The sequence below is a fragment of the Nocardioides sp. genome, from assembly GCF_041393715.1.
Taxonomy (GTDB): domain Bacteria; phylum Actinomycetota; class Actinomycetes; order Propionibacteriales; family Nocardioidaceae; genus Nocardioides.
This window is the reverse complement of sequence record NZ_JAWKJQ010000004.1, coordinates 57,210-114,880: the sequence shown is the minus strand read 5'-3', so window position 1 is coordinate 114,880 and position 57,671 is coordinate 57,210. Positions and strand designations below refer to the sequence as shown.

The window sequence follows — 57,671 nt, the reverse complement described above, 5'->3', positions numbered from 1 at the left end:
CGAGGTGCAGCAGGTCTTCTGCCTGGGCAACTGCGCCTTGGGACCCTCGGGCCTCGTCGACGGCGCCCTCCACGGGCGGCTGAGCCCGGAGCGACTGGCGGAGCTGACCCGGGGGTGGGGCGGGTGACCACGGTCTACGTCCCGGGTGACGCCAGCGCGGTGGCCGTCGGCGCCGACGAGGTGGCCGCGGCCTTCGCCGAGCTGGTCGACGTCACGGTGGTCCGCACCGGGTCCCGCGGCCTGCTGTGGGCCGAGCCGCTGGTCGAGCTCGAGGTCGACGGCGTGCGGCTCGGCTTCGCCAATGTCGAGCCGGGTGAGGTCGGCTCGGTGCTGGACGGCTCGCTGGAGCGCCTCGAAGGTCGCTTCCTGGGCGTCGTCGACGACCACCCCTGGCTGGCCCCTCAGCGCCGGGTCACCGCCGCGCGGGTCGGCGTGGTCGACCCCGCCTCGATCGCCGACTACGAGGCCCATGGCGGCTGGTCCGGGCTGCGCCGTGCGCTCGGCCTCTCCCCCGCGGAGGTGGTCGCCGAGGTGACCGAGTCGGGGCTGCGCGGCCGCGGCGGCGCGGGCTTCCCGGCCGGGGTGAAGTGGAAGACCGTCCTGGAGACACCGGCGGAGCAGAAGTTCGTCGCCTGCAACTTCGACGAAGGCGACTCCGGCACCTTCGCCGACCGGATGGTCGTCGAGGGCGACCCGTTCACCCTGGTGGAGGGCATGACGATCGCCGCCCACGCGGTCGGCGCGACCGAGGGCTACGTCTACGTCCGCTCGGAGTACCCCCACGCGATCGCGGCGCTGCGGCGCGCCATCGAGGCGGCCTACACCCACGGGTTCCTCGGCGACGACGTGGCCGGCAGCGGGATGCGCTTCGACCTGCACGTGCGGGTCGGGGCCGGCGCCTACATCTGCGGCGAGGAGTCGTCGATGCTCGAGAGCCTCGAGGGCAAGCGGGGTGAGGTGCGCGCGAAGCCGCCGATCCCCGCGATCGCCGGGCTCTTCGGACAGCCCACCGCGGTCAACAACGTGCTCACGCTCTGCACGGTGCCGATGATCCTGGCCGACGGCGGCGCGGCGTACGCCGAGCTCGGCACCGGCCGCTCCCGCGGCACCCAGCTCTTCCAGCTGGCCGGCAACGTCGCCCGCGGGGGGCTCGTCGAGCTGCCGTTCGGAGTGACCCTGCGGGAGCTGCTCGAGGACTACGCCGGCGGCACGCGCACCGGGCGGCCGATCCGGGCGGTGCAGGTCGGTGGTCCGCTCGGGGCCTACCTGTCTCCCGAGCAGTTCGACCTGCCGATGGACTACGAGGCCTTCGCCGAGGCGGGAGCGATGGTGGGGCACGGCGGCATCGTGGTCTTCGACGACTCCGTCGACATGGCGCGGATGGCGCGCTTCGCGATGGAGTTCTGCTCCCTCGAGTCGTGCGGCAAGTGCACGCCCTGCCGGGTCGGCTCGGTCCGCGGCGTGGAGACCCTCGACCGGATCATCGCCGGCGACGACGTGGCCGCCAACCTGGTGTTGCTCGACGACCTGTGCGAGACGATGACGAAGGGGTCGCTGTGTGCGATGGGCGGGCTGACGCCGATGCCCGTCCAGAGCGCGATCCGGCACTTCCCCGAGGACTTCGACCGGTCCCCGGCCACACCCGAAGGAGCAGTGCGTTGACGGTTCTCGACGAGCCCGGCCAGGGCTACGCGACCGAGCCCGACCTCGGCACGCCCGCCGTCGCCGCCGACGCCACGGCCACCGTCACGATCGACGGTCGCGAGGTCACCGTGCCCGCCGGCACGTCGGTGATGCGCGCCGCGGCCGAGGCGGGCGTCGACATCCCGAAGCTCTGCGCGACCGACTCGCTCAAGGCCTTCGGGTCCTGCCGGATGTGCCTGGTCGAGGTGGACGGCGCGAAGGGCACGCCGGCGTCGTGCACCACGCTGTGCAGCGACGGCATGGTGGTCTCGACCCAGACCGACCAGGTGCAGCGGCTCCGCCGCAACGTCATGGAGCTCTACCTCTCCGACCACCCGGCCGACTGCGAGGGCTGCGCGCGCGGGAACTGCGAGATGCAGTCGCTGGCGGTCACGGTCGGCGCGGTCGAAGCGCGCTACGGCGCGGGCCGGACCCACCTCGACGACGCGACGTACGACGCCAGCAACCCCTACTTCGACTACGACCCGGCCGCCTGCATCGTCTGCTCGCGCTGCGTGCGGGCCTGTGGCGAGGTCCAGGGCACCTTCGCGCTGACCGTCGAGGGTCGCGGCTTCGACTCCCGGATCACCCCCGGCGGCACCGACTTCCTCTCCTCCGAGTGCGTGTCGTGCGGTGCCTGCGTGCAGGCCTGCCCGACGTCCGCGCTGCAGGAGAAGTCGCTGGTCGAGCTCGGCATGCCGACCCGGGTGGTCGACACGACCTGCGCCTACTGCGGTGTCGGCTGCTCGTTCCGGGCCGAGGTGACGGGCGAGGGTGAGGACACGCGGGTCGTGCGGATGATGCCCGCGAAGTCCGGCGGTGCCAACGAGGGCCACTCCTGCGTCAAGGGGCGCTTCGCCTACGGCTACACCAACCACACCGACCGCCAGCTGGACCCGATGGTGCGCGACACGATCGACGACGAGTGGCGCGTGGTCTCGTGGGAGGAGGCGATCGCGAAGGTCGCCGACGGGTTCGCGGCCATCCAGCGTGACCACGGCGTCGGCGCGATCGGCGGCATCTCCTCCTCGCGGTGCACCAACGAGGAGGTCTACGTCGTCCAGAAGATGGTCCGGGCGGCGTTCGGCAACAACAACGTCGACACCTGCGCACGGGTCTGCCACTCCCCCACCGGCTACGGACTCAACCAGACCTTCGGCACCTCGGCCGGCACCCAGGACTTCAAGTCGGTCGAGCAGGCCGACGTGGTGCTGCTGATCGGGGCCAACCCCACCGACGCCCACCCGGTCTTCGCCTCGCGACTCAAGCGGCGTCTCCGGCAGGGCGCCCAGATCGTGGTGGCCGACCCGCGCCGGATCGACCTGGTGCACGGTCCGCACATCGAGGCGGCCCACCACCTGCCGGTGCTGCCCGGGTCCAACGTGGCGTTCGTCAACGCGATGGCGCACACCGTCGTCACCGAGGGCCTGCACGACGAGGCGTTCCTCCGCGACCGCTGCGAGAACGTCGACGACTACCTCGCGTTCATCGCCCGCCCCGAGAACTCCCCCGAGGCGACCGAGGAGATCACGGGCATCCCCGCCGCGAGGCTCCGTGACGCCGCGCGTCTCTACGCCGGCGCCGGCAACGCCGCGATCTACTACGGCCTCGGCGTCACCGAGCACAGCCAGGGCTCGACGATGGTGATGGGCATGGCCAACCTCGCCATGGTCACCGGCAACATCGGCCGCGAGGGCGTGGGCGTCAACCCGCTGCGCGGCCAGAACAACGTCCAGGGCTCCTGCGACATGGGGTCCTTCCCCCACGAGCTGCCCGGCTACCGGCACATCTCGCGACCCGAGGTGCGGGCGATCTACGAGGATCTGTGGGGAAGGACGCTCGACCCGGAGCCCGGGCTGCGGATCCCCAACATGTTCGACTCGGCCCTGGCCGGGACGTTCCGCGGGCTCTATGTCCAGGGTGAGGACATCGCCCAGTCCGACCCCAACACGCAGCACGTCGAGGCGGCGCTGCGGTCGATGGACCTGGTGGTCGTGCAGGACCTGTTCCTCAACGAGACCGCACGGTTCGCCCACGTCTTCCTGCCCGGCACGTCCTTCCTGGAGAAGGACGGCACCTTCACCAACGCCGAGCGGCGGATCAACCGGGTCCGTCCGGTGCTGCCGCCGCGCCAGGGCAAGGACGAGTGGCAGATCACCTGTGACATCGCCGCTGCCATGGGCTTCCCGATGGACTACGCCGGTGCGCACGAGATCATGGACGAGATCGCGGCCACCACGCCGACCTTCGCGGGAGTGTCGTTCGCGCGACTCGACGCGGAGGGCTCGATGCAGTGGCCGGTCACCGACGCGGCTCCCCACGGCACGCCGACGATGCACGTCGGCGAGTTCGTCCGGGGCAGGGGCAACCTGGTGGAGACGGTCTACGTGCCCACCACGGAGCGCACCAACCGGCGCTTCCCGCTGGTGTTGACGACCGGCCGGATCCTCACGCAGTACAACGTCGGCGCGCAGACCCGTCGTACGGCCAACCAGACGTGGCACCCCGAGGACATCCTCGAGATCCATCCCGCCGACGCCCAGGTGCGGGGCATCTCCACCGGCGACCTGGTGGAGCTGTCGAGCCGGGTGGGGGCGACGACGCTGCGAGCCGAGGTGTCCGAGCGGATGCCGGCCGGCGTGGTCTACACGACCTTCCATCACCCCGTCACCGGGGCCAACGTCGTGACGACGGAGAACTCCGACTGGGCGACCAACTGCCCGGAGTACAAGGTCACCGCGGTCGAGGTCGGGGTGGCCAACGCACGCCGCGAGACCGACGCCGAGGCGGCCGCCCGTGACGACCGCGAGCCGGCGGGGCGCTCGTGAGCGAGACCACCCAGCACACCGGCCTCGCACCCGAGGCGCGGATGGGCAACGACATCGCCCGCCAGTTCGCTCACCTCGGCGAGGAGGAGGCGGTCGCCCGGATCGCCGCCCACATCGACCGGTTCTGGGAGCCGCGGATGCGCCACGCGCTCGAGGCGCTCGCCGCGGCCGGCGACGACACCCTCGACCCTCGCCTGGCCGCGGCCGCCCGGCGGCTCTAGGGGGTTGTTGCTTCACCATGCTGAGTAGCTGACGTCGCACTTCGCACGGTCGGTTGGGCGTGCCAAGTGCAGCTTCGACCACTCAGCATGGTGAAACATCGGCCCCGGCCCACGCCCACCGACCGGGCACGGAAGGATTCACGAGGTGCTGACTCGCTGGGGTGCGTTCGTCGCCCGCCGTCGTGTCGCGGTGCTGCTGGCCTGCGTGGCGGTGGTGGCGGCAGCGGCGGCGTACGGGCTGGGCGTCTTCGGGTCGCTGTCCAACGGCGGCTACTTCGTCGAGGGCTCGGAGTCCTGGGACGCCGCCACCACGATCCGTGACGACTTCCCCGACCAACCGGTCGACGTCTTCGTCATCTATCGCAGCGACGACCTCGTCGTGACCGACCAGGCGTTCGCCGACGAGGTCGCGGCCCGGGTCGGCGAGGTCACCGCGGCCCACCCCGACCTGGGCGTCCGCAGCTTCTACACCACCGAGTCGCCCGCGTTGGTCAGCGAGGACCAGCACGCCACCCAGGTCCTGCTGACCTTCCCGGGCGTGGGCGACGAGGCCGGGCTCACGCTGTTCCGCGAGATCGCTCCCGAGCTCCGCTCCGAGGTGCTCACCACCGACATCGGTGGGCCGATGGCGCTCTACGACGACGTCAACACCCAGGTCAAGGAGGACATCGCGAAGGCCGAGGCGATCTCGCTGCCGCTGGTGCTGCTCCTCAGCCTGGTCATCTTCGGCAGCCTCGCGGCCGCCGCGATGCCGACCCTCGTCGGCGGGGTCGCGGTCCTCGGCGCGTTCGCGGTGGTGCGGATGATCGCGGGCGTCGCGGACGTCTCCGTGTTCGCGATCAACGTGATCACCCTGCTCGGCATGGGTCTCGCCATCGACTACGCGCTGTTCGTCGTGAGCCGGTTCCGCGAGGAGCTGGCCGCCGGCGACGGCACCGCCGCGGCACTCGGCCGCACCATGGGCACCGCCGGCCGCACCGTCTTCTTCTCCGGCATCATCGTCGCCGCCTCGCTCTCGTCACTGCTGCTCTTCCCGCTGTCCTACCTGCGCTCGCTCGGGTACGGCGGCATGGCCGCGGTGCTCGTCGCGATGCTCGCGTCGCTCACGGTCCTCCCCGCCGTGCTGGCCCTGCTGGGTCCACGGATCGAGTGGGGCCGCGTCGGCCGACGTCGCCCGGCCGGACGCCACAGCACCGGCCACCACCGGTGGGCCGCGATCGCGCACAGCGTGATGCGGCGCCCGGTCGCCTACGCCGTCTCGATCAGTGCGGTGCTGATCGTGCTCGGCGGCCCGTTGCTGCACGCGGAGTTCGGCGGGGTCGACGAGCGGGTGCTGCCACGGGAAGCGCCCAGTCGGGCCGCGTCGATCGTGCAACAGGACCTGTTCGGCGGGGAGCGGTCGAGCGCCGACCTGCTGGTCACCGGCGGCAGCGAGGCCGACCTCGCTGCCTACGCCGACCGGCTGGGCACGCTCGACACGGAGGCCGACCTGGTCGTCGTCCCTGTTGCCACGGCCGGCCAGGTGGCCCTCTGGCAGGCGTCGTGGCCCGGTCACAGCCAGTCGCAGGAGTCACAGCAGGTCGTGAAGGACCTGCGTGCGGAGCCGGTGCCGGACGGGATGAGTGTGCAGGTCGGCGGGGCGACCGCGACGACGGTCGACATCGTCGCGGCGGTCGGTGACCGGCTGCCGTGGATGGCCCTGACGGTCGTCGTGGTGATGATGGTGCTGCTGTTCGTCGCGTTCGGCTCCGTGGTGCTGCCGATCAAGGCGATCCTGATGAACACCGTCTCGCTCGGGGCGTCGTTCGGTGCCCTCACCTGGATCTTCCAGGACGGACATCTCTCGGGGCTTCTCAACTTCGAGCCCACCGGCTATCTCGACGCCACCCAGCCGATCCTGATGCTCGCGGTGCTGTTCGGGCTGTCGATGGACTACGAGGTGTTCCTGCTGTCGCGGATCCGCGAGGAGTGGGACCGCACCCACGACAACACCGCCTCGGTCGCCGCCGGCGTCCAGCACACCGGCCGGATCATCACCAGTGCCGCCCTGCTGCTGTCGGTGGTGATCGCCGGATTCGCGACCTCGGACATCGTGATGATCAAGTTCGTCGGCGTGGGCATGCTGGTCGCGGTGCTCCTCGACGCGACCGTCGTCCGGGCGCTGTTGGTGCCGGCGACGATGCGGCTCCTCGGCCGCGCCAACTGGTGGGCGCCCGGTCCACTGCGGCGGTGGTGGGAACGGCACGGGATCCGCGAGCACTAGGCTTGCTCGCCGTGACGCACCACATCCTCACCCTCCAGTGCCCCGACCGGCCCGGCATCGTCGCCGCCCTGGCCCGCGGGATCGGCCGCGCCGACGGCAACATCCTCGACAGTGCCCAGTTCTCCGACCCGGGCACCGGCCTGTTCTGCGTGCGCACCGAGCTCGAGTCGCCGCTCGACGACACCGCGCGGCTCCTCGAGCTCATCGGCGAGGAGCTGACGGCGTACTCCCCCGAGCTGACACTGCGCCCGAAGGACCACCGCCGACGGGCGCTGCTGATGGTGTCCAAGATCGACCATTGCCTGGTCGACCTGCTCTACCGGTGGGACCGTGGCGAGCTGCCGGTCGACATCCCGGTCGTGGTCTCCAACCACGAGGACCTGCGGGCCATCGTGGAGTACTACGGCATCCCGTTCGTGCACGTCCCCGTCACCGCCGAGACCAAGCCGGAGGCCGAGGCGCGCCTGTTCGAGCTGGTCGAGGAGCACCAGGTCGACGTGGTGGTGCTGGCCCGCTACATGCAGGTGCTCTCCGACGACGCCTGCCGGCGGCTCGCGGGGCGGGCCATCAACATCCATCACTCGTTCCTGCCGGGGTTCAAGGGAGCCAAGCCCTACCACCAGGCACACGACCGGGGCGTGAAGCTGATCGGCGCGACCGCCCACTACGTCACCGCCGACCTCGACGAGGGTCCGATCATCGAGCAGGACGTGGTGCGCGTCTCGCACACCCGGACGGCGCCCGAGATGGTGCGGCTCGGCCGCGACGTCGAACGGCTGGTGCTCTCCCGGGCGGTCGCCGCCCATGCCGAGGACCGGGTGTTCCTGTGCGGCACCCGCACCGTGGTCTTCGCCGAGTAGCCACCCCGGCGGCGGGCGGGTCGCCGGCTCACCGGGTCGGCCCTAGAGTGGCCGGGTGACGGCGTACCACTCCCTGCGCAGGGACGAGGCGGCGGCGCGCGCGGCGCTGCTCGACCTCACGTCCTACGACGTCACGCTCGACCTGGCGAGCGACGAGAAGACCTTCCGGTCGCGGGCGGTGATCAGGTTCTCCTCCCGGGGCGGCGACACCTTCTGCGACCTCAAGCCGTTGGCGGTCCACGAGATCACCCTGGACGGGCGTGCCCTCGATGCGGACAGCCTCCGGCACGGGCGACTGCCGCTGGCCACCACGCCCGGCGAGCACGAGCTCCTGGTCGACGCCACGATGGTCTACCGCCACGACGGTGAGGGGCTGCACCGCGCCACCGACCCCGCCGACGGCCGGCCCTACGTCTACGGCATGAGCTTCATGGAGGCGGCGCCCAGCATCTTCGCCTGCTTCGACCAGCCCGACCTCAAGGCGCCGTTCACCCTCCACGTCAGTGCGCCGCTCGACTGGGTGGTGGTCGCCAACGGCCCGGGCGAGCAGGTCGAGCCCGGCGAGTGGGAGTTCGCGACCACCCCGCCGCTGTCGACGTACTTCGTCACCGTCGTGGCCGGGCCCTACCACTGGGTCCGCGACCACCATGACGGCATCCCGCTCGGACTGCTGGCCCGCGCCTCCCTGGCGCGTGACCTCGACCGCGACGCCGAGGAGCTGTTCACCCTCACCCGGCAGTGCTTCGACGAGCTGCACCGGCTCTTCGGCATCCGCTACCCGTTCGGCGACTACCACCAGGCCTTCGTGCCGGAGTTCAACGCGGGGGCGATGGAGAACCCCGGCTGCGTGACCTTCCGCGACCCGTTGATCTTCACGTCGAAGGTCACCCGCGGCCGCCGGATCACCAGGGCCACCACGATCGCCCACGAAATGGCCCACCAGTGGTTCGGCAACCTCACCACCCCGGTCTGGTGGGACGACCTGTGGCTCAACGAGAGCTTCGCCGAGTACATGGGGGTGAGGGTCACCGCCGCGGTGACGCAGTACGCCGACGCGCACACCCACCACGCCTACTCCCGGCGGCAGTGGGGCCTGATGGCCGATCGGCGACCGAGCACCCACCCGGTCGCCGGCAACGGGGCCATGGACGCCGCCTCGGCGCTGCAGGACTTCGACGGCATCTCCTACGCCAAGGGCTCGGCGGTGCTCAAGCTGCTCAACGCGCGGCTCGGCGACGAGACGTTCCTGCGTGGGGTCATCGACCACTTCCAGTCCCATCGGTTCGGCAACGCGACCATGCACGACCTCTTCGCCAGCTGGGAGCGCGCCGCCGACCAGGACCTGTCCGAGATCACCCGCGACTGGCTGCGCACCGCGGGCGTGGACCGGCTCACGTTCGACCGCGCCACCGAGACCGTGCGGCGCACGCCGCCGGACGACCATCCCGGCGACCGCCGCCACACCTTCCGCGCCGCCACCGCCTCCCCCGGCGGCGCCTGGACCACCGTCGAGCTGGCCGTCGAGGCCGACGCCGCGCCGTACGCCGTCGACAGCGGCGCCGCGGTGCTGCTCGACCCCTACGAGGACACCTGGGCGGTCCCCCACGTGGACCCGACCACCGTCCTCGCCCTGCCGTCGCTGATGCCCGACACCCACGACCCCGACCTGCGGGCGGGGGTCTGGAACGCCCTCGCCAGCACCTTCCACGACGCGGCGCTGGACCCCGAGCACTACCTCGACGTGCTGGTCGCCACGGTGCCCACCGAGGACAACGACGACGCGCTGGTCTATCGCCTGCACGCGGCGCTGCCCCGACTCGCGAGCCTGGTCGCGCAGCCCGACGCGGCGCTGGCCCGTCTCCACGTGGCGCTCGACGAGCGGCTGACCACGGCTCCGCCCGGCAGCCCCCTCCAGCTCGCGGCCGCTCAGAACCTCGTCGCCACCAGCGTCGACGCCGAGCGTCTGGACCGGTGGCTCGCCCACGAGGGGCTGCCCGAGGGGCTGGACCTCGACCTCGACCTGCGCTGGGCCGTGCTGGAGCGGCTCGCCCAGCTCGGCGCCGTCGACCGCGAGCGGCTCCACCGTCATCTGGAGCGCGAGATCACGGCCGTGTCCCGGCTGGCGCACCTGCGGTCGGTCACCTCGCTGCCCGACGCGGCGGCCAAGGAGCTCGCGTGGGCGCACTTCACCGGCGACCTCGAGGCGACCAACTACGAGATCGAGGCGGCCGGCACGGGCATGTGGCAACCCGGCCAGCTGAGCCTCACGGAGATCTACGTCGACCGCTACGTCACCGAGCTGCCCGACACCACGAAGGTGCGCGAGGGCTGGGTGCTCGGCGACGCCGCCAAGGTGTTCTTCCCTCTCACGCACGTCGACGACCACACGCTCAGCGCCGCCGAGCGCCTGGCCGCCGACCAGTCCCTCGACCCGACGCTGCGCCGCGCGGTCATCGACAGCACCGACGAGCTGGCCCGCCGTCTCGCCGTCCGCGCTCGGTACGCCGCCCGATGACCGCCCGGAGACCAGGACCCACCGTCCGCACCAAGGTCACCGAGCTGCGCCCCGACGGCGAACAGCTCCGCGAGGACCGTCTGGCCACCGAGGAGCCGCTGGAGATCCGGATGACCTGGCCGGGCAGCGCACCGCGGCGGATCTGGGTGACGATGCGCACCCCCGGCCATGACTTCGAGCTCGCCGCAGGGTACGCCGTCCACGAGGGGCTCCTGGGACCCGACCTGCTGCGCGGCGTCGCCTACTGCACCGACGAGGACCTGACTCCCCGTCAGGAGTACAACGTCGTCACGGTCACCCTCGGGGGGCCGCCGTGGCACGACCCGGGGCAGCGCCACGGCGGGTTCGGGGCGGGCGCGGCCTGCGGGGTGTGCGGCAAGGACAGCATCGAGGAGGTGCTCTCCCTGCCACGGTCGCAGCCCTGGGGTGGCGCCGTACCCTCCGACGACGTGGTGCGCGAGCTCCCCGAGCGGTTGCGCCGTGCCCAGACGGTCTTCGCGCGCACCGGCGGCGTGCACGCGGCGGGCCTCTTCGACGCCGACGGGGTGCCCCTGGTCGTGCGGGAGGACATCGGCCGGCACAACGCCGTCGACAAGACCTCCGGTGCCCGCCTGCTGGCCGGCCGGGCACCGGCCGCGGCGTGCCTGGTGGTCAGCGGCCGGGCGGGCTTCGAGCTCGTGCAGAAGGCCGTCGCGGTCGGTCATGGGTGCCTGGTCGCCGTCGGGGCGCCGTCCAGCCTCGCCGTCGATCTCGCGCGCGACGCCGGGCTGGGGCTCTACGGCTTCACCAGCGAGCGGCGCGTGGTCCGCTACGCCTGAGCGGTCCGGTGGCGCGCGGCGGCCCGGGTCCCGGCGTGGCAGCCCGGGAGTGTCGGTGCGCCTTCCTAGGTTGGTGCCGTGCGGATCCTCCACACCTCCGACTGGCACCTGGGGCGGTCCTTCCACCGGGAGGGCATGCTGGACCACCAGGCTGCCTTCGTCGACCACCTCGTCGAGGTGGTGGCGGCCGAGCGGGTCGATCTGGTGGTGCTCGCGGGCGACGTCTACGACCGGGCGCTCCCCCACGTCGACGCGGTCCGGCTCGCCGATGAGGCCTTCGCCCGGCTCGCGTCGAGCCGGGCGCGCGTGGTGGTCACCAGCGGCAACCACGACTCGGCCCAGCGGCTCGGCTTCGGGTCACGGCTGATCGACCGGGCGGGCGTCCACCTGCGCACCCGCGCCGACGCGGTGGCCACGCCCGTCCTGCTGAGCGACGAGCACGGCCCGGTCGCCGTCTACGGCATCCCCTACCTCGACCCCGAGGCGCTGCGCGAGCCCTGGGGGCTGCCGGCCCGATCCCATCAGGCCGTCCTCGGCGAGGCGATGAGCCGGATCCGCGACGACCTCGGCACCCGCACCGACGGCCCCCGGGTGCGCAGCGTGGTGCTCGCGCACGCCTTCGTGGCCGGTGGTCAGTCCAGCGACTCCGAGCGCGACATCAGCGTCGGTGGCATCTCCAGGGTGCCGTCCCGGCTGTTCGAGGGCATCGACTACGTCGCGCTGGGCCATCTCCACGGCGCCCAACAGCTCACCGACGAGATCCGCTACAGCGGCTCTCCACTGGCCTACTCCTTCTCCGAGGCCGACCAGGTCAAGGGCAGCTGGCTGGTCGACCTCGACGACGGCGGGCTGTCGGCCTCGGAGTTCGTGCCCGCGCCGGTCCCGCGCCCCCTCGCCCGCCTGCGGGGCAGGCTGGCCGACCTGCTGGCCGATCCCGGGCTCGCCACGGCGGAGGGAGCCTGGGTGCAGGTCACACTCACCGACGACCTGCGGCCGCGGCGGGCCATGGAGCAGCTGCGCGGGCGGTTCCCGCACACCCTGGTGGTGGGATTCGAGCCGAGCGCTGCCGCGGGCCCGGCGGTGCCCGTCGCCCGCCGGGGGGTGCGCTCCGACCATGCGCTGGCGCTGGAGTTCGTGGCCGACCTGCGCGGGGTCCCGGCCGGCGCCGACGAGAGCGCGCTGCTCCAGACCGCCTGCGACGCCTGTGCCCACGACCCCGAGGCCGACGTGCTCGTCGCCGTCGAAGGCGAGGGCTGATGCGGCTGCACCACCTGGAGGCGACCGCCTTCGGACCGTTCGGAGAGACCGTCGAGGTCGACTTCGACGCACTCTCGGCCGCCGGCGTCTTCCTGCTCACCGGCGCGACCGGGGCCGGCAAGAGCAGCGTCCTCGACGCCGTCTGCTTCGCACTCTACGGCGACGTGCCCGGTGACCGCGCCTCGGCCAAGCGGCTGCGCTCCGACCACGCCGCCCCGGGGGTCGCGCCCCGGGTGCGACTGGAGTGCACCCTCGCGGGACGGCGCTTCCGGATCACCCGCACCCCCGCGTGGGAGCGGCCCAAGAAGCGGGGCACCGGCCTGACCAGGCAGCAGCCGAGTGTGTCGCTCAGCGAGCGTGTCGACGGCGAGTGGCAGCCGCTCACCACCCGCCTCGACGAGGCCGGTCACCTGGTCTCCCACCTGCTGGGGATGAACCTCACCCAGTTCACCCAGGTGGCGCTGCTTCCCCAGGGCCGGTTCCAGTCGTTCCTACGCGCCCGCTCCGACGACCGGCACCGCCTGCTGCAACAGCTCTTCCGCACCGGCCGCTTCGAGGCCGTCGAGGGCTGGCTCCGGCACCGACGCTCCGAGCTGGCCGCCGAGACACGGGTCCATCACCAGGGCCTCGTCGAGCTGGCCAGCAGGGTCAGCGAGACCGCGCAGGCGCCGCTGCCGTCATCGTGGGTCGAGGCCGGCCCCGACCACGACGCGGGGGCCGAGCTCGGTGCCTGGGCCGATGCGGGCCTGGCCGGGCTCCGTGACCGGTTCGCCGACCTCCGGGACGGGCTCGACTCGGCCCGCACGGTCGCGCACGACACCGCCACGGCGCTCGCCGAGGGCAGGGCGCTCGCCGAGCGGCAGGAGCGCCATCGCGCCGCCCTCGACGAGCAGCGGGTGCTGCTGGCCCGCGCCGACGAGGTCACCACGCTGCGCACCGCCGTCCAGCGCGCCCGGCGCGCCGCGGTCGTCGTACCCCTCGAGCGGGCGCGGGTTGCCGCCGCGTCGACCCGCGAGACCGCACGCCGTCGCCTCGACCAGCTGCGGGCCACCCTCGCCGACGGGGACCTCGACGCCGGCGATCTCGGCCGGGCGAGCGCCGAGGAGGTCGCCGCGCTGGCGGGCGGCCTGGCGCTGGACCTCGCCACCGTCGACGCACTGCTCCCCGAGCAGCGACGTCTCGAGACGATCCTGGGCACGGCGGCCGGCCTCGACGAGCAGCGGGCGGCCACGGAGGCCGAGCTGACGACGCTGGCCGCGGTGCTGGCCGAGGCGCCGGCTCGTCTGGGCGAGGCGACCCGTGAGCGTGACGCGGCGCTGGCGGCGAGCCAGACCCTCCTCTCCCACACCCGGGAGACCGACGCGGCCCGTCGCCGATCCGCCGCGGCCGCGGAGCTGGTCACCCTGCGCGTCCAGCACGCCGAGGCGCTCGCCCGCCGGGCCGACGCGATCGACGCCGCCCAGGCCGCCAAGGAGCACTGGCTCGGCGTGCAGGAGCGTCGGGTCACCGGCATGGCGGCGGAGCTCGCCGGGCGGTTGGCCGTGGGCGACAGCTGCCCCGTCTGTGGCTCGGCGGAGCACCCCTCCCCTGCCCAGCCGCACCCGGCCACCCCCGACGAGGCGGCCGAGCGCGAGGCGAGGCGCGCGACCGACGATGCGGAGGGGGTGCGGCTGGCCCACGAGGAGGCCGTCCGCGACCTCTACACCCGGGTGGCACTGGCCGAGCAGGCCGCCGACGGCCACCCGCCGGAGGAGGCGGCGGCCCGACTGGCCGAGCTCGAGGCCCGGGTGGCCGACCTGGCCGAGGTCGCCGAGCGGCTGCCCGCAGCGGAACAGCGCCTCGACGCGCTGCTCGCCGCCCAGGACGCCGACGCGCAGCGCCGCGCCGACCTGCAGCGGCAGGCGGCCGCCCTCTCGGAGCAGCTGGCCGGCCTGGTGGCCCAGGGTGAGGAGATCTCGGCCCATCTCGCCGCGGCGCTCGACGGCTCGGCCGACACGTCCCTCGACGCACGTCGACGCAGGCTGAAGAACGGCCTGCGCCAGCTTCGCGACCTGGAGGCGGCGGTCCGCGAGGCGGCGCAGGCGACCCGTGCCGAGGAGGTGGCGACGCGGCGGGTGGCCGAGGCCGCGGTGGAGGCCGGGTTCGGGGACGCCGACGAGGCCGGGCGCGCCGCCCTCCCGGAGCAGCGGCTCGCCGAGGCGGAGGCCGCGCTGCTCGCCCACGACACCGGCCTGGCGGCCTGCGAGCGGGTGCTGGCCGAGCCCGACCTGGCCCGGGCTGCCGCGTCCCCCGCTCCCGACCTCGCCACGCTCGAGGCCGCCGCGAGCGCCGCCGGCGAGGCCCTGGTCTCGGCGGAGTCCTCCGCCCGGTCGGTGGAGCAGCGATGTGCCCGCCTGGCCGCGCTCGTCGGGGAGCTCACCGCCGCGCTGACCCGGGCCGCCCCTCTGCGCGCGGAGCTCGACCTGGTCAGCAGCGTGTCGCTGTTCGTCGACGGTCGCTCCCCCGACAACCGTCTCCAGATGCGTCTGTCGGCCTACGTCCTGGCCGCCCGGCTCGGTCAGGTCGTCGACGCCGCCAACGAGCGCCTCGCCTCGATGAGCGACCGTCGCTACGCCCTGGAGCACACCGGCCGGCGCGGCGCCGGAGAGACCCGCGGCGGCCTCAGCCTGCTGGTGCGCGACGACTGGACCGGCGAGACGCGCGACCCGGCCACCCTCTCCGGTGGGGAGACGTTCGTGGTCTCCCTGGCGCTGGCGCTCGGCCTCGCCGACGTGGTCACCCACGAGGCCGGCGGCGCCGACCTCGACACCCTCTTCGTCGACGAGGGCTTCGGCGCGCTCGACGCCGACACCCTCGACGACGTCCTCGACACCCTCGACACCCTCCGCGACGGCGGCCGGGTGGTCGGCGTGGTCAGCCATGTGGCCCAGATGCGCGAGCGCATCCCCAGTCACCTCGAGGTGCGCAAGGGTCGGCAGGGCTCGTCGCTGGCGCTGGCTCGGGAGTAGCTCGGCGCGCCTGCGCGCGTTCGGGATAGTCCGCTACGTTCGGCACCAGTTCGACGCCCCGACGTGGTGCCGAACGTAGCGGACCAGGCGGAGCGCACCGGTCAGCCGGCGGTGGAGCGCCAGGCCGCGAGGTCCAGGCCCCAGTCGTCCACGAGACGCTGCAGCTGAGGGCGGTAGAGCACGCGCAGCGACTCCTCGAGCCCCTCGGGCGGGTCCCAGGCGGCCTTGCTGCTGGAGCGGGAGGGCCGGTCGGTTTCCTGCAGGGTCACCGGGTCGAGGCCGAGCCGGCGCCACACGGACTCGACGGCGGCCTGGGGATCACGGCGTACGTTCTCGAAGACCATCACGGTCATCCGGTCTCGGCCGACGAAGTGCGCCCACATCGCCAGCTGGTCGGCGTAGAAGCCGCTCCAGGTCTGCACGGTGATCGGGACCGGGTAGGGCCACGGTGACGTCCCGCGCGTCGCGTTGAGCCGCATCGCGGACAGGAATCGCTCCACCGGGTCGCGCAGCAGCACCAGCACCGGCAGGTCGGCGTCCAGCAGCCGTACGGCGGTCGGCGGGGCCGAGGAGTGGCGGAGGTACTGCGGGGTCCACTCGCCGCGACGGATGCCGTCGGCCGGGAAGAGGTCGAGATACTCCTCCGGCGCGCGGCTGCCGTCCCCGACCTTGTGCAGCAGATGCTGCTCCTTCTTGCCGTTCGTGCCCAGGCCCACCTGGGGGTGCTGGCAGAGCAGGTCGGTGAACCACGTGGTCCCGGAGCGCTGTGCTCCGATGCCCAGCCAGGCCGGTGAGGTCATGGCTCCAGACCCTACCGGCCGGAGGGGTGCGGCCCGGGCGAGCGGGTGTAGACGAAGGTGGCGATCTCCAGGTGGCTGACCGAGCCGTCGTCGCCGCGCCGGACGTGGAGGGTCTCCCCGGTGTGATAGCCGGAGACGCCGACGATGCGACCGTCGCGGACGGCGAAGGAGTAGTCCTGCTCGCCGCCCTCGCGTGCCACCAGCAGGCCCTCCTCGAGGGCGAACACCAGCGGCGTGTTGCCCCAGTGCCACACCCCCAGGACGTCGGCCAGCTCGGGCGGAACCGCCTGCTGCGGACGCCAGGGTGCCGGGATGGTGGGCTCGTGCTCCTCGAGCCTCTCCAGCAGCCCACGCACCACGGGAAGGGTGTCGGTCCCGGTGGTGCCGTTGGCTAGCAGCACACCCCCGGTGCCGCGCCCGCGGTCCACGAACAGGCCCGCCAGGAACCCCGGCATCGAACCGGTGTGCCCGACCAGCATGCCGGAGCCGCCGCGGGCCAGCGCGAAGCCGAGACCCTGGGCCCAGGTCAGCTCGTCGTGGCGGTCGCCGCTCTGGGGATGGCTGGCCGTGAGCAGGACCTCGAGCGGGAGCACGTCGGGATGGCCCTCGAGCAGGAACACCGCATAGCGCGCCAGGTCGGCGGTGGTCGACCAGACCTGGCCCGCTGGGGCCATCGCCCCGGTGTCCGTGGCCGGCTCCGGATGCAGCGTCGCGGCGTACGGGTCGACGCTGAAGCCCTGGGCCGCCGGCGGCTCCGGGAGGTACGACGTCCGGTCCATGCCCAGCGGCGCCAGCACCCGCTCCCGGACGCCCGACCACCACGGCTCCCCGGAGACGACCTCCGTGACCCGGCCCAGCAGCGCGAAGCCCAGGTTGGAGTAGTGGAACCGCCGCTCCCCGGGCAGCACGGCGAGCGAGCCGTCGTGGGCGGCGGCCAGCTCCTCCCAGGAGCCACCCGGCGAACGCTCCCACCAGGACCCGACGGGCTCGGACTGCATGCCCGAGGAGTGGCTCAGCAGCGAGCGGACGGTGCGGTCGGCGTAGCCGATGTCGCCGAGCACGTCTCCCACCCGGGTGTCGAGGTCGAGCGCACCCGCACCGGCCAGCTGCAGCACCCGCACCGCGGTGAGGGTCTTGGTGATCGACCCGATGCGGTACTGCAGGTCGGGACCGGCCGGCGGGCCGCCCGTCGCCTCCCCCCGCGACGCGGACCAGCACACCGCCCCGTCGCGGACCAGGGCGACACTGACGGAGGGCAGCCGAGCCGCCCGCTGGACGGCGGCGAGCCGCGCCAGCAGGGCGCGGGCGGTCGACTCGACGACCGCCGCCTGCTCAGTCACCGGCACCCGTCGGCTCGGCGAACGCATCGGGCGCCGGGCACGCGCAGACCAGGTGCCGGTCGCCGTAGGCCTGGTCGATGCGCGCCACCGGCGGCCAGTACTTGTCGGGGTCGATGCCGGCCGGGAAGACCGCGAGCTCGCGCGAGTAGTCGTGCGACCACTCCCCGACCAGCGCCCGACCGGTGTGCGGCGCGTGCCGCAGCGGCGACTCCTCGGGCGACCACTCCCCTGCCGCCACCCGCTCGATCTCCCCCTTGATCGCGATCATCGCGTCGCAGAACCGGTCGATCTCACCGAGGTCCTCCGACTCGGTCGGCTCGACCATCAGCGTCCCCGCCACCGGGAACGACATCGTCGGCGCGTGGAACCCATAGTCGACCAGCCGCTTGGCGACGTCGTCGACGGTCACGCCGGTCTCCTTGGTCAGCTGCCGCAGGTCGAGGATGCACTCGTGGGCCACCAGCCCGTTCTCGCCCCGGTAGAGCACCGGGAAGTGCTCCTCCAGACGCGCGGCGACGTAGTTGGCCGACAGCACCGCGGCCGCGGTGGCCGCCACCAGCCCCTGAGCGCCCATTAGCCGGATGTAGGCCCACGAGATGGGCAGGATGCCGGCCGAGCCGTAGGGCGCCGCGCTGACCGGGCCGATGCCCTCGCGCTTGTCGGCCTCCGGATGCATCGGATGCGAGGGGAGGTACGGCGCCAGGTGGGCGCGCGCGGCCACCGGGCCCACGCCGGGCCCGCCGCCGCCGTGCGGGATGCAGAACGTCTTGTGCAGGTTGAGATGGGAGACGTCTCCGCCGAACTCACCCGGGCGGGCGAAGCCGAGCAGGGCGTTGAGGTTGGCGCCGTCGACGTAGACCTGGCCGCCGTGCTCGTGGACGAGGGCGCAGAGCTCGCCGATGGTGTCCTCGTAGACCCCGTGCGTGGAGGGATAGGTCACCATGATCGCGGCCAGCTCGTCGGCGTGCGTCTCGCACTTCGCCCGCAGGTCGTCGAGGTCGACCGACCCGTCGTCGCCCGCTGCGACCACGACCACGCGCATCCCGGCCATCACCGCCGAGGCCGCGTTGGTGCCGTGGGCCGACGACGGGATCAGGCAGACGGTGCGCTGCTCGTCGCCGCGCGAGCGGTGATAGCCGCGGATCGCCAGCAGCCCGGCCAGCTCACCCTGGGACCCGGCGTTGGGCTGGATCGACACCCGGTCGTAGCCGGTGACGGTGGCCAGCCATCCCTCCAGCTCGGCGACCAGCTCGCGATAGCCCGCGGCGTCGTCCGCCGGGGCGAAGGGGTGCAGGTCGGCGAACCCCGGCAGGCTGACCGGCTCCATCTCGGTGGTGGCGTTGAGCTTCATCGTGCAGGAGCCGAGGGGGATCATGCCCCGGTCGAGCGCATAGTCGCGGGCCGAGAGCCGACGCAGGTAGCGCAGCATCTGCGTCTCGCTGCGGTGCGCGTGGAAGACGTCGTGGGTGAGGTAGGCCGTCTCGCGGGCCAGCGCGCTCGGGAGGCTCGAGCCGCCGAGCCCGAGCGCACCCTCGTGGTGCACACCGAACGCCTTGAGCACGTCGGCGGCGTGCCGCTCGCCGAAGGTCTCGCCGACGCTCAGCCCGACGTGGTCCTCGTCGACCAGGCGCAGGTGCAGGCCCAGGTCGCGGGCGGCACCCACGATCTCCTGGCCGCGTCCCGGCACCCGGGCCAGCACGGTGTCGAAGAACGCGGCGTGGAGGATCTCCACGCCGCCGGCCGCCAGGCTGTCCGCGAGGGCGGCGGCCTGCTCGTGCACCCGGGTCGCGATCGCCTTCAGCCCCTCGGGGCCGTGGTAGACGGCGTACATCGACGCGACGACGGCCAGCAGCACCTGCGCGGTGCAGATGTTCGACGTGGCCTTGTCCCGGCGGATGTGCTGCTCGCGCGTCTGCAGCGCCAGCCGGTACGCCGGCCGGCCCTCCGCATCGACCGACACGCCGACCAGGCGCCCGGGCAGATGCCGCTCCAGGCCGGCGCGCACCGCCATGAAGCCCGCGTGCGGGCCGCCGTAGAACAGCGGGACCCCGAACCGTTGGGACGAGCCGACGACGACGTCGGCACCGAGCGCGCCGGGCGACTCCAGCAGCGTGAGGGCCAGCAGGTCCGCGGCGACCACGGCCAGGCCGCCCCGCTCGTGGACCGCCTCGATGACGGGGCGAGGGTCGGTGATCCGGCCCGACGCCGCGGGGTACTGCACCAGCACGCCGCTGACCTCGCCGTCGGGGAGTCCCTGGTCGAGGTCGGCCACGACCACCTCGATGCCCATGGCGGCGGCCCGGGTCTGCACCACGGCGATCGTCTGCGGCAGGGCGTCGGCGTCGACCACGAACGGACCGGACGCGCCGCGCTGGGCCCGGCGCACCAGCGTCATCGCCTCCGCGGCGGCGGTGCCCTCGTCGAGGAGCGAGGAGTTGGCCGTCGGCAGGCCGGCCAGGTCGCCGACCATCGTCTGGAAGTTGAGCAGTGCCTCCAGCCGTCCCTGCGAGATCTCGGGCTGGTAGGGCGTGTAGGCGGTGTACCAGCTGGGGTCCTCGAGCACGTTGCGGCGCACCACGGGGGCGTCACGGTGCCGGCGTAGCCGAGCCCGATCATCGGCTCGGCCGGGTCGTTGGCCGCGGCCAGGCAGCGAAGGGACCGGGCCACCTCGGGCTCGGACAGGGCCGGCGGCAGGTCGAGGTCGGCGGTGCTGCGGATGCCGCCGGGGACCGCGGCCGCCATCAGGTCCTCGAGCGTGGCGTAGCCGAGCAGCTGGAGCATCCGCGCCTCGGCCTCGACCGTGAGGCCGACGTGGCGGCGTACGAACGAGCCGGGATCGGGCGAGGTGGGCTGGTCTGTCATGGGGGCTCCCTCCCGCGGGTCACGCGGTCGTGGTCGGTCCCCTCCCCCTCTGTCGGCGTCGCCTCCAGAGTCGCCTGCTCCACGCGGTCCGGGCGCCTGAGAGGTTCCGGGGAGGAATTGCCCCTTCGGCGCTTCGCGGTGCTCGTCGACCAGCCGGACGAGCGGCCCCGAAGACTCTCCCGCGTGGGATCGTCGGCTGCCCGCAGGCTACCAAAGGTGTCCGGCCGCGCCGGGATCGCTCCGGGTCAGCCGGTCTGCCGGGCGGCCCGACGCGCGGCGAGCTCGTCACCCGGGACCTCGGCGGGTGCCTCGTCGTCGGCGGTGCGCTCCGACGGCAGCTCCGCCAGGGTGCCCTCGATCTCCCGCCAGACGCCACCGATGGCGATGCCGAAGACGCCCTGGCCGCCCTGGAGCAGGTCGATGACCTCGTCGTTGCTGGTGCACTCGTAGACCGAGGCGCCGTCGCTCATCAGGGTGACCCGGGTCAGGTCGTCGGTGCCGCGCTCGCGCAGGAACTGCACCGCGGTGCGGATCTGCTGCAGGGAGATGCCGGCATCGAGCAGCCGCTTGATGACCTTGAGGATCAGGATGTCGCGGAAGGAGTAGAGCCGCTGCGAGCCCGAGCCCTTGGCGCCGCGCACCGTCGGCTCCACGAGCCCGGTGCGGGCCCAGTAGTCGAGCTGGCGGTAGGTGATGCCGGCCGCGTTGCAGGCGGTCGGGCCGCGGTAGCCGGTGTCACTCGGCAGCGGCGAGACGTCGTCGGTGAAGAGCAGCCCCTGCTCCTCGGCCTTCTCGCTCGCCTCGGCACCGGCGGCCAGGTCGGCCCGCGGCTCGTTCTCGTTGCTGCCCATCGACCCTCCGTCGACTACTCCGTGACGCGCAACTCCCGGGGGAAGGACCGGACGGGCGGCACGAGGGCCACCACAACCACAACGGTGGAGTTACACCAGAGACAGTTCACGGTAGGCCGCCGGACCCTGTCGGTCAACGCACGGCCCGGGCGTGTCGCAACCCTCACGTTCAACTTGAGGGTGAGAGAAATCGGGTCGGTCGGGCCTACTGCGCCTCGAAATCCTCCGGGGTGACGTGGTCGAGGAACTCGCGGAACTTCTCCACCTCGTCCTCCTGCTCGTCGGGGACGGCGAGGCCGGCCTCCTCGAGCACGTCGTCGGCGCAGACGATCCGACTGCCGGTGCGCAGCGCGAGGGCGATCGAGTCGGACGGCCGGGCGCCGACCTCGACGCCGGAGCCGAAGACCAGGCTGGCGTAGAAGACGCCGTCCTTGACGTCGGTGATGCGCACCTCGTCGAGCGTGTTGCCGGTTGCCTCGACGACCTCCTTCAGCAGGTCGTGGTTGAGCGGCCGGGGCGGCACCACGCCCTGCTGGGCGAAGGCGATCGCGGTCGCCTCGACGGCGCCGATCCAGATCGGCAGGTAGCGGTCGCCGGTGACCTCGCGCAGCAGCACGATCGGCTGGTTGGAGGGCATCTCCACCCGGACCCCGATGACATCGACTTCGCGCACGCCACCACCCTACCCCCGGCCCGAGCGGCGGCCGGGGCCGGCGGCACCGGGTCAGGACCGCCGCAGTCCGGCCTTGACCAGCGTCGCGTGCAGGCGCACCGAGAGCGCGGCGATCTCGTTGACGGCCTCCTCGGCGCGGCCCGCCGCGGAGGCGTCGCGGCCGCGCTTGAGCGGCTCGACCACCTGCTCGACCATCCCGATCTCGCGGTCCGCGGCGGTCTTGAACGCCCGCAGGTGCCGCGGCTCGAACCCGAAGGCGGCGAGCTCGCGCGCGGTCCTGGCGACCACCAGCGCATCGGTGTCGTAGTGGCCGGTGCCGGGGTAGGGCGCGACCAGGTCGAACTGCTCGAGCTGGCCCAGCAGCTCCTCGTCGATGTCGGCCACCTTGAGCAGCTCGCGACGCGACATCCGCAGCCGGTCGCGCCGCGCGAAGGACTCCGGGCTCGGCGTGCCGTCGGGCGTCAGGGCGACCGTCGGCACCGTCGGCACGACCGGCTCGAGTGGTGGTGGCTCCAGGCCGCGGTCGATGGCGTCGAGGTGCTCACCGATCACCTTCAGCGGGAGGTAGTGGTCGCGCTGCATCCGCAGGATGTAGCGCAGCCGCTCCACGTCGTCGCCCGAGAACTTGCGGTAGCCGGCCGGGGTGCGCTCGGGCTTGATCAGGCCCTTGTCCTCGAGGAACCGGATCTTGGGGATCGTCACGCCGGGGAAGTCGGGGCGCAGCTCCTCCAGGACCTGTCCGATGTTCATCCTCCCCCGTGCGGAGGCAGCGGTCGACGCCACCTCCGGTCAGCCGTTCGCGTGGCCGGAGTAGAACACCAGGCGGTACTTGCCGATCTGCACCTCGTCGCCGTCCTTGAGAGTGACCTCGTCGATGCGGTCGCGGTTGACGTAGGTGCCGTTGAGGCTGCCCACGTCACGCACGGCGAAGTGGGTGTCGGCGCGGTGGAACTCGGCGTGGCGGCGCGAGACCGTCACGTCGTCGAGGAAGATCTCGCTCTCGGGATGCCGCCCGGCCGTGACCAGGTCGAGGTCGAGCAGGAAACGGTTGCCGGCGCCGGGGCCGCGTTGGACGACGAGCAGGGCGTGGCCGGCCGGCAGCGCGTCGACGGCCGCCGCGTCCACCGGGCTGAGCTGGCGGTCGGAGGTCTCGACCTTCTCCCCCGACCCGCCGAAGGTGATCGTCGCCGTCACGTCGGTGGGAGCGTCCACGGGCGGCTCCGGGGTCGCGACAGCCTCCTGTCCGGGCTCGGCGGCGGCGAGCGGGGTGCCGCACTGGGAGCAGAACCGGGCGTCGTCCGGGCTCTCCTTCCCGCACGCGGAACAGAAGGGCATCGGGTCTCCTCGGGCCTGGTCGGCGTCATCCCGTCGGCGCCGTGCGCCGCAGGGCGACGGGGTGGTCTGCGTGTCCGAACCTACCAGCCGCTCTGGGGGTCGGACGTCGGCGCGCGGCGGGTCAGCCCTCGATCGAGGCCTGGTAGGCCGCGGCGTCCATGAGGCCGTCGAGCTCGTCGGGGCTGGCCGGGGCGATCTCGAAGAGCCAACCGCCGCCGTAGGGGTCGTTGTTGACCAGCTCGGGCGTCGCGTCGAGCGACTCGTTGCGGGCCACGACCTCGCCGGAGACCGGTGCGTAGATGTCGCTCACCGACTTGGTCGACTCGAGCTCACCACAGGCGGCGCCGGCCGAGACGGTGTCCCCGACGGTGGGCAACGAGACGTAGACGATGTCGCCCAGGGAGTCCTGGGCGTAGTGGGTGATGCCGATCCGGACGGCCCCTTCGGTCTCGCCGGCGCGGCGCACCCACTCGTGCTCGCTGGTGTACATCAGATCGTCGGGATACACGCAAACCTCCTGATCAAGGCGGGCGGCGCCCGCGGCGGCGTCGTCCCGAGGCTACTGCGCGGTCGTGGGCTGTGCGTACTCGGCTCGCGTGGGAGGCCGGACCGCGTCGATGTCGAGGGCCGCGAGGGGGTGACCTCGACCGTGGCCCCGTCGTGCTCGAGCTGGTCGGTCGGCCCCTGGACGAACGACATCGCTCCCTGGAGGGTGCGCGGGTCGCCGATGACGTTGAGCACGAACGGCGAGCTGACCAGCGTCCCGTCGATGAGGATCCCGCCCACCGCGTCGGTGAACGACGTCTGGGCGACCACCCGCACCTCGTCGTTGAACTCCATGGCCTCGGCGCCGGCCGTGCGCAGCTCCTGGACGGTGTCGAGGAGGGAGTCGACATCGACGGTGCCGGTGGTCTCGGTGACCACGATGCGCACGCCCGGTCCGGTGACCGGCACCTGGCCGGCCATGATCTCCAGACTGTCGGCGGCCTGCTCGGCCGAGGCGAGCGCGACCTCCCGGCTGCTGTTCTGGTTGAGCAGGTCGCGACGCGTCGTCTCCAGCCGGGCCAGCTCGCTCTGGGCCCGCTGCGACGCCTCGGTCAGGGTGCTCAGGACGTCGACCAGGTCCTGCTCGCGATAGCTGGCGTAGGTGTTGTCGACGTCGTTGGACCGCACCTGGGTGACCGCCGCGAAGCCCAGCGCCGCGAGCAGCACGCCGACGACGACCTGGCTGCGGGTCGGATGCATCGCCGAGCCCCAGAGCCGACGGCGCGCCTCGTCGGGCTGCGGCGGCCCGTCCGACTCGAGCGGGTCGCCGGCCGGCTCGGCAGCGGCGACGGGCCGGTCGCCGGACCCCTCAACGGATCCGTCCGGGTCGGTCGTCGTGCCGGTGGTGGTCAGGTCGTCGTCAGGCACGGAGCAGATGCCTCCGGATCGCGGCGACGTTGGAGAAGATCCGGATCCCGAGCACCACGATCACACCCGTGGACAGCTGGCCGCCGACTCCCAGCTTGTCGCCGAGGTAGACGATCGCGGCGGCGACCACGACGTTGCTGAGGAACGACACCACGAACACCTTGTCGTCGAAGATGCCGTCGAGGAGCGCACGCAGGCCGCCGAACACCGCGTCGAGGGCCGCCACGACGGCGATCGGCAGGTAGGGCTGCAGTCCCACCGGCACGTCGGGCTGGAAGATCAGCCCGAGCACGATGCCCACGACCAGCCCCAGGATGGCGATCACGGCTCTTCCCCCTTCGACGAGGCGCTGGCCCCATTGTCCACGCCGCTGCCGTCGGCTCCGCCCGCGGCCCGCAGGGCCCGGGGCGAGGCACCTGACAGCACCAGGTTGCTCTGGTTGCTCATGTCGTACTCCAGGCCGAGGGCGTCGGCGAGGGCGAAGAAGTGCTGGCCCCGCGGGCTGTTGACCAGGTCCGACTGCAGCGTCTTGGGGTCGCCGATCGCCTCCACGACGTACGGCGGCGAGAGCGGCCGACCGTTGACGTGAATCGCGACGTCGACGTTGCGGATGCCGGAGAGCACGGTGAGCCGTTCACCGTTGATCGCGATCGCCTCGGCGCCGACCGACCACAGCGCGTTGACCAGCTCGGCGAGGTCGGAGTCGCGGACGGCCTCGTCGGGCACCCCGCTGGGCGAGTCGTCGACCTGGATCCGCACGCCCGGGCCGCTGACGGCGCCGTAGCCGGTGCGGCCCCGCAGCCGGGTCAGCCGGCCCTCGACGGCGGCCTCCTCGTCGTCGAGCTCGGCGGACCTCCGCTCGAGGACGGTGATCTTGGCCTGCTGCTTGCCGATCCGGTCCTGGATGCCGGCGAGCGCCTGTCGCCGCTGGTCGATCTGGTCGATGAGCTGGGCCCGGTTGGTGGCGTCGACCGGTGCCGACCTGGTCTCCTGCACCGCCGCGGTGGCGACCAGCAGGCCGAACAGCGCCAGCGCGACCAGCACCGCGACGCTGGTCCCGCGGCCGGTGGGTGCCGGCTCGTCGCCCTGAGCGCGCCGCCGCGCCACGTGGGCGTAGTCCTGGTCGAGCGACTGCTGGGTCACCAGGTCGAGCAACGGCATGGTGACGTGCGCGGGGAGGTCCGGGGTGGCCCGGTGCTGGCTGTCAGGCACCGGGCTCCGCCATCCGCCGGTCCACGTCGGTCAGCAGCTTGTAGACCTGGTAGGCGTAGAGCACGCCGGCCCACCAGTAGAGCCCGATCCCCCAGAAGGCGAACGCCCAGCCGAACACCTTCGCCAGCGTGGCGACCGTGCCCTCGCCGTCGCCGAGCAGCAACAAGGGGAAGGCGTAGAGGAGGTTGAAGGTCGCCGCCTTGCCGAGGAAGTGCACGGGCAGGGCGCTGTAGCCACGGGTGCGCAGGAACGGCACCAGGGCCCACAGCAGCAGGTCGCGCAACGGCAGCACCACCGCGACCCACCACGGGATGATGTCGCGCAGCGCGAGCCCGACGACGACGGCGAGGATGTAGAGCCGGTCGGCGACGGGGTCGAGGATCTGGCCGAGCTGGGTGAACTGGCCGAGTCGCCGGGCGAGGTAGCCGTCGAGGTAGTCGGTGACGCCGGAGATCGCCAGGAGGAGCAGTGCCCAGCCGTCCCACTGGGGCCCGAGCACCAGCCAGAGGAACACCGGGACCCCCAGCAGCCGAGCCATGCTGAGCATGTTGGGGATGGTCCACACGCGGGTGCTGCGTGCGGCGGTCTCGGACACGGTCACCTGCTGTCTGGTCGTGGTGGGACGCCCCCGACGGGCGCCCCCACACCTTAGCGAGCGACCCCCGCCATCCCGGGCATCGTGAGGCCCGGCAACCGCCCGGACCGGAGGCTCAGGCGTCCTCGAGATGGGCGGCGTCGCGGATCTCGCCGACCAGCTCCTCGATGACGTCCTCCAGCGCCACCAGACCGCGCACCTCGCCGACGGAGGAGACCACGCGCGCCATGTGGGCGCCACGCCGCTGCAGCGTCTCCAGGGCGTCGGTGAGCAGGTCCTCCTCGCTGACCCTCGCCAGGGGGCGGATCCACTTGTCGGCGACGGGCTGGTCGCGGTCGGCGTCGTCGTCGTACTCCAGCACGTCCTTGATGTGCAGGTAGCCGACGAGCTCCTCGTCGTCCCCCACCACCGGGAAGCGGCTGTAGCCGGTGTGCGCGCAGAGGTCCTCGACCTCGGCGGCCGTCGAGCCGCGGCGCACCGTCGCCAGCGACGCGGGGTCCATCACGACGGCGTGCACGGTCTTCTCCGAGAAGCCGAGGGCGCCCGACAGCCGGTCGTACTCCTCGTCGGCCAGCAGCCCCTCGCCGCGGGACTCCTCCACGAGCGCGGCCACCTCCTCGCGCGTGTAGGTCGAGCTGACCTCGTCCTGGAGCGTGACGCCGACGCGTCGGAGCAGCAACCGGGCCAGGCCGTTGATCACGATCACGACCGGGCGGAGCACGGTCGCGATCGCCCACACCAGCGGTCCCAGCACGAGCGCCGCCCGTTCGGGGCCGGCCAGCGCGATGTTCTTGGGCACCATCTCGCCGAGCACCACGTGGAGATAGACCACGACCAGCAGCGCGATCGGGAAGGAGATCGGGTGCACCCAGCCCTCGGGGACGTGCAGGGCGTGCAGCACCGGCTCGACCAGGTGGGCGACGGCGGGCTCGCCGACGGCGCCCAGCACCAGGCTGCACACGGTGATCCCGATCTGGTTGACGCCGATCACCAGGGCGATGTTCTCCATCGCCTTCAGGGTGGTGCGGGCCAGTCGCGACCCGGCCCGGGCGCGGGGCTCGATCTGGCTGCGCCGCGCCGAGATGAGCGCGAACTCCGCACCGACGAAGAAGGCGTTGCCGAGCAGGAGCAGCACGGCCAGCGCGAGGGCGGTGCCGGGGCTCACGGCGCGTCTCCCGGCTCGAGCGGCTCCTGGGTCACGGTGACGACGATGCGGTCCACGCGCAGCCCGTCCATGTGCTCCACCCGCAGCGCGGCGGTACGCCGGAACAGGGGCTCGTCGTCGTCGAGCGACTCGACCGGCAGCTCCACGGAGGCGACGTCGCCGACCGCCGGGATCCGGCCCAGCCGCTGCAGCACCAGACCGGCGACCGTGTCGTAGTCCTCGTGCTCGGGGAGCGCGATGCCGGTCAGGTCCTCGACCTCGTCGGGACGCAGCAGGCCGGAGAGCAGCCAGCCGCCGTCGCGGCGCTGCCTGGCCTGCGCGCTGCGCGGGTCGTGCTCGTCGGCGATGTCGCCGACGATCTCCTCCACCACGTCCTCGAGGGTGACGATCCCGGCGTGGCCGCCGTACTCGTCGAGGACCACGGCCATCTGGAAGCCGTCGGCCCGCAGCAGCGCGAGCAGCGGGTCCAGGCGCAGGGTGTCCGGGACCACGATCGGCTTGACCATGATGTGCTTCACGCGCGTCGTGGCGCGCTCGGGCACGGGCAGCGCGACGGCGTGCTTGACGTGCACGGTCCCGACCACGACGTCGTCGTCGTCGAGCACCGGGAACCGGGAGTGGCCCGTCTCCCGGGCCAGCTCGATGACGGCGCTGGCTCGCGCCCCGTCCTCGAGGGTGACGCTGCGCACCCGCGGGGTCATGATCTCGCCGGCCGTGCGGGTGCCGAACTCCACCGACCGCTCCATCAGCTCCGCCGTCTCGGCGTCGAGGGTCCCGTGGTCGGCGGAGCGCTGGATCAGGCTGGCCAGCTCCGTCGAGCTGCGCGCGGAGCGGAGCTCCTCCTGCGGCTCGATGCCGATCCGGCGGACCACCGCGTTGGCGGACCCGTTGAGCACCCGGATCGGCCACAGCATGGCGGTGGTGAAACCACGCTGCACCCCTTGGGTGGCCCGTGCGGTCTGCATCGGCCGGGCGATCGCGAAGTTCTTGGGGACCAGCTCCCCGAACACGATGGTGAGCAGGGTGCTGAGCCCGAGCCCGAGTGCGAGCGCGACCGGGCGGACCGCGCCCGCGGGCAGCCCGGCCGCCTCGAGCGGCCCGTCCACGAGGTCGGCGATGGCCGGTTCGGCGAGGAAGCCGATCGCCAGGTTGGTGACGGTGATGCCGACCTGGGCGCCGGACAGCTGGGTCGACAGCGAGCGCAACGCCTTCTGCAGGCCCCGGGCGGTCCCGTCACCCGCGTCCGCGTCGCGGTCGACGGCGGCCCGGTCGACGGTCACGAACGCGAACTCCGCCGCGACGAAGATGCCGGACGCCGCGATCAGGGCCAGCGAGACGAGAACGAGGATCACCGCGGTCATCGGGACCCAGGTTCACGGGACTGCTCGGACTCGGGACTTTGAGAGCCATCCATGGGTGGTGCGTGCTGTCCTTCGGCTGGGAGGCGACCGGTGCGTCACGACGGTCTCGCGTCGTGCGGGGCCGTCGTGCGGGGCGAACGAGCCACCACTCTAGCGAGCCCCCGTCGAGGCGGCGGGTCGGCGGGGTGGTCTGGACCACTAGACCACTTGCTGCATTCCGCGAACAGGACCGATGCCCCGCTCCTAGCCTGCCGAGGGTCCCGGACACCCCGTCGTGAGCGATCTCGGGCGGTGGTCGACGGGGCTTCCCCCCTTCCCCGACCCGGAGATCCGATGAGCGCGAGCACGTCCCCGTCCCCGTCGCGCCGGACCCTGCTTGCGGGCGCCGCGGTGGCCGGCGCCTCGGTGCCGGTCCTGGCCGCCGCGCCCGCCCAGGCGGCGTCGTACACCCCGCGGCACTACCGGGGCGAGCCCTACCTCCCGGCCTCGCAGCGGCATCTGGTGAGCCGGTTCTCCTACGGCCTCAACCGTGCGCTCGTGAAGGAGGTACGACGAGCCGGTGGCGCCCGGAAGTGGTTCGAGAAGCAGCTCGCGCCGAACAGCATCAATGACAAGTCCGCCCAGGCCGTCACCTCGTGGTGGCCCTCCCTCACCAAGGACAAGCTCACCCTGTGGGCCCGGGAGAAGAGCGGCGCCGAGGACGGCTGGGACTGGGTGCTGAACTACCAACGGTGGCTGCTCAACCGCCGCATCCGCACCCGTCGCCAGGTCCTCGAGGTGATGACGGAGTTCTGGGAGAACCACTTCTACGTCCCCGCGACCGGGATGAACCACTTCATCTTCCGCAAGCCCTACGGCGACCTGCTGCGACGCAACGCACTCGGCACCTTCGAGGCGCTGCTGCAGGGAGCGGTCACCCATCCGGCGATGCTGGTCTACCTCGACAACGCCGTGTCGACGGCCACCGCGCTCAACGAGAACCTCGGGCGTGAGCTGTTGGAGCTCCACACGGTGGGGGTGGGCGCGGGCTACACCGAGGCCGAGGTCAAGGCCTCGGCTCGCATCCTCACCGGCTGGCGGGTCGACGTCGCCAAGACCTGGGACACGTCGTACCGCCCGGCGGACCATGCGACCGGGCCGGTGTCGGTGCTGGGCTTCAGCGACCCGAACGCCGACTCCGACGGCAAGGCGATGAGTCGCCGCTACCTGACCTACCTGGCCCACCACCCGGCCACCGCGACAGCGCATCGCCCGCAAGCTGGCCATCAAGTTCGTCTCCGACGACCCGCCCCAGGCGCTGGTGGACCGACTCGCCCAGGTGTTCCTCGACAACGGCACCGCCATCAAGCCGGTGCTGCGGGCGCTGGTCGACTCCCCCGAGTTCGCGGCGGCGGCCGGTCAGAAGGTGCGCGACCCCGGCGAGGACGTGGTCGCGACGTACCGCGCGCTCAACATCAAGGTCACCGACCCCCCGAACACCGGCGGCGATGACCACGCGGCCAACGCGATGCTGTGGCAGGCCGGGCAGATCGGGTTGACACCGTTCACCTGGCCGCGTCCCGACGGCAGCCCGATGGACAACGTGGCCTGGTCGTCGCCGTCACGGATGCTGTCGTCGTTCCAGGTTCACTACGCCCTGGCCGGCTCCTGGTACCCGAAGAAGGGCATCCGCTACAAGAGCCGCGGCTCGTGGGTGCCGCGCTACCCGATCCGCTACGACGAGCTGGTCGACTACCTCTCCCTGCGGCTGCTCGGCAAGCGCTCCACCTCGACGCTGCTCCAGGCCTGCTGCGAGGTGGTCGGCTACCGCCCGTCGGACCGCATCGTGAAGGGGCACCGGCTGGTCAAGTGGGACATGCCGTTCGTGCTCGCGACCATCCTCGACTCCCCCGACCACCTGAGCCGGTGAGCCTCATGGACCAGACCTCGACCCAGCCCTCCTGCTGCACGGAGATGGCCGCCGCCCGGCCGATGCTCTCCCGGCGCGGCCTCTTCGGCGCCGCCGCGCTCGCTGGCACCACCACGGTGATCGGCGACGCCGTCCTGCAGACCGCCGCCGCCAGCCTCGCGCCGTCGCCGTCGGTGCTCGTCGTGCTCTCGATGCGCGGCGCCGCGGACGGGATGTCGCTCGCCGTGCCCTACGGCGACCCGGTCTACTACCAGGCCCGACCCAAGATCGCGATCCCGAAGGGCAAGCTGCTGGCCACCGACGGGTTCTTCGGCCTGCACCCGCGGCTCAAGCCGCTCCTCCCCCTGTGGAACGGCGGCAAGCTCGCCGTCGTGCACGCCGCCGGGCTGCCGTCCGTCAGCCGCTCGCACTTCGCGGCCATGGAGGAGATGGAGGACGCCGAACCCGGCTCCTCGGCACGGACCGGCTGGCTGAACCGGCTGATCGGCACCGACGCGATCAGCTCACCGCTCCAGGCCGTCAACGTGGGCGGGGCCGCCCCGCCGTCGTCGCTCTACGGCCCCGAGCACTTCATGTCGCTGTCCAAGGTCGACCAGGTGCAGATCGCCGGCGACGGCAAGGGCCGCGTGCCCCGCGGGCGGGTGACGTCGCTGCACACGATGTGGGACGGCCAGAAGACGCCCCTCGGTGCCGCTGCCTCCTCCACGTTCAGCGCCGTCAAGGGCTTCAAGCCGGTCACGTCCACCGCGGCCGGACCGCGCAACGGCGCGACGTACCCGAAGGGGTCGCTGGGCAAGGCGATGGCCGTCGCCGCCCGGATCGTCCGCGGGGATGCCGGAGTCTCGGTGATCACCATCGACCAGGGCGCCTGGGACATGCACACCGGCCTCGGCACGCTGGAGTACGGCGCCATGATCCGCAACACCGAGGAGTTCGCGAAGTGCGTCGCCGCGTTCTTCACCGACATCGGCGGCCTCGCCTCCAAGGTCACCCTGGTGACGATGAGCGAGTTCGGCCGCCGGGTGAAGGAGAACGCCAACGTGGGACTCGACCACGGCTACGGCAACGTGATGTTCGTGGCCGGCGCCGGCGTCAAGGGCGGCAAGTACTACGCCAACTGGCCCACGATCACCAACGACGTCGACGCCGACCTGCTGGTCACCACGGACTACCGCTCGGTGCTCTCCGAGGTGGTGGCCGCGCGCTTCACGACCAGCACGTCCCAGGTGTTCCCGGGCTTCACCCGCGAGCGTGTCGGCCTGATGGTCGGTCAGTAGACCCCTGGGGCGCGTCGAGGGCTCAGTCGTCCTTGCGGTTGGCGACGATCACCGCGACCGGCGGCAGCACGGCCGCCACCAGGGACATCGCCAGTGCGAGACGCATCGAGAACTGAGGAACCACGGTCCAGGCGAGCACGATCAGCACGACGCAGGCGGACATGATCTCGAGGTAGCGCCGGCGGCGGCGGCGCTGCTGCTCGCTGAGCGGCAGGGGCACCTCGGTCACCCGCCGCACCTGCTCCCGGGTCACGGCTCCACGGTAGCCCGACGTACGTGACCGGCCCCGGGACGCTCCTCCCTTGCATCACCCTCGTGCCGTCCACGGCCGAGGTCGCCGAAGGGAGGAGCCATGACAGCCCGCACCGCGCGCACCGTCGACAAGGTGCTGCAGGCGCTCGCCGACGGCTCCACCTGGCTGCTGTTCAAGGGCACCCGGGTCCGCTGCTGACCGCCACCGCGCCGGCGTGCAGCACCCGCTGCCGGGTTCGGCCATCATGGAGCGCATGAGCAGCGCCGGGGCGGGTGGAGCCGAGGCCGGTCTCCCGGCCGGTGCCGACGCCGACGCGGCGGCTCCGGCCGGACTGCCTGACGACGAGTGGGCCGCCAGCGTGCCGGCGGCCGTGGTGCTCGGGCCCGGCCGGCGTTCGGCTCTGATCGTGCTCGTGCTGCGGCTGATGCGGGCCGGCTCGATCACGGTGATCCTGGCAGGCGCCGCGGTCGCCTCCGCGTTCGGCGGGCTGGACGAGGAGACGGCGGGCGAGCTGGCGTCCGTGGGTGGCCTGGTGCGGGCCCTGGCCACTCCGCTGATGGTGCTGGCCGCAGGCATCGTGCTTCGGCTCCTCGTCGGGCCACTGGCCTACCTCGCTGCCCTGGCGGTGGTCGGGATCCATCGCGGAGAGGTCACGCCCTCCGACGAGCGCCGACGCTCGTTCACCCGGTGGCGTGACCGGCTCAGGGTCGTCGGCGGCTACCGGAGCCTGCGCTGGACCATCGCCGTGAAGCACGAGGCGGTGGACCGGCTCGGAGCGACGGGCAGGCTGCTCTCGTGGGCCGAGGCCGGGATCTACGTCGCCGACGTCGTCGCCGTCCTCGCCCTCGTCGCCGTCTCGGTCCGCTGAGCAGCGCCGGGCCTAGGATCGGCCCATGCGACTGCTGATCATCGGCGGCACCCGTTTCGTCGGCCACGCGATGGCCGAGGCGGCGCTCGCCGCCGGACACGAGGTGACGGTGTTGCACCGGAACGCCACCGAGGACCTCCCGGACGCCCGCCACCTGCTCGCCGACCGCGACGGCGACCTCTCGGCACTCGGCGAAGGCACGTGGGACGCCACCATCGACACCTGCGCCTACCTGCCCGGGCAGGTGGCCTCCCTCGCCGACGCCCTCGGGGACCGCGGCGGCCACCACCTGCTGGTCTCGACGGTGTCCGTCTATGCCGAGCCGGCCGCCGCGGGAGCCACCGAGGATGCCGAGCTGCTGGCGGCGGCGGAGCCCGAGGTCACCGAGGTCACCGGCGAGACCTACGGGCCGCTCAAGGTCGCCTGCGAGGCGGTGGCGCGGTCGCGCTACGCCGACGCCGGGTTGACGCTGGTGCGGCCGACGTACGTCGTCGGGCCGCGCGACTACACCGGTCGGTTCCCGTGGTGGGTGAGGCGGCTGGCGCGCGGCGGCCCGACCCTCGCCCCCGGACCCTCGGACGCCCCCATGCAGGCCATCGACGCGCGTGACATGGGTCGTTGGGTGGTCGCCCTGGCCGCGGACCGGGTGGCGGGCACCTTCACCGCGGCGCGACCGGCCACCACGTTCGGGCAGCTGCTCGAGGAGACCGCCGCGGCGCTCGGCAGCAGCGCCGAGCTGGTCCGGGTCGACGGCGACTGGCTGGTCGGCCAGGGCGTCGACGCCGCGCAGCTGCCGCTGTGGTCGGAGGGGACTCCGGAGCAGGCGCTGGCGATGTCGACCGACCGCGCGGAGTCGGTCGGCCTCACCCACCGACCCTGGGCCGACGTCGTCCGCGACACCCTGGCCTGGGCCGAGGCCGATCCCGAGTCGGCGGCCGGCCGCGGCCTGGGGCTCTCCCCCGAGCGGGAGCAGGAGCTGCTCGCCGCCTGGCGGGCCCGCGCCTGACAGACCCGCCTGTGCTCTTGCCGGTCCGGGCGAGCTGCAGGACGCTGAGGGAATGTCCCACGCGACGACCGACCCCCGACCGATGACGGTGCCGCTCACCGCCTGCGCCGCCGGCGCCGTGGTGGCGCTGCTGCTGGGCGTGTTCGGCAGGGTGCACGACCCGACGCTCTCCGGGACCACCACGCTGGGCTACGACACCGTCCTGGCGATGAAGGTCGTGGTGTCGTCCGTGATCGCCCTCCTGGCGCTGCTGCAGCTGCTCGGCGCCCTGTGGCTCTACGGCAAGCTGGGCCGGCCGGCGCCGGCGTGGCTGGGTCGGGTCCATCGGGCCTGCGGCGCGCTGGCGGTGCTGCTGATGCTCTTCGTGGGCTACCACTGCCTCTGGGCCCTGGGGCTGGAGTACGGCCATCTCCCCGACGGCGAGGAGGTGTCGCTACGCACCGTCGTGCACGGTGTGCTCGGCTGCGTCGTCTTCGGCGCCCTGGTCGTCAAGGTGGTGGCCGTCCGGTCCCACCGCGCACCCGGCTGGTTCCTGCCGATCGCGGGCGGCCTGCTGTTCACCGTGCTGGTGCTGGTGATCCTCACCTCGGTCGGCTGGTACGTCGGCACGAAGGGGTGGCCCACCTGAGGGCAAGGCGCCGCCCAGCACGCGCAGAAGGCCGCCTCCGGAGCTCCGGAAACGGCCTCTGACCTGCGAAAACGCTGGTCGGGCTGACAGGATTTGAACCTGCGACCCCTTGACCCCCAGTCAAGTGCGCTACCAAGCTGCGCCACAGCCCGATGCCCGTCGCCGGGAGGCGCTCGAGCGGAGTGAACCCTACCGCAGGCGGGCGGCTGTCCCCCAAACGGGCCCGGCCACGGGACTCGTGGCAACTCTCGCGCGCCCAGCCGCATCCCATCGGTACGTCCACCCACGAGACCCGATGTGGAAGGAGTGCCCGTGCGCCGCACCGCCTCCCTGACCGCCCTGCTCACGACCACCGCGCTGGCCCTCGGGCCGATGGTCGGTCCCGCGCGGGCCGAGGACACCACCGCCCGCCAGGCCGTGAGCACGGTGACGGTACGCCTCGGCACGCTGCCGACCGGCTCGCACGCGCGGACGACGTACCTGATCGGCCGCGACCTGCACCTGGCCGACGGCACCGTGCGGCACCTGCCCTTCACCAAGGCGCAGGCGAGAGACCTGGTGCTCGCCGGCCGCGCCGGCGGCGGCTGGGTGATCGGCGGTCCGGCGATGCCGTCGCGGGACTTCGTCCTGGTCAAGGGGAAGAAGAAGACCGTGGTCCACCGCGGCTTCTCCGACGACGACACGGACTCCTGGCGGCTCAGCCGCGAGGGCACCCGGCTGCTGGTGTCCTATCTCGACCGGGGCGACGACACCGAGTTCTTCGTCAACCGTCTCGACGGCACCCGGGTGGTCTACAAGTACGTCCCCGGCCCCAGCAGGATGCTGGAGTTCGCCGCCGGCACGGTGACGTTCAGCGTCGGTGCGAAGACCAAGCAATGGAGCAAGGCCGAGGGGATGTCCACGCTCACGAGGCGGCCCAGCGCCCTGGCCGACCAGCCGCACGACCTGCTGTTCGTCCGCGGCGACCACGCCGGCGAGTTCGGGCCGACGACCCTCACCGCCCCGGACACCCCGACGTGGACGGCCTCGTTCCTGCCGGTCGCGCTCTCCCCCGACGGCACCCTGGTCGCTGGATACCAGCGCAAGGGCGGCTGGACCACCCACCGGATCGACGTACGCCGAGTCAGCGACGGGGAGCGGATCGCGAGCTACCAGCCCGGCATCTCGGCGACGCTGCGCTGGGAGGACGACGGCGCCCTGCTCTGGACCGACTACCTGCGCGGCTGGACGTCCAAGCACGCCCTGGTGCGCTGCACGATCGGCAAGAAGTGCCAGCGGGTGACCAGCCTGGTCAAGAGCCGCCCCTTCGGCTTCCCCTCGCCGTGACCGTCGGCTGCCGCTGCCCGGGTCAGCGCTTGCGCTTCTCCCGCGGCCGCTGCTGCAGCACGATCGGGGTGCCGACGAAGCCGAACTCCTCGCGCAGCCGGCGCTCGATGAAGCGTTCGTACGACGCCTCCAGCTTGCCGCTGGTGAACAGGATGAACACCGGCGGCGCCGTCGACGCCTGGGTGCCGAACAGGATCTTGGGCTGCTTGCCACCGCGCACGGGGTGGGGGTGCTCGGCGACCAACCGGCCCAGGAAGGCGTTGAGCGCGCCGGTCGGCACCCGGGTCTCCCACCCCTCCAGCGCCCGGTCGATCGCGGGCACCAGTCGGTCGACGTGCCACCCGGTGCGGGCGGTGATGTTGATCCGGGGCGCCCACTGCACCTGCACCAGGTCGCGCTCGATCTCGCGGTCGAGGTAGTAGCGGCGCTCCTCGTCGACCAGGTCCCACTTGTTGAAGGCGATCACCAGGGCGCGGCCGGCCTCGCGGACGGTCTGGATGATCCGGACGTCCTGCTCGGAGATCGACTCCCCGCCGTCGACCAGCAGCACCACGACCTCGGCCCGATCGATCGCGGTGGCGGTGCGCAGCGAGGCGTAGTACTCGTGGCCGGAGGCCTCCTTGACCCGCTTGCGGATGCCGGCGGTGTCGATGAACCGCCAGGTCCGGCCGCCGAGCTCGACCAGCTCGTCGACCGGGTCGACGGTGGTGCCGGCAACGTTGTCGACGACCACTCGCTCCTCGCCGGCGAGCCGGTTGAGCAGCGACGACTTGCCGACGTTGGGCTTGCCGACGAGCGCCACCCGCCGCGGGCCGCCCACCTCGACCTCCCGCTCCGGCGGCGGCTCGGGGAGGGCGGCCAGGCAGGCGTCGAGCAGGTCGCCGGAGCCGCGCCCGTGCAGCGCCGAGACCGGCAGCGGCTCGCCGAGCCCGAGGTTCCACAGGCCGTAGGCCTCCGCCTCGGTGCGAGCGTCGTCGACCTTGTTGGCGGCCAGCACGACGGGCTTGCCGGAGCGACGCAGCACCTTGACGACGGCCTCGTCGGCGTCGGTGATGCCGACCGTGGCGTCGACGACGAACAGCACGGCGTCGGCCAGCGACACCGCGATCTCGGCCTGGGCCTTGATCCGCTCGGCCATCCCCCGGGCGTCGGGGTCCCAGCCTCCGGTGTCGACGACGGTGAAGGCCCGGCCGTTCCACTGCGCGTCATAGGACACCCGGTCACGCGTGACGCCGGGGCGGTCCTCGACGACCGCCTCCCGCCGCCCGATGATCCGGTTGACGAGCGTCGACTTGCCGACGTTGGGCCGTCCCACGACGGCCAGCACCGGCAGCGGGCCGGCGGCGTCGGCCTCGACGGCGTGCTCGGTCTCGGGGCCGGTCTCGTGCTCGCTCACGACGCGTCCCCGGCAGCGACGGCCTCGGCGAGCGCGACCACCTGGTCGATCACCTCGTCGAGGGTGTACGCCGTGGTGTCGAGGTGGGCGGCTCCGTCGGCCTGCACCAGCGGCGCCGTGGCCCGGGTGGAGTCGATCACGTCCCGCTGCAGCAGCGACGCCTCGGTGGCCGCGAGGTCGGACCCGCCCTCCTCGAGGGCCCGACGGGCGGCGCGGGCGGCCGGGTCGGCGGTGAGGTAGACCTTCACGGGCGCGTCGGGCAGCACCACCGACCCGATGTCGCGGCCCTCGACCACGATGTCGCCCTCGGCGGCGACGGCACGCTGCAGCTCGAGCAGCCGCGCGCGCACCGCGGGCACCGCGCTGACCGGGCTGACCGCGGCGTTGACCGCGTCACTGCGGATCTCGACCGACACGTCGACCCCGTCGACGCTGATCGTGGGCGTCAGCGGGTCGGTGCCGGACTCGACCAGCGGCTCGCCGGCGCGTGCGGCGACCGCCTCGGGGTCGTGGACGTCGACGCCGTGGTCGAGCATCCACCAGGTCACCGCGCGGAACATCGCCCCCGTGTCGAGGTAGCGCAGCCCCAGTCGGGCGGCCACCCCGCGTGAGGTGCTGGACTTGCCGGAGCCCGACGGGCCGTCGATCGCGATCACCAGGCCGGCGGTGCTCGGCTGGCCGGTGCCCGGGGCGGGCGCGTCGGTGCTCACGGGGTGCCTCTCGAAGGAGCGGAAGGGCGCCGCGGAGGCGGCGTACGAACCGACACAGCCTAGCGGTGAGCCACCCATCCCCTCGATTCCAGAGCGGTCAGCAGCAGGTCGGCACGCGCCTCCTCGACCACCAGCTCCACCAGCCCGGTCTCCCGACCGGGATCGTGGTCGATGCGCACGTCCTCGATGTTGACCCCGCTCTCCCCCGCGTCGGTGAAGAGCCGCGCGAGCTCGCCGGGATGGTCGGGCACCGAGACATAGAGCGGTGCGGTTGGCGCGGGCGTGCCGCCGTGCTTGCCCGGGATCGCGCGGGTGCCCGCGACCCCTCGCTCCAGCATCCGCTCGAGCGCCTCACCGGAGCCACTGCCGACCGCCGCCATCAGCGCGTCCAGCTCGCCACGGAGCTCGCCCAACATCGTCAACACGGCCTCGGCGTTGCCGCCCACGATCTGCCGCCACAACCCCGGGTCGCTGCCGGCGATCCGAGTCACGTCGCGAACCCCCTGGCCGGACAGCGCCAGGTGCTCCGGCGGCGCCTCGGCCAGCCGTGCGGCCATCAGCACCGCCACCAGCTGGGGCAGGTGGGACACCCGCGCCACGGCCCGGTCGTGCTCGCCGGGCGTCAGCCGCAGGGGCACGCCGCCACACACCCGGGCCAGCTCCTCGACCAGCTCGACCGCGTCCGGAGCACTGGCCTCGTGGGGAGTGACGGCCCAGGGCCGGCCGTCGAACAGCGCCTCGCTGGCCGCCAGCGGCCCGGAGCGCTCACTGCCGGCCATCGGATGCGAGCCGACATAGCGGGTGAGCTCGCCCGGCGACACCTCGGCGGCCACGGCGGCCAGCGGCCCGGTCTTGATGCTGCCGACGTCGGTGACGACGGCGTCGGTCGTCAGCAGCGCCGCCGCGACGGCGTCGGCCAGGTGGTCGGGTGGCACGGCCACCACGACCACCTGCGGCGCGTCATCGTCACGCAGCGGCCGGCCGGCTCCCAGCCCGGTGGCCGTGCGCACGTGGTCGGCCGCCACGTCGGCCAGCAGGGTCTCGAGGCCCGCCCGCCGGCAGGCGAGCGCCACCGAGGTGCCCAGCAGGCCGGTCCCGACCACCAGCACCGGACCGGTCAGTCGCTGGCTCACGTGGGTCCCTCGACGGCGGGCTCGGCCTCGTCGGGCACCGAACGCACCCGGGTCAGGTCGGTGCGGAGCAGCGCGGCGCCGTGGAGGTAGCAGTGCGTGAGGTCGGCGCGCGGCAGGTCGGTCTCGACGTGGGCCAGCATCCGCACGACGCGCGGCATCGAGCGCTCGATCTCCAGCTCCTTGGCGCACAGCAGCGGGACCTCGCCGAAGCCGAGTCGGCGGGCGGCATAGGCGGGGAACTCCGAGACCAGGTCGGAGGTCGCGGTGAAGATGACCGAGATGAAGTCATCGACCTCCAGGCCGTTGGAGGCCATCACGTCGGTCACCATCTCGGCGACCCGCTCGAGCATGTGCTCGCGGGTGTCCTCGTCGAGCTGGGTGGCCCCCCGCACGGCTCGCACGGCCACGGTGCTGCCTCCTCCGCTGTCGCTCGCCGGCCCGTGGACCGGGCGCTCCCGATCCAGAGCACACCCTAGTGCCGCGTCCGGGTCAGAGGCCGACGCCGTCCAGCAACGCCCCCAGCTCGTCGGAGGTCAGCTCGCGCACGGCACCGGAGCGCAGCGAGCCCAGCCGCACCGGGCCGAGCCGGGTGCGAGTCAGCCGGCGTACGGGATGGCCGACCTCGGCCAGCAGCCGTCGCACGATCCGGTTGCGGCCCTCGTGGATGACCACCTCGACGATCGCGCGACCGGCGGCACCGCCCTCGCCCCGGCTGACCACGCGGGCCGACGAGACGGCCACCGGTCCGTCCTCGAGAGTCACCCCGTCGCGCAGCCGCTGCAGGGTCGCCTTGGTGACCTCGCCGTCGACCTCGGCGACGTAGGTCTTGTCCACCTCGTACGACGGGTGCGCCAGGCGGTGGGCGAAGTCGCCGTCGTTGGTGAGGATGATCAGCCCGGAGGTGTCGGTGTCGAGCCGGCCGACGTGGAACAGCCGCTCGGGCCGCTCCGCCACGAAGTCCTGGAGCGTCCTGCGACCCTCGGGGTCGGACATCGTCGACACCACGCCGCGCGGCTTGTGGAGCACCAGATAGACGTGCGGCGACACCGGAGGCAGCCGCCGGCCCTGCACCCGGATCACCGCGGTGCGCGGGTCGACCTTGGTGCCGAGCCGGGTGACGACCTCGCCGTCGACCTCGACCTGCCCGTCGAGCATCAGCTCCTCGCAGCGACGCCGCGAGGCCACGCCCGACTGCGCCAGCAGCTTCTGGAGGCGGACCAGCCCGTCGTCTGCCGGCCCCGCGTCGGCGCTCCCGTCGGCGGTGCCCGGCCGGGAGCCGGCGTCGGGATCGGTCACGCGTCGGTGCCCTCGCCCGCCGCTGGCGCCTCGGCCTCGGCGGCGGGTGCGACGCTGTCGGCGAGGCCGACCAGCTCGTCCTCGAGGTCGTCCATCTCCGGCAGGTAGGGCGCCAGCTCGGGCAGCTCGTCGAGGGACTGCACCCCGATCCGCTCCAGGAAGTAGCCGGTGGTCCGATAGAGCGTGGCGCCGTGCTCGCCGTCGTGGCCGGCCTCCTCGACCAGTCCACGGGTGAGCAGCGTGCGCATCACGCCGTCGACGTTGACACCACGGATCGCCGACACGCGGGCACGCGAGACCGGCTGCTTGTAGGCCACCACCGCCAGCGTCTCGAGGGCCGCCTGGGTCAGCCGGGCCTGCTGCCCGTCGAGCACGAACCCCTCGACCACCGAGGCGTACTCCTCGCGCGTGTAGTAGCGCCAGCCCCCGGCGACGTTGCGCAGCTCGAAGCCCCGCCCCTGCTGGGTGTACTCCTCGGCCAGGTCCTGCAGGGCCTGGCCCACCTCGGACACCGGGTAGCCCACGGCCGAGGCCAGGGCCACCTGGTCCAGCGGCTGGTCGGCGACCATCAGCACCGCCTCCAGCGACGGCCGCAGGTCGGCCATCGGTACCGCCAGCGTCGCCTCGTCGGGGTGCGGGGCCTGCTGGGCCTGCTCGGTCATGGGGTGTCCTCCTCGCTCACGGCGACCGGATCGGGGTCCCCGTCGGCAGCGGCTGCAGCGTCGGCAGCGGTCTCGGCGTCGGTCTGGGCGGCCGCCTCGGTTGCCGCCTCGCGCTCGTCGGGGGCCTCGGCGGCCGGCGTACCGTCGTCCTCGCCGGGCGGCTTGTCGAACTCGTCGTCGATCTCGATGTCGCCCTCGTCGCTGCCGGTCCAGCGGACGGTGAGCTCACCGAGCGGGGTCACCTGGTCGAATCCCACGGCACCCTCGCGGAACAGCTCCAACAGGGCCAGGAACCGGGCCACCGTGGTGATCGTGTCCGGAGAGTCGCCGCACAGCGCACGGAACGTCATGGTGCCGCTGCGGCGGAGCCGGTCGACGACCAGCGCCGCCTGCTCGCGCACGCTGACCTGCGGTGCGTGGATGTGGGCCAGCGACAGCTCGTGGACCGGCTTGGGCTCCATCGCCTTCGCGGCCAGGGCAGCGAACTGGTCGAGGCCGATCCCGATCAGCACCTCGGGCAGCAGCGTGGCGAAGCGCTCCTCCAGCCCCACCGCGCGGGGGTGCCGCCGGGTCTCCTCGGCGAGCCGGCGCTCCAGGACGCCGGCGACCTGCTTGAAGGCCTTGTACTGCAGCAGCCGCGCGAACAGCAGGTCGCGAGCCTCCAGCAGCGCGAGGTCCTCCTCGTCCTCCACGTCGCCCTGCGGCAGCAGCCGGGCGGCCTTGAGGTCGAGCAGCGTCGCTGCGACCAGCAGGAACGACGTGGTCTGCTCCAGGTCCCAGACCGGTCCCCCGGCCTTGACGTGGGCGATGAACTCGTCGGTCACCCGCGACAGCGACACCTCGGTGATGTCGAGCTTGTGCTTGCTGATCAGCTGCAGCAGCAGGTCGAAGGGGCCCTCGAAGTTGTCCAGCCGGACCTCGAAGGCGGAGCCGCTGTCCGGTGCGTCCGAGGCGTCGGCGGAGGCGGGGTCGAGCGCCTGCTCCGGCGCCGGCACGGCGACCACGTCGCTGGGTGCCGGGCCGCTCATGGCGTGGTCATTCCTCGGTCAGCCGCCTCACCAGGGCGGACTCCTCGCCGGCGTCCTCGAACTCCGCGAGCACCAGCGCCAGCGCCTCGCGCACCAGCCGACCACGGTCGACGGCCAGTCCGTGCACCGCGCGCAGCTGCAGCCGGGCCTGCTCCAGGTGGAGCAGCTCGGCGGCGGTGACGTAGACGGTCATCTTCTCGTCGTGCCGTACCCGCCCGCTCGGCCGCGGTGGGCCGCTGGGGCGGTCGTCGGGGTCGGGGACGGCGCGCACCCGCGAGGACGTCCTCGGGGTGGTCGTCGGCTCCGTGGGGTCGGTGGGGCGGAACAGGTCGTCCGCCGTGGGCATGCTCACCCGTCGTGCCAACGGTCGAGCACCTCCTTGGCCAGCTGGCGGTAGGCGTCGGCGCCCGTCGAGTCACCGGCGTACGTCGTGATCGGCTCGCCGGCCACCGTGGAGTCCGAGAACTTCACGGTGCGCCGGATGACGGTGTGGAAGACCTGGTCGCCCCAGGCCTCGACGAGACGCTGCATGACCTCGCGGCCGTGCAGGGTGCGGCCGTCGAACATCGTGCCGAGGACACCGTCGATCACGAGCTGGGGGTTGAGCCGCTCCTGGACCTTGTCGATGGTGTTCTTGAGCAGCGCGACGCCGCGCAGCGCGAAGTACTCGCACTCCAGCGGCACGATCACGCCCGTGGAGGCGGTCAGCGCGTTGACGGTGAGCAGGCCGAGCGAGGGCTGACAGTCGATGAGCACCACGTCGTAGCGCTCCATCGCCGGGGCGAGCACCCGGGCCAGGGTCTGCTCGCGGCCCACCTCGTGGACGAGCTGCACCTCGGCGGCCGAGAGGTCGATGTTGGACGGCAGCAGGTCCATGCCGGGCACCCCGGAGGGCACGATCACGTCGTCGAGCGTGACGTCGCGGTCCATCAGCAGGTTGTAGGCCGTGAGCTTCATCTCGTGCGGGTTGAGCCCGAGGCCGACCGACAGCGAGCCCTGCGGGTCGAAGTCGACGAGCAGCACCTTGCGGCCGTACTCCGCGAGCGAGGCGCCGAGGTTGATCGTGGTCGTGGTCTTGCCGACGCCGCCCTTCTGGTTGCACAACGAGACCACCCGGGCGTGGCCGTGCTCGGTGAGCGGCTGCGGCTCCGGGAACTCCGGCAGCGGCCGGCCGGTGGGCCCGAGGACGACCTCGACCGGCTCCTCGGCCGGCTCGACCTCACCGGCCGCAGCTGCCGGAGTCGGCTCGACCTCACCGGCCGCAGCTGCGGGCTCGACCGGCTCCTCGGCCGGTTCGTCGCGGGTCGGGAACGGGACGGTGTAGCTCACCACGGTGTCGCCTCCTGGGGAAGGGGAGGGATGGGTGGGACCATCGGCGGCATCTCGGGGGCACTGCTGCCGGGGTTGCTGCCCGGCTGTCCGGGGCTTCCCCGAACGGTGAGCCACCGCTCATCTGCACTCCTCGCTGTCGGCGGCGGGGCCGCTGCACCCCGTCACCTTTTGTCGACACGGCGACATCTCGCCCGTCGTTCGTCAGGCTAGGTCGGCTGCCGAGGCCCGAACAAGCCGAACCGCGGTTACCCCCAGGACTTTGTGAAATCTGTTGACGACGTGTGGACGAGGAGGGCGCGATCTGCACATCCCGCGCTCGGCCTGTGCAGAACCTGTGGAGGACCGACGTCAGGTGCGGGGATAGACGGTCACCTCGGTCGCCTTCACCACGAACACGGCGGAGACGCCGGGTGCCAGGCCGAGCTCGGCCACGGAGCGGGGGGTCACGTCGGCGCTCAGCCCGCCACCGCGGACCCGCAGGTGGCCCGCCTGTGGCTCGACGGAGGTCACCGTCACCGCGACGGCGTTGCGCGGGCTGCCTCCGGGGGCGGTGAGGAACACCGACACCGCCGAGGGCGGGAAGACGGCCACCGCCGGCTCGCCGGCCACGGGCCCGATCTCGGCCGACTCGCCCACCACGCGCAGCCCGTCGTCGGTCACCAGCCCGTCGTCGGTCCACCGGCCGGACACCAGGTTGAGCCCGGCGATCTCGGCCGCGAAACGACTGCGCGGCTGGGTGAGCACCTCGCCGGTCGGTCCCTGCTCCACCACGGCCCCACCCTCGACCACGACCACCCGGTCGGCCAGCAGCAGCGCGTCCAGGACGTCGTGGGTCACCACCACGGCGGTGCGCTCGGCGAGCACCCGGCGCAGGGTCTGCCGCAGCGCCGGACGGACCGCCACGTCGAGCGCGGCCATCGGCTCGTCGAGCAGGAGCACCCGAGGCTCCGCGGCCAGCGCGCGCGCCAACGCCACCCGCTGCGCCTGCCCCCGGACAGCCGGCCCGGCCGGCGGTCGGCCAGCTCGGTCAGGTCGAGGTCCGCGAGCCAGCGGTCGGCGGCCACCCGAGCGGTCGCCCGCGACGCACGTCGGCTGCGCGGCCCGAACGCCACGTTGTCGCGCACGCTCAGGTGCGGGAACAGCAACGGGTCCTGGGCGAGCAGCCCCACCGCCCGGTCGTACGCCGGCACCAGCAGGTCGCGCCCCGGCCCCCCCGCCGCGGTGAGGTCCCGGCCGTCGAGCACCACCCGGCCCCGGTCGGGTCGGAGCAGCCCGGCCACCACGTCGAGCAGCGTGGACTTGCCGGCCCGTTGGGTCCGAGCACGGCCACGGTCTCCCCGTCGGCGACGTCCAACGCGACGTCGACGCCGCGCTCGGCGACGGTCGCCGCCAGCTGCAGGCTCACAGCGCGCTCCGCCGCTGGCCGGCGACCCCGATCACCAGCACCGCCACCGCGACCAGCACCAGGGACAGCGCGACCGCGCCGGCGGCGTCGGTCTCGCGGCGTAGGTAGATCTCCAGCGGCAGCGTGCGGGTGCGCCCTGCAGGCTGCCCGCGAAGGTGATCGTGGCGCCGAACTCCCCCAGCGCCCGGGCGAAGGCCAGCACCGTGCCCGACAGCAGGCCCGGCAGCACCAGGGGCAGCGTCACCCGCCGCAGCACCGCGGTCGGCCGCGCGCCGAGCGTGGCCGCGACCGCCTCGTAGCGCTCCCCGCCGTCCGCAGCGCGCCCTCCAGGCTCACCACCAGGAACGGCAGCGCCACGAAGGTCTGCGCCAGCACCACCGCGGCGGTCGAGAAGGCGATCTGGACGCCGAGCACCTCCAGCGTCGAGCCGAGCAGGCCGCGCCGGCCGAAGGTGTAGAGCAGCGCGATGCCGCCGACCACCGGGGGCAGCACCAGCGGCAGCAGGACGAGCGAGCGAACCACCCCAAGAAGCGGTACGACGACCGCGCCAGGACCACCGCCATCGGCACCCCGAGGAGCAGGCACAGGATCGTGCTGGCCGTCGCGGTCCGCAGGCTCAGCCACAGCGCGTCCTGCGAGGCCTGCGAGGCCAGCAGCTCCCCGAAGCGCCCCCACGGGGTGCGCAGCACCACGGCCAGGAGCGGCAGCAGCACGAACGCCGCCCCCAGCAGCGCCGGCGCCAGGATCCAGCGGGGCAGGCCCAGGCGGCTGCGCGGGTCGGTCACCCCGACTCCGTCGTCCGCGCCTCCGGCGGTCCGAAACCGGCGCCTTCGAGCACCTGCTGCCCGGCGTCGGAGCGCACCAGGTCGACGAACTCCCCGCCAGGGTGTCGTGGTGCGACCCGGCGACCGTGGCGATCGGGTAGACGTTGACCACCTGCGCGGCCTGCGGCACCTCGATCCCGGTCACCGCGTCGCCGGCGGCCTGCACGTCGGTGACGTAGACCAGCCCGGCGTCGGCCTCACCCGAGGACACCTTGGCCAGCACGTCGGTCACCTTCTGCTCCTCACTGACCGGCGTCAGCTTCACACCCGCCCGGGCGGCGAGCTGCTGGGTGGCGGCGCCACAGGGCACCTCGGGGGCACAGACCACCACGTTGACGTCGGGGCTCTCGAGGTCCTGCATGGAGCGGATCCCGGCCGGGTTGTCGGCGGGAACCACGATCTCGAGGGTGTTGGTGGCGAACGGCACGGGATCGGACCCGGCGAGGTCGGCCGCACTCAGCTTGTCCATCGTGGGCTGGTCGGCCGAGGCGAACACGTCGGCCGGGGCCCCCTCCTGGATCTGGGCGACCAGGTCGGAGGAGCCGGCGAAGCTGAACTCCACCGTCACTCCCTGATGGTCGGCCTCGAACTCCTTGCCGAGCTCGGTGAACGGCGCCGTGAGGGACGACGCGGCGTAGACCGTCAGCGTCGTGTCGCTCGACGACGAGCCGCCCGCGGAACAGCCAGCGAGCAGCACGACGCCCGCGGCAAGGGCGGCAACTGCCCGGCTCATGCCTCTCCTCGGGTGGTCTCGACGATCACGTTGGTGGACTTGATCACGGCCACCGCCACCGAACCGAGCTCGATGCCGAGGTCGCGGACCGCCTCGCTGCTCATCAACGACACCACCCGGAAGGGCCCGCACTGCAGCTCCACCTGGGCCATCACGGCATCGGTGCGGATGTCGGTCACCAGCCCGACGAACCGGTTGCGCGCCGAGCTGACCACCCCACCGGGCACGGCGGGCGGGTTCGCCTGGTCGCGGGCGACCTGCGCCAGCGCATGGCCGTCGACCACCATCCGGCCGGACTCGTCCTGGTCGGCGGCCAGCAGCCCGCGGTCGACCCAGCGGCGCACGGTGTCGTCGGAGACCCCGAGGTAGACGGCGGCGTCACGAATTCGCACATGCGGCATGGAAGGATGCTAGCGCACGCAGATGCGGCTCATGTCTCAGGCGTGATCCGCAGCAGCCGGTCACGGTCGCCGTTCGACGTGGTCACGTAGAGCGCCCCGTCGGGTCCCAGCCGCGCGGCGCGCAGGCGACCGAAGGGACCGTTGGTCTCCTCGGGTACGTCGACCTCGGTCACCGCGCCCGCCTCGTCCAGGCGCAGCACCAACAACTTGGCCCCCTTGAGCGCGGTCACCACCAGCGCGCCGTCGAGGCTCCCCCACTGGTCGCCCTCGAGGAAGGCGTCGGCGCAGATCGCCTGGGTGGTGCTGCCGGACTGCCAGATCGCCGGCACCGCGTCGGGGTACCGCTGCCGGTCGGTCATCGGCACGCTCTCGTCGTAGCCGCCGACCGTGCCGCCCTGGGCGGGGTCCCAGCCGTAGTTGGCCCCCGGCTCGATGCGGTTGACCTCGTCGTTGTTGTCCGGCCCGTGCTCGGCGGAGTAGACCTCGCCGGTGGCGGGCCGGACCGCGACGCCCTGCACGTTGCGATGGCCAAAGCTGTAGACGTAGCGCTGCCGTGGGTCGGCGGCGTCGGCGAACGGGTTGTCCGGCAGCGGGCGGCCGGTGTCGAGATCCAGCCGGAGGACCTTGCCGCCCAGCGAGCCCAGGTCCTGCGCGATCGACCCGACCGCGGTGTCGCCGGTGCCGACGAGCAGGGCCCCGTCGGCGCCGATCGTGGGACGGCACCCCGAGTGCCGCCCACCCACGGCCACCGGCAGGCCGGTCAGCAGGTCGCGGACCCGCTCGGCGGAGCGGCCGTCGGCGCTGAGCCGCCAGGTGACCAGCCGGATGTCGACGGGGGTGCCGCCCTCCTGGTGGTCCTGGCAGGTGGTGAACAGCCGCGACTGCGCGAAGTCGGGGTGCACCACCATCCCGAGCAGCCCACCCTCGCCGGCGACGTAGACGTCGGACAGGTCGGCCTCGACCCGGGTCACCTCGGCGCCCGGCCGGGACGACGACAGCAGCGTCAGCCGCGCCGGGCGCTCGGTGACCAGCACCCGCCCGTCGGGCAGGAACCCGACGTCCCAGCCGTGCTCGAGCTCGTCGGTGACGACCTGGACCTGCAGGTCGGGCGCCCGCCCCGCGGGTGGCACGGTCACCGTCGGCGCCGGTGTGGCCGGCGTACCCGACCCGGCGCTCGACGACCCAGCGCTCGACGACCCCGAGGGCGGCGTGAGCACCGGCACCTCGCCGGTGCCGGGCGCGTCGTCGGAGCAGGCGGTCAGCACCAGCAGCGCCAGCGTCAGCAGCGCTCCTCCCCCGACGGTCCTCATCCGCGTGCCGGGCTCACGGGAGCCCGACGTGACCGCCCTTCATCTTCCACAGGAAGTACTTCTCGAAGCCGAGCTTCATCGCGTGGTTCTGGGGACCCGGGATCAGCACGCCGTGCTTGCGTGGCGGGAGCATCTTGTCGGCGAGGATCAGCACGCCGTTGTTGCCCGCGTCCATCACGCACACCGCGGGGATCTCCCCGAACTCCTTCTCCTCCGTGGGCTCCTCGCCGCGGATCTGGGCGGCGACGTTCTTGGCCGCGGTGTGGGCCATCGCCTCGGTCGGGAAGCCGGTCTTGGGGATGCCGACCGGCGTCGGCGTCTGCCAGGGGGCCACGACGGCGGCCGCGATGCCGACGGCATAGACCTCGTCGTGGTCCTCGGTCTGGTAGGTCGGGCGGACCTTGATGTAGCCCTTGGCGTCGGCGATGCCGTCGACCTCCTTGAGGAAGTCCTGGCCGACGAACGGCGGCACCACCATGGCGTACCTGAACGGCACCTCGCGGCCGTCGACGAGGGTGATCGCGTCGGTGTCGACGCCCGCCATCGCGACGTCGGTGACGGCCTCGATCTTCTCCTTCTTGAGGAACATGCCGAGCAGGTCCTCGCCGTGCGGCAGTCCGCCGATGCCGAAGTGGCCGAGGAACGGCTCGCTGGTGAGGTAGGTCAGCTTCACCTGCTTCTTCAGGCCGGCCTTCTTCAGCTGGTAGGAGGTGTTGAAGAGGAACTCGTAGGCCGCGCCGAAGCAGCCGGCGCTCTGGGTGGCGCCGATCACGACGTCGCCCGGGTCGGCGAGGAAGCGCTGCCAGGCCTCCTGCGCGTGCAGGGCGTCCTCGAGCGTGGTGATGGTGTGGGCGTGGCCGCCGGGGCCGAGACCCGGGACGACGTCGAAGTCGTTGCGGTAGCCGGTCGCGATCACCAGGTAGTCGTAGGACTGCTCGCCCGCGGTGGTCGCGACGGTCCGCTTCGCCAGGTCGATGCCGGTCGCGGAGGCATGCACGAACTCCACGCCGTGCTCCTCGAACGTCGGCGCGACCGGGAAGGTGATGTCCTTGGCGGCCCGCTTGCCGAACGGGACCCAGATCAGCGACGGGTTGAACAGGAACGTGTCGGACGCCGACACCACGGTGACGTCGACATCCCCCTCGAGCTCGTGCTTGACCGCCAGCGCAGCGGTCAGCCCGCCGAAGTTGCCGCCGAGGACCAGGACCTTCTTGCGCGCCATCCGAGCCACCTCCAGGATTCGATCGTCGTCGCGAGCCTAGCCCTCAACCGTCGAGGCGGTGCAGGGCCGAGGTGAGCAGCACCGGCTCCCCGACCTCGTCCGTCGCGTCGAGGTCGACCACGGAGTCGAGCACCCAGTCGCGGTCACCCGCCGGGTCGGCGAGTGTCTGGCGGACCCGGCGCAGCCGCACCTCGACGTCCTCGGCGCCGCCGGGCTGCGGACCGCGCTCCTCCTCCCCGAGCCAGAAGTACGCCGGCCCGCGGGCGTCGCCGCCGGTCTCGATGCGGTCGTGGTCGGCGTAGTAGTGCTCGAGGGCCTCGTCCCAGGCCCGCCGGTTCATCGCGACCTCCCGCGGAGGGTCGGTGCGCGTGGCGTTCTCCGCCTCGACCCGGGCCAGCCCGTCGAGGTCGTCGCGGGCACAGAGCAGGACGCGGCCGAACATCGCGTTGCGCACCATCACGACCAGCGCGCGCTGCTGCGACAGTGGCCGGGTCGGTGGCGCGGCACCGGCCTCCGGCGACCCGTCCTCGGGGTGGCTGAGCGCCTCCCACTCGTCGAGCAGCGAGGAGTCGGTCTGCCGGATCGTCTCGCCCAGCCAGTCGACGACCTCCTCCAGCGCCTCGGAGCGGTGCGCCTCCGGCACCGTCTGGCGCAGGGTGCGGTAGGCGTCGGTGAGGTAGCGCAGCAGCAGGCCCTCCGAGCGGGCCAGCCCGTAGCGACCGATCACGTCGGTGAAGCCCATCCCCTGCTCCCACATCTCCCGCACCACCGACTTGGGATCCAGGGCGTCCTCGCGCAGCCACGGGTGGGTCTGCCGATAGACGTCGTAGGCGCCCTCCAGCAGCTCGGCCAGCGGCCGCGGCCAGGTGATGTCCTCGATCCGGGCCATCCGCTCGTCGTAGTCGACCCCGTCGGCCTTCATCTCGGCGATCGCCTCGCCGCGCGCGGCGTGCTGCTGGGCCCACAGCACCTGCCGGGGCGGCTCGAGGACCGCCTCGACCACGGACACCACGTCGAGCGGGTACGTCGGCTGCTCCGGGTCGAGCAGGTCCAACGCGGCCAGCGCGAAGTGAGCCAACGGCTGGTTGAGCGCGAAGTCGTCGGGCAGCTCGACGGTCAGCACGTATCGGCGGCCGTGCGCGTCGGGCTCCTCGAGCCGCACGACGACCCCCGAGCGGACCAGGCTGCGCACCAGCCGCACCGCCCGTCGGGCCAGCCGCAGCTGCTGGCGGCGCGGCTCGTGGTTGTCCATCAGGAGCCGGCGGAGCACCGGGAAGGCGTCCTCCTCGCGGGCCAGCACGTTGACGATGAGGGCGTTGTCGACCTTCATCCGCGACGGCAGCGGCTCGGGCGTGCCGGCGACCAGCTTGTCGAAGGTCTGCTCGGTCCACACCACCGCGCCCTCGGGCGGCTTCTTCAGCTGCGCCTTGCTGCGCTTCTTCGGGTTGGCGGCGTTCTTGGCCTCCGCCTTGGCCTTGGCCCGCTCGTTGTCGATGACGTGCTCGGGCGCCTGGACGACGACATAGCCGGCGGTGTCGAAGCCGGCCCGCCCGGCGCGGCCCGCGATCTGGAGGAACTCGCGGGTGCGCAGGATGCGCTGTCGCGAGCCGTCGAACTTGGCCAGCGCCGTGAAGAGCACCGTGCGGATCGGCACGTTGATGCCCACGCCCAGGGTGTCGGTCCCGCAGATGACCCGCAGCAGGCCGGCCTGGGCGAGCGTCTCGACCAGGCGGCGGTACTTCGGCAGCATGCCGGCGTGGTGGACCCCGATGCCGGCCCGCACCAGGGTGCCGAGAGTGCGGCCGAACCCCGGGCCGAAGCGGAAGCCCGCGATCAGGGCCGCGCGCTGCTCCCGCCGCGCGCGGGGCTCCTTGCCGAACGCGCCGCGGCGCTGCAGCGCGGTGGCGTGCTCGGCGGCCGCCGCCTGGGTGAAGTGCACGACGTAGACCGGCCCCTGACCGGTGGTGACCAGCTCCTCAAGCGTCTCGTCGAGGGGGTCCAACGACCAGCTGAAGCTGAGCGGCACCGGTCGGGGCGCGTCGGTGAGCGCGGTGACCTCGCGCCCGGTCCGCCGGGTGAGGTCGTCGGCGAGGTCGGTGACGTCGCCCAGGGTGGCCGACATCAGCAGGAACTGCGCGTCGGTGAGCTCCAGCAGCGGCACCTGCCAGGCCCAGCCCCGGTCGGGCTCGGCATAGAAGTGGAACTCGTCCATCACGACCAGCCCCACGTCGGCCTGGCGACCCTCGCGCAGCGCGATGTTGGCCAGCACCTCGGCCGTGCAGGCGATCACCGGTGCCTCCGGGTTCACCGCGGCGTCTCCGGTGAGCATGCCCACCCGGTCGGCGCCGAAGACGGCGCACAACGCGAAGAACTTCTCGCTGACCAGGGCCTTGATCGGTGCGGTGTAGAAGCTGCGGCGCCCGCCCGCGAGTGCCAGGTGGTGGGCCGCGGTGGCGACCAGCGACTTGCCCGACCCGGTCGGGGTGCCGAGCACGACGTGGTCGCCGGCGAGCAGCGCCAGCACCGCCTCCTCCTGGTGCGGGTAGAGCGCCAGACCCTGCTCGCCGACCCAGGCCTCGAAGTCGTCGTAGAGCTCGTCGGGCGAGGCGCCCGGCGTGGTCACCAGCCGCATCAGCGGGCCCGCGGGTGCGCGGTCGCGAACACCTCGCGCAGGTTGTCGACGGTGACCAGCGTGTAGACCTGCGTGGTCGTGACCGACGCGTGGCCGAGCAGCTCCTGGACGACCCGGACGTCGGCGCCGCCGTCGAGGAGGTGGGTGGCGAACGAGTGCCGCAGCGTGTGCGGTGAGACGTCTCGGGTCACCCCGGCCCGCTCGGCGGCCTTGACCAGGACCGCCCACGCCGACTGCCGCGACAGCCGGCCACCCCGGGCGTTGAGCAGCAACGCCGGCGTGCCGCGACCGGCCGCGAGCAGCTCCGGGCGGCCCCGGGTGAGGTAGGCCGAGACCGCCTCCCGCGCGAAGGACCCGACCGGCACCAGCCGTTCCTTGCCGCCCTTGCCGCGCAGCAGCACCGTGCCGTCGACCAGGTCGACGTCGTCGACATCGAGCCCGACCGCCTCGGAGATCCGCGCACCGGTGCCGTAGAGCACCTCCAGCAGCGCCCGGTCGCGCAGCGCGAGCACGGTCCCCGCGCTGCCGGCCGCCTCGAGGATCGCCTCCACGTCGGACAGCGGCAGCGCCTTGGGCAGCCGCTTGGCCGGCGTCGGCGGCTTCACCGCCGCGGCCGGGTCGGCGTCGGCCAGCCCGTCGGCCACCGCGAACTTGTGGAAGCCCCGCACGGCGACCACGGTGCGGGCCGCCGAGCTCGCGCTCAGCGGCGGGTGGTCGGCATCGCCCTCACGCAGGCGAGCCAGGAAGTCGGTCACGGTCTGCTCGGTGATGGCGTCGAGCCCGTCGATGCCGGCGGCGTCCAGGAACTCGGCGTACCTCCGCAGGTCACGGCGGTAGGAGGCCAGCGTGTTGGCCGCGAGCCCCCGCTCGACCGACAGGTGGTCGAGGTAGGTGCGCACGGCCCGGGTCAGCGCGTCCATCGGCCTCCGGTCAGCGTCGCTCCGCGCCCTCAGGCGAGCACGGACTCGAGCGAGGCGGCCTCGATGCCCACCGCCTCGCCCACCGGCCCGTTGGTCAGCTGGCCGGCGTGGGTGTTGATCCCCATGGCCAGGGACGCGTCGTCGCGGCAGGCCTGCTGCCAGCCCTTGTCGGCCAGCGCCACGGTGTAGGGCAGCGTGGCGTTGGTGAGCGCATAGGTCGAGGTGTTGGGCACCGCGCCGGGCATGTTGGCCACGCAGTAGAAGATCGAGTCGTGCACGGCGAAGGTCGGGTCGGCGTGCGTGGTCGGGTGGGTGTCCTCGAAGCAGCCGCCCTGGTCGACGGCGATGTCGACCAGCACCGACCCGGGCTTCATCTGCGCCACCAGGTCGTTGGTGACCAGCTTGGGCGCCTTCGCGCCGGGGATCAGCACCGCGCCGATGACCATGTCGGCCTCCATCACCTGCTGCTGGATGGCCAGCTTGGAGGAGGCGAGCCCGTGCACCCGGTTGTTGTAGCGCCAGAACGACATCCGCAGCTTGTCGAGATCGGTGTCGAGCAGGGTCACGTCGGCGCCCATGCCGAGCGCGATGTTCGCGGCGTTCTGACCGGACACACCGGCACCGATGATGACGACCTTGGCGTTGGCCACGCCGCCGACGCCGCCCATCAGCACCCCGCGCCCGCCCTGCGCCTTCATCAGTGCGTGCGCGCCCACCTGCGGCGCCAGGCACCCCGCGACCTCCGACATCGGATAGAGCAGCGGCAGCGCTCCGGACGGCAGCTGCACGGTCTCGTAGGCGATGCCGGTGACCTTCTTCGCCACCAGCTCCTTGGTCAGCGGCTCGTCGGCGGCCAGGTGGAGGTAGGTGAACAGGGTGAGCCCCTCGCGCAGCCGGTGGTACTCCTCCGCGATCGGCTCCTTGACCTTCACCACCATGTCGGCGACGCCCCAGACCTCGTCGGGGTCGTCGAGCAGGGTGGCCCCGGCGGCGGTGTACTCCGCGTCGGGGACCTGGGAGCCGACCCCGGCGCCCTTCTGCACGAACACCTCGTGGCCGTGGGCCACCAGCTCGTGGACGCCGATCGGTGTCATCGCCACGCGGTACTCGTGGTTCTTGACCTCTTGCGGAACGCCGACCTTCACTGGGTCCTCCTCCTGGGTGCCACGTCGTCGGGGCACCCGCGCCGTGGCTCGGGTAGTGCGCCAGCCAACCTACTCTGCACGATCAGTGGGCGTCTCGCGGTGTCGGCAGCAGGTCGAGGGCGCGTGCCAGGAGCAGCGCCTGCACCACCGGCCCGTCGGCAAGGCGACCGTCCAGCGCGGCGGCGTAGAGCTCGGCGTAGGGCGCCCAGAACAGCGTCATCTCCGCCTCCTCGTGCACGAGCTCGAAGTCACCGCGCCCGACCTCGGAGAGCCCTCGGGCCAGGAACAGGTGCTGGATCTCGGTGGTCACGCCCGGGCTGGGGTACGTCGACGCGAGAGGCGTCCAGTCCTCCGCCGCCAGACCCGCCTCCTCGCGCAGCTCGCGCCGCGCCACCTCGAGTGGCTCCTCGCCGTCGACGTCCAGCAACCCCGCCGGCAGCTCGACGAACGCGATCCCCACCGCGTGGCGGTACTGCTGCAGGCACAGCACCCGGTCGTCGGCGTCGACCGCCAGCACCACCACGGCCCCGGGGTGCTCGAAGACCAGCCGGTCGAACGAGTCGTCGGGGTCGGCGCCCGGCAGGTGCAACCGGTCGCGGCGCAGCGCCATCACCCAGTCATCGCGGTAGAGGTCGGTGGTCCCCACCACCGGCCAGCTGTCGGGCCGGTCGCCCAGCGGTCCCGGCGCCTGCTCAGCCACGCCGGCGCTCAGACCGGCTCGTCCTCGTCGCGGCGGTGCAGCAGCGACTCGTCGATCGGGAAGCGCAGCTCCTTCTGCCGGTCGATGGCCGCCCCGACCAGGCCCGCGAACAGCGGGTGCGGGCGGGTCGGCCGGGAGCGCAGCTCGGGGTGCGCCTGGGTGGCGACGTAGTAGGGGTGCACCTCGCGCGGCAGCTCGACGTACTCGACCAGGCCGAGGTCGGGGTTGTTGCCGGAGAAGACCAGGCCGGCCTCCTCGAGCTGGTCGCGGTAGGCGTTGTTGACCTCGTAGCGGTGCCGGTGCCGCTCCTGCACGGAGGCCTGCCCATAGGCCTCGCGCACGATGCTCCCCGGGCTCAGGTCGGCGGGGTAGAGGCCGAGCCGCATGGTGCCACCCAGGTCGCCGGCACCCTCCACGAACGCCTTCTGCTCCTCCATGGTGGCGATCACCGGCTCGGGGCAGTCGGCGTCGAACTCGGTGGACGCGGCCTTCTCGAGACCGGCGACGGAGCGGGCGTACTCGATCACCATGCACTGCAGCCCGAGGCAGAGGCCGAGGGTGGGGATCTGGTGGACCCGCGCGTAGGTGAGCGCTCCGAGCTTGCCCTCGATGCCGCGGATGCCGAAGCCGCCGGGCACGCAGATGGCGTCGAGGTCCTCCAGGTTGCGGCGCGCGCCCTCGGGCGTCTCGCACTCGTCGCTGGGGATCCACCGGACGTGCACCTTGGCCTCGTGGGCGAAGCCACCGGCGCGCAGCGCCTCGACGACGGAGAGGTAGGCGTCGGGCAGGTCGACGTACTTCCCGACCAGGCCGATGGTGACCTCCTCCTTGGGGTGGTGCACGCGCCGCAGCAGGTCGTCCCAGGTGGTCCAGTCGACGTCGCGGAAGGGCAGGTCGAGGCGGCGCACGACATAGGCGTCGAGCCCCTCGCGGTGGATGACCTTCGGGATGTCGTAGATCGAGGGGGCATCGGCGGCGGTGACCACGGCCTCCTCGTCGACGTCGCACATCAGCGAGATCTTGCGCTTGATGCTCTGCGGCAGCTCGCGGTCGGAGCGACAGACGATGGCGTCGGGCTGGATGCCGATGGAGCGCAACGCGGCCACGGAGTGCTGGGTCGGCTTGGTCTTGAGCTCGCCGGACGGGCCGATCCAGGGCACCAGCGAGACGTGCAGGAAGAAGCAGTTGTCGCGACCGATGTCGTGACGCACCTGGCGCGCGGCCTCGAGGAACGGCAGGCTCTCGATGTCGCCGACGGTCCCGCCGATCTCGGTGATCACCACGTCGATGTGGTCCTCGCCCTCGGCGGTGACGCCCATCTGCCGGATCCGGTCCTTGATCTCGTTGGTGATGTGCGGGATCACCTGGACCGTGTCGCCGAGGTAGTCGCCGCGGCGCTCCTTGGCGATCACCGAGGAGTAGACCTGGCCGGTGGTCACGTTGGCCACCTGGTTGAGGTCGGTGTCGAGGAAGCGCTCGTAGTGACCGATGTCCAGGTCGGTCTCGGCGCCGTCGTTGGTGACGAAGACCTCGCCGTGCTGGAACGGGTTCATCGTCCCGGGGTCGACGTTGAGATAGGGGTCCAGCTTCTGCATGGTGACGCGCAGACCGCGGGACTTGAGGAGACTGCCCAGGCTGGAGGCCGTCAGGCCTTTGCCGAGCGAGGAGGCGACGCCTCCGGTGACGAACACGTGCTTCGTGGCGGGGGCTACCTTCACGGGTTTCTAGCCTACCCCAGAGGTACGGCGCCGTCGGAGCCCGACGCTCCGAACGATCCACCCTTCGTCGCGGGCCAGCGGGCCAGGGTCAGCACCGTGGTCACCTGACCCGTCGGTCGGTCCACGCCGTCGACGGTCGAGACCAGCCCGGCGACCGGGGTCTCCCGCAGCCGGCTGAGCCGTCCGTCAACGCCGTCGGCGGCGTCGGCGGCCACGGTCACCGCGGCGGCCTGCCGGGCCAGCCCGGTGATCAGGCCCTCGTAGATGGCGTCCTGCTGGGCGTCGGTGTCGCGGCCGAGCAGCACCACCACGTCGGGTGCGCGGGTCGCGGCGTCGTCGGCGCCGGTCACCAGGTCGGCTCCGGCGAAGCTCTGCAGCACCGTCGTCGCGATCGGCCCGACGACCGCCTTGCGGTCGGTGTCGGTGGTGGCGACGGCCAGACCGAGCAGCTCGCCGGCGCGCTCATAGGTGCTGGCGTCCTGGCTCAGCGACGTGTCGGGGTTCTGCTCGCGCACCTGGGTGAGCAGCTGGCTGCCGAGGGTGTCCACCAGTGCCTTCTCGCCGGGGTTGACCAGCGCCTTCGACAGCGCGTAGGTGCCGGAGACGGTGCCGCCGGCGGCGGTCACCTGCTCGGTCACGGCGGACACGGTCGCGTCGGCGACACCGGGGAAGACCACCACGGCCACCGGGCGCCGTTCGAGGGCCTTGCCGTAGAGCCGCGGGGCGGCGGTCACCGCCAGCTCGTCGCCGTAGCCCGCGGCCGAGCGGGCACTGGAC

51 protein-coding genes, 1 tRNA gene, 4 pseudogenes and 1 riboswitch (2 of these 57 cut by a window edge) are annotated in these 57,671 nt (G+C 72.8%); of the genes and pseudogenes, 17 read left to right on the top strand and 39 right to left on the bottom strand.

Features of this window, described 5'->3' with window-relative positions:
• From R2740_RS07635 to R2740_RS07590, 10 genes are all read left to right on the top strand, one after another.
• Window positions 1–127: the final stretch of an NAD(P)H-dependent oxidoreductase subunit E gene (locus R2740_RS07635; protein ID WP_371302092.1), read on the top strand. It extends 338 nt beyond the left edge of the window; only the last 127 of its 465 coding nucleotides appear in the window; its start codon lies beyond the left edge, outside the window; its stop codon occupies window positions 125–127.
• A complete protein-coding gene (locus R2740_RS07630) occupies window positions 124–1,662 on the top strand; it encodes an NADH-ubiquinone oxidoreductase-F iron-sulfur binding region domain-containing protein (RefSeq protein WP_371302091.1) in 1,539 nt (512 codons plus the stop codon). The genes R2740_RS07635 and R2740_RS07630 overlap by 4 nt, the downstream gene beginning before the upstream one ends.
• On the top strand, window positions 1,659–4,511 hold the full coding sequence (gene fdhF, locus R2740_RS07625) for a formate dehydrogenase subunit alpha (protein ID WP_371302090.1): 2,853 nt from the start codon (window positions 1,659–1,661) through the stop codon (window positions 4,509–4,511). The genes R2740_RS07630 and fdhF overlap by 4 nt, the downstream gene beginning before the upstream one ends.
• On the top strand, window positions 4,508–4,732 hold the full coding sequence (locus R2740_RS07620; protein ID WP_371302089.1) for a formate dehydrogenase subunit delta: 225 nt from the start codon (window positions 4,508–4,510) through the stop codon (window positions 4,730–4,732). Before fdhF ends, R2740_RS07620 begins: the two co-directional genes overlap by 4 nt.
• A gap of 145 nt (window positions 4,733–4,877) precedes the next feature.
• On the top strand, window positions 4,878–6,995 hold the full coding sequence (locus tag R2740_RS07615; RefSeq protein WP_371302088.1) for an MMPL family transporter: 2,118 nt from the start codon (window positions 4,878–4,880) through the stop codon (window positions 6,993–6,995).
• An 11-nt stretch (window positions 6,996–7,006) separates the two neighbouring features.
• Window positions 7,007–7,855 carry a formyltetrahydrofolate deformylase gene (purU, locus tag R2740_RS07610; RefSeq protein ID WP_371302087.1) on the top strand — a complete coding sequence of 283 codons (849 nt, stop codon included), beginning with the start codon at window positions 7,007–7,009 and terminating at the stop codon, window positions 7,853–7,855.
• A gap of 55 nt (window positions 7,856–7,910) precedes the next feature.
• Window positions 7,911–10,370 carry an aminopeptidase N gene (pepN, locus tag R2740_RS07605; protein ID WP_371302086.1) on the top strand — a complete coding sequence of 820 codons (2,460 nt, stop codon included), beginning with the start codon at window positions 7,911–7,913 and terminating at the stop codon, window positions 10,368–10,370.
• Entirely contained in the window at window positions 10,367–11,188 is an 822-nt protein-coding gene (locus R2740_RS07600; RefSeq protein WP_371302085.1) for a formate dehydrogenase accessory sulfurtransferase FdhD, read from the top strand. Before pepN ends, R2740_RS07600 begins: the two co-directional genes overlap by 4 nt.
• Window positions 11,189–11,266: 78 nt before the next feature.
• On the top strand, window positions 11,267–12,445 hold the full coding sequence (locus R2740_RS07595) for an exonuclease SbcCD subunit D (protein WP_371302084.1): 1,179 nt from the start codon (window positions 11,267–11,269) through the stop codon (window positions 12,443–12,445).
• Window positions 12,445–15,453: an AAA family ATPase gene (locus R2740_RS07590; RefSeq protein ID WP_371302083.1), complete on the top strand. Its 3,009-nt coding sequence runs from the start codon at window positions 12,445–12,447 to the stop codon at window positions 15,451–15,453. Before R2740_RS07595 ends, R2740_RS07590 begins: the two co-directional genes overlap by 1 nt.
• Window positions 15,454–15,554: 101 nt before the next feature.
• Here the strand turns inward: R2740_RS07590 and R2740_RS07585 are convergent, their stop codons facing one another.
• The 14 genes and pseudogenes from R2740_RS07585 to R2740_RS07520 all read right to left on the bottom strand — a co-directional run bounded on the left by R2740_RS07585 (window position 15,555) and on the right by R2740_RS07520 (window position 29,060).
• Window positions 15,555–16,253, bottom strand: coding sequence for a sulfotransferase (locus R2740_RS07585; protein ID WP_371302082.1), 699 nt, complete (start codon window positions 16,251–16,253; stop codon window positions 15,555–15,557).
• A gap of 11 nt (window positions 16,254–16,264) precedes the next feature.
• On the bottom strand, window positions 16,265–17,593 hold the full coding sequence (locus R2740_RS07580) for a serine hydrolase domain-containing protein (protein WP_371302081.1): 1,329 nt from the start codon (window positions 17,591–17,593) through the stop codon (window positions 16,265–16,267).
• Window positions 17,586–20,455 (bottom strand): annotated as a pseudogene (gene gcvP / locus R2740_RS07575) (aminomethyl-transferring glycine dehydrogenase). The gene R2740_RS07580 and the pseudogene gcvP overlap by 8 nt, the downstream one beginning before the upstream one ends.
• A gap of 74 nt (window positions 20,456–20,529) precedes the next feature.
• Window positions 20,530–20,647, bottom strand: a riboswitch (glycine riboswitch).
• 53 nt (window positions 20,648–20,700) lie between these two features.
• A complete protein-coding gene (locus R2740_RS07570) occupies window positions 20,701–21,306 on the bottom strand; it encodes a MerR family transcriptional regulator (RefSeq protein WP_371302080.1) in 606 nt (201 codons plus the stop codon).
• A gap of 205 nt (window positions 21,307–21,511) precedes the next feature.
• Window positions 21,512–21,979 (bottom strand): bifunctional nuclease family protein, encoded by a 468-nt coding sequence (locus R2740_RS07565; RefSeq protein WP_371302079.1) that lies wholly within the window; start codon window positions 21,977–21,979, stop codon window positions 21,512–21,514.
• Between the two features lie 51 nt (window positions 21,980–22,030).
• Entirely contained in the window at window positions 22,031–22,729 is a 699-nt protein-coding gene (locus tag R2740_RS07560) for a MerR family transcriptional regulator (RefSeq protein ID WP_371302078.1), read from the bottom strand.
• A 39-nt stretch (window positions 22,730–22,768) separates the two neighbouring features.
• The gene (locus tag R2740_RS07555; protein WP_371302077.1) at window positions 22,769–23,314 is read right to left on the bottom strand and encodes an FHA domain-containing protein; all 546 of its coding nucleotides are present in this window, start codon (window positions 23,312–23,314) and stop codon (window positions 22,769–22,771) included.
• 121 nt (window positions 23,315–23,435) lie between these two features.
• A complete protein-coding gene (gene gcvH / locus R2740_RS07550; RefSeq protein WP_371302076.1) occupies window positions 23,436–23,822 on the bottom strand; it encodes a glycine cleavage system protein GcvH in 387 nt (128 codons plus the stop codon).
• Window positions 23,804–24,727, bottom strand: coding sequence for a DUF881 domain-containing protein (locus R2740_RS07545; protein WP_371302075.1), 924 nt, complete (start codon window positions 24,725–24,727; stop codon window positions 23,804–23,806). Before R2740_RS07545 ends, gcvH begins: the two co-directional genes overlap by 19 nt.
• Entirely contained in the window at window positions 24,720–25,052 is a 333-nt protein-coding gene (locus R2740_RS07540) for a small basic family protein (RefSeq protein ID WP_371302074.1), read from the bottom strand. The genes R2740_RS07545 and R2740_RS07540 overlap by 8 nt, the downstream gene beginning before the upstream one ends.
• Window positions 25,049–25,939 (bottom strand): DUF881 domain-containing protein, encoded by an 891-nt coding sequence (locus tag R2740_RS07535; protein ID WP_371302073.1) that lies wholly within the window; start codon window positions 25,937–25,939, stop codon window positions 25,049–25,051. The genes R2740_RS07540 and R2740_RS07535 overlap by 4 nt, the downstream gene beginning before the upstream one ends.
• Entirely contained in the window at window positions 25,932–26,534 is a 603-nt protein-coding gene (locus tag R2740_RS07530) for a CDP-alcohol phosphatidyltransferase family protein (protein ID WP_371302072.1), read from the bottom strand. Before R2740_RS07530 ends, R2740_RS07535 begins: the two co-directional genes overlap by 8 nt.
• Window positions 26,535–26,649: 115 nt before the next feature.
• Entirely contained in the window at window positions 26,650–27,699 is a 1,050-nt protein-coding gene (locus R2740_RS07525) for a hemolysin family protein (protein WP_371302071.1), read from the bottom strand.
• Window positions 27,696–29,060 (bottom strand): hemolysin family protein, encoded by a 1,365-nt coding sequence (locus tag R2740_RS07520; RefSeq protein WP_371302070.1) that lies wholly within the window; start codon window positions 29,058–29,060, stop codon window positions 27,696–27,698. The genes R2740_RS07525 and R2740_RS07520 overlap by 4 nt, the downstream gene beginning before the upstream one ends.
• Window positions 29,061–29,111: 51 nt before the next feature.
• Here R2740_RS07520 and R2740_RS07515 point away from each other — a divergent pair.
• The 3 genes and pseudogenes from R2740_RS07515 to R2740_RS07505 form a co-directional block, all read left to right on the top strand.
• Window positions 29,112–30,290 (top strand): annotated as a pseudogene (locus R2740_RS07515) (DUF1800 family protein); the annotation flags it as partial.
• 70 nt (window positions 30,291–30,360) lie between these two features.
• A complete protein-coding gene (locus tag R2740_RS07510) occupies window positions 30,361–30,969 on the top strand; it encodes a DUF1800 family protein (protein ID WP_371302069.1) in 609 nt (202 codons plus the stop codon).
• 5 nt (window positions 30,970–30,974) lie between these two features.
• A complete protein-coding gene (locus R2740_RS07505; RefSeq protein ID WP_371302068.1) occupies window positions 30,975–32,246 on the top strand; it encodes a DUF1501 domain-containing protein in 1,272 nt (423 codons plus the stop codon).
• A gap of 22 nt (window positions 32,247–32,268) precedes the next feature.
• Here R2740_RS07505 and R2740_RS07500 read toward each other — a convergent pair whose 3' ends face one another.
• Window positions 32,269–32,499 (bottom strand): DUF3099 domain-containing protein, encoded by a 231-nt coding sequence (locus R2740_RS07500; RefSeq protein ID WP_371302067.1) that lies wholly within the window; start codon window positions 32,497–32,499, stop codon window positions 32,269–32,271.
• A gap of 253 nt (window positions 32,500–32,752) precedes the next feature.
• Between R2740_RS07500 and R2740_RS07495 the strand changes: the two genes are divergently transcribed.
• The 3 genes from R2740_RS07495 to R2740_RS07485 are packed head-to-tail and all read left to right on the top strand — an operon-like array spanning window position 32,753 to window position 35,001.
• Window positions 32,753–33,367, top strand: coding sequence for a hypothetical protein (locus R2740_RS07495; RefSeq protein ID WP_371302066.1), 615 nt, complete (start codon window positions 32,753–32,755; stop codon window positions 33,365–33,367).
• 25 nt (window positions 33,368–33,392) lie between these two features.
• The gene (locus R2740_RS07490) at window positions 33,393–34,373 is read left to right on the top strand and encodes an NAD-dependent epimerase/dehydratase family protein (RefSeq protein ID WP_371302065.1); all 981 of its coding nucleotides are present in this window, start codon (window positions 33,393–33,395) and stop codon (window positions 34,371–34,373) included.
• Between the two features lie 52 nt (window positions 34,374–34,425).
• Window positions 34,426–35,001, top strand: a complete 576-nt coding sequence (locus tag R2740_RS07485) for a DUF6529 family protein (RefSeq protein ID WP_371302064.1) — start codon at window positions 34,426–34,428, stop codon at window positions 34,999–35,001.
• Window positions 35,002–35,076: 75 nt separating this feature from the next.
• Here the strand turns inward: R2740_RS07485 and R2740_RS07480 are convergent.
• Window positions 35,077–35,153 (bottom strand) — tRNA-Pro (locus tag R2740_RS07480).
• 160 nt (window positions 35,154–35,313) lie between these two features.
• Between R2740_RS07480 and R2740_RS07475 the strand changes: the two genes are divergently transcribed.
• On the top strand, window positions 35,314–36,327 hold the full coding sequence (locus R2740_RS07475) for a hypothetical protein (protein WP_371302063.1): 1,014 nt from the start codon (window positions 35,314–35,316) through the stop codon (window positions 36,325–36,327).
• Window positions 36,328–36,349: 22 nt separating this feature from the next.
• On the opposite strand, the gene der is transcribed toward R2740_RS07475, so the two are convergent.
• The 23 genes and pseudogenes from der to R2740_RS07360 all read right to left on the bottom strand — a co-directional run.
• Complete coding sequence (der, locus tag R2740_RS07470) at window positions 36,350–37,723, bottom strand: ribosome biogenesis GTPase Der (RefSeq protein WP_371302062.1); 1,374 nt, start codon at window positions 37,721–37,723, stop codon at window positions 36,350–36,352.
• A complete protein-coding gene (gene cmk, locus R2740_RS07465) occupies window positions 37,720–38,433 on the bottom strand; it encodes a (d)CMP kinase (protein WP_371302061.1) in 714 nt (237 codons plus the stop codon). The genes der and cmk overlap by 4 nt, the downstream gene beginning before the upstream one ends.
• Window positions 38,434–38,492: 59 nt before the next feature.
• On the bottom strand, window positions 38,493–39,566 hold the full coding sequence (locus R2740_RS07460) for a prephenate dehydrogenase (protein WP_371302060.1): 1,074 nt from the start codon (window positions 39,564–39,566) through the stop codon (window positions 38,493–38,495).
• Window positions 39,563–39,973 (bottom strand): chorismate mutase, encoded by a 411-nt coding sequence (gene aroH, locus R2740_RS07455; RefSeq protein WP_371302059.1) that lies wholly within the window; start codon window positions 39,971–39,973, stop codon window positions 39,563–39,565. The genes R2740_RS07460 and aroH overlap by 4 nt, the downstream gene beginning before the upstream one ends.
• Window positions 39,974–40,055: 82 nt before the next feature.
• Window positions 40,056–40,787: a pseudouridine synthase gene (locus R2740_RS07450; protein WP_371302315.1), complete on the bottom strand. Its 732-nt coding sequence runs from the start codon at window positions 40,785–40,787 to the stop codon at window positions 40,056–40,058.
• Between the two features lie 71 nt (window positions 40,788–40,858).
• Window positions 40,859–41,524 carry an SMC-Scp complex subunit ScpB gene (gene scpB / locus R2740_RS07445; protein ID WP_371302058.1) on the bottom strand — a complete coding sequence of 222 codons (666 nt, stop codon included), beginning with the start codon at window positions 41,522–41,524 and terminating at the stop codon, window positions 40,859–40,861.
• Window positions 41,521–42,552: a ScpA family protein gene (locus tag R2740_RS07440; protein ID WP_371302057.1), complete on the bottom strand. Its 1,032-nt coding sequence runs from the start codon at window positions 42,550–42,552 to the stop codon at window positions 41,521–41,523. The genes scpB and R2740_RS07440 overlap by 4 nt, the downstream gene beginning before the upstream one ends.
• Before the next feature lie 7 nt (window positions 42,553–42,559).
• The gene (locus R2740_RS07435; protein ID WP_371302056.1) at window positions 42,560–42,916 is read right to left on the bottom strand and encodes a hypothetical protein; all 357 of its coding nucleotides are present in this window, start codon (window positions 42,914–42,916) and stop codon (window positions 42,560–42,562) included.
• The gene (locus tag R2740_RS07430) at window positions 42,901–43,884 is read right to left on the bottom strand and encodes a ParA family protein (RefSeq protein ID WP_371302055.1); all 984 of its coding nucleotides are present in this window, start codon (window positions 43,882–43,884) and stop codon (window positions 42,901–42,903) included. The genes R2740_RS07435 and R2740_RS07430 overlap by 16 nt, the downstream gene beginning before the upstream one ends.
• A gap of 348 nt (window positions 43,885–44,232) precedes the next feature.
• A complete protein-coding gene (locus R2740_RS07425; protein WP_371302314.1) occupies window positions 44,233–44,823 on the bottom strand; it encodes a TOBE domain-containing protein in 591 nt (196 codons plus the stop codon).
• Window positions 44,824–44,856: 33 nt separating this feature from the next.
• Window positions 44,857–45,131, bottom strand: a pseudogene (locus R2740_RS07420) (ATP-binding cassette domain-containing protein); the annotation flags it as partial.
• A 189-nt stretch (window positions 45,132–45,320) separates the two neighbouring features.
• On the bottom strand, window positions 45,321–45,533 hold the full coding sequence (locus R2740_RS07415; RefSeq protein ID WP_371302054.1) for a hypothetical protein: 213 nt from the start codon (window positions 45,531–45,533) through the stop codon (window positions 45,321–45,323).
• Entirely contained in the window at window positions 45,530–45,811 is a 282-nt protein-coding gene (locus R2740_RS07410; protein ID WP_371302053.1) for a hypothetical protein, read from the bottom strand. The genes R2740_RS07415 and R2740_RS07410 overlap by 4 nt, the downstream gene beginning before the upstream one ends.
• A 259-nt stretch (window positions 45,812–46,070) precedes the next feature.
• A pseudogene (gene modA / locus R2740_RS07405) lies at window positions 46,071–46,846 on the bottom strand (molybdate ABC transporter substrate-binding protein).
• The gene (locus R2740_RS07400; RefSeq protein ID WP_371302052.1) at window positions 46,843–47,247 is read right to left on the bottom strand and encodes a molybdopterin-binding protein; all 405 of its coding nucleotides are present in this window, start codon (window positions 47,245–47,247) and stop codon (window positions 46,843–46,845) included. Before R2740_RS07400 ends, modA begins: the two are co-directional and overlap by 4 nt.
• 29 nt (window positions 47,248–47,276) lie before the next feature.
• On the bottom strand, window positions 47,277–48,557 hold the full coding sequence (locus R2740_RS07395) for a sorbosone dehydrogenase family protein (protein ID WP_371302051.1): 1,281 nt from the start codon (window positions 48,555–48,557) through the stop codon (window positions 47,277–47,279).
• Window positions 48,558–48,570: 13 nt separating this feature from the next.
• Window positions 48,571–49,779 carry an NAD(P)/FAD-dependent oxidoreductase gene (locus tag R2740_RS07390; protein ID WP_371302050.1) on the bottom strand — a complete coding sequence of 403 codons (1,209 nt, stop codon included), beginning with the start codon at window positions 49,777–49,779 and terminating at the stop codon, window positions 48,571–48,573.
• Between the two features lie 43 nt (window positions 49,780–49,822).
• Window positions 49,823–52,411, bottom strand: coding sequence for a DEAD/DEAH box helicase (locus R2740_RS07385; protein WP_371302049.1), 2,589 nt, complete (start codon window positions 52,409–52,411; stop codon window positions 49,823–49,825).
• Window positions 52,411–53,331 carry a site-specific tyrosine recombinase XerD gene (gene xerD, locus R2740_RS07380; RefSeq protein ID WP_371302048.1) on the bottom strand — a complete coding sequence of 307 codons (921 nt, stop codon included), beginning with the start codon at window positions 53,329–53,331 and terminating at the stop codon, window positions 52,411–52,413. Before xerD ends, R2740_RS07385 begins: the two co-directional genes overlap by 1 nt.
• A 29-nt stretch (window positions 53,332–53,360) precedes the next feature.
• Window positions 53,361–54,476, bottom strand: a complete 1,116-nt coding sequence (ald, locus tag R2740_RS07375; RefSeq protein ID WP_371302047.1) for an alanine dehydrogenase — start codon at window positions 54,474–54,476, stop codon at window positions 53,361–53,363.
• An 82-nt stretch (window positions 54,477–54,558) separates the two neighbouring features.
• On the bottom strand, window positions 54,559–55,176 hold the full coding sequence (locus R2740_RS07370) for an NUDIX domain-containing protein (RefSeq protein ID WP_371302046.1): 618 nt from the start codon (window positions 55,174–55,176) through the stop codon (window positions 54,559–54,561).
• Between the two features lie 8 nt (window positions 55,177–55,184).
• Window positions 55,185–56,894 (bottom strand): CTP synthase, encoded by a 1,710-nt coding sequence (locus R2740_RS07365; protein ID WP_371302045.1) that lies wholly within the window; start codon window positions 56,892–56,894, stop codon window positions 55,185–55,187.
• Between the two features lie 11 nt (window positions 56,895–56,905).
• Window positions 56,906–57,671, bottom strand: partial view of a copper transporter gene (locus tag R2740_RS07360; RefSeq protein WP_371302044.1) — the 3' portion only. It continues 149 nt past the right edge of the window; the window shows 766 of its 915 coding nt (coding positions 150–915); its start codon lies off the right edge, out of view — the gene reads right to left on this strand; the stop codon is at window positions 56,906–56,908.

What these genes read in the sequence shown, in the direction of transcription:
- scpB (WP_371302058.1), bottom strand. Translation starts at nt 41,524, where the DNA reads ATGACCGAGCAGGCCCAGCAGGCCCCGCACCCCGACGAGGCGACGCTG.
- R2740_RS07585 (WP_371302082.1), bottom strand. Translation starts at nt 16,253, where the DNA reads ATGACCTCACCGGCCTGGCTGGGCATCGGAGCACAGCGCTCCGGGACC.
- R2740_RS07395 (WP_371302051.1), bottom strand. Translation starts at nt 48,557, where the DNA reads ATGAGGACCGTCGGGGGAGGAGCGCTGCTGACGCTGGCGCTGCTGGTG.
- R2740_RS07600 (WP_371302085.1), top strand. Translation starts at nt 10,367, where the DNA reads ATGACCGCCCGGAGACCAGGACCCACCGTCCGCACCAAGGTCACCGAG.
- R2740_RS07560 (WP_371302078.1), bottom strand. Translation starts at nt 22,729, where the DNA reads ATGAACATCGGACAGGTCCTGGAGGAGCTGCGCCCCGACTTCCCCGGC.
- R2740_RS07385 (WP_371302049.1), bottom strand. Translation starts at nt 52,411, where the DNA reads ATGCGGCTGGTGACCACGCCGGGCGCCTCGCCCGACGAGCTCTACGAC.
- xerD (WP_371302048.1), bottom strand. Translation starts at nt 53,331, where the DNA reads ATGGACGCGCTGACCCGGGCCGTGCGCACCTACCTCGACCACCTGTCG.
- R2740_RS07490 (WP_371302065.1), top strand. Translation starts at nt 33,393, where the DNA reads ATGCGACTGCTGATCATCGGCGGCACCCGTTTCGTCGGCCACGCGATG.
- R2740_RS07495 (WP_371302066.1), top strand. Translation starts at nt 32,753, where the DNA reads ATGAGCAGCGCCGGGGCGGGTGGAGCCGAGGCCGGTCTCCCGGCCGGT.
- R2740_RS07505 (WP_371302068.1), top strand. Translation starts at nt 30,975, where the DNA reads ATGGACCAGACCTCGACCCAGCCCTCCTGCTGCACGGAGATGGCCGCC.
- R2740_RS07440 (WP_371302057.1), bottom strand. Translation starts at nt 42,552, where the DNA reads ATGAGCGGCCCGGCACCCAGCGACGTGGTCGCCGTGCCGGCGCCGGAG.
- R2740_RS07485 (WP_371302064.1), top strand. Translation starts at nt 34,426, where the DNA reads ATGTCCCACGCGACGACCGACCCCCGACCGATGACGGTGCCGCTCACC.
- R2740_RS07520 (WP_371302070.1), bottom strand. Translation starts at nt 29,060, where the DNA reads ATGACCGCGGTGATCCTCGTTCTCGTCTCGCTGGCCCTGATCGCGGCG.
- R2740_RS07590 (WP_371302083.1), top strand. Translation starts at nt 12,445, where the DNA reads ATGCGGCTGCACCACCTGGAGGCGACCGCCTTCGGACCGTTCGGAGAG.
- R2740_RS07400 (WP_371302052.1), bottom strand. Translation starts at nt 47,247, where the DNA reads ATGCCGCATGTGCGAATTCGTGACGCCGCCGTCTACCTCGGGGTCTCC.
- R2740_RS07570 (WP_371302080.1), bottom strand. Translation starts at nt 21,306, where the DNA reads ATGGGCAGCAACGAGAACGAGCCGCGGGCCGACCTGGCCGCCGGTGCC.
- R2740_RS07390 (WP_371302050.1), bottom strand. Translation starts at nt 49,779, where the DNA reads ATGGCGCGCAAGAAGGTCCTGGTCCTCGGCGGCAACTTCGGCGGGCTG.
- R2740_RS07555 (WP_371302077.1), bottom strand. Translation starts at nt 23,314, where the DNA reads ATGCCCTTCTGTTCCGCGTGCGGGAAGGAGAGCCCGGACGACGCCCGG.